This is a genomic window from Loktanella atrilutea, assembly GCF_900128995.1.
Classification (GTDB): Bacteria; Pseudomonadota; Alphaproteobacteria; order Rhodobacterales; family Rhodobacteraceae; genus Loktanella; species Loktanella atrilutea.
Genome location: NZ_FQUE01000010.1, coordinates 1 through 55,263 on the forward strand (window position 1 = coordinate 1; position 55,263 = coordinate 55,263).

The window sequence follows — 55,263 nt, forward strand, 5'->3', positions numbered from 1 at the left end:
GAACCAGACGCCGCTCGAAGCGCGCCGGACGCTTGAGCAATTTGAGGGCTCCGCGCCCGGCGCGCTTGCCCAAAACGACCGATCCGACTACCAATCTCAAACCCGCAGACTCTCGTTATGAACGAGGGACCCGAGGGGGGCAGGTCAAGCGTTTTGCAGACCCATGACAAAGCTGAGCGTGATGACCAGGAAAGTCTCGTGTTTTGTGCCCGGCACCATGGCGAGTGCGGCACCGGTAAGTAAAAGAATGACTGCCTCGGCGGCAATCGCCAGGGCGTAGATGGAGCGAATTTGCCGCCGTTCACCAGCTTGAATTGCGAGGGCGGCCATGCCCGCACCCGAAATAAACGCTGCGACCAGCCCCAAGAAGGAAAACGCCATTGTCATTGCGCCAGTCGCGAGGTGATCAGCAAATGCCGAAATGTTTCCTGTCATGTTTGCTGTGAACGTTCCGGCAAGAATAAATCCGACAGCATTCAGCGCACCGGCAATAGAAGAAAGTAGGCCTGCCAACATCAGATCAATATTTAACGTGCGGGCATCGCCAATTTTGATGAGCATTACAGTTCCAAACGGTCACGCCTTGAAGACGTTTCTTGCCACCTTTGATGCAAAAGAACATTCAAGTTCTTCACTGAAAAGCACCAGTGTAGAGTAGTATTAGACAAGCTGATCTGAAAGTAAGTAGAAAATCTGCATCAGATCTTAAGGCACTTTGAAGACGTTTAATCGGGTTTTGACAACCGACATTCGCTGCGAAGTCTAAATCTTGCAACATGGGCTCGAAGCCGACCTTCGCTGCGATCTGCACGAAGGTCCGCACAGATCCTACGGCCTGTGGCCCTCAACGCAAAGCGGTAATCTTTTGGAGTCGTCCCCGTTTTCGCTCGTTTCTATCGGCGACAGCACATCTGGTGTATGGACAGGTATGACACTGAAATCGGACTATCTCGTTTTCATCGACTTCGAGGCCTCTGGCCTCGGCCCGGGCACGTGGCCGATCGAGGTCGGGCTGGCCTGGATCGAGAATGGCGGCGTTAGGACTTGGTCGTCACTCATCCGGCCGGAGCCTACGTGGGATCCAGATGTCTGGTCGCCCCAAGCAGCGCAAATTCACCAGATTGATCGCACAGTTCTTGAAGCAGCGCCGAATGCATCAAGGGTTGCAGATGAACTGCTGGACAGGATCGAAGGCAAGCACATTGTCAGCGATTCCGGACATGATCGGTTCTGGGCAGAGCAATTGCTTGAGACGATCGATCTCATACCCCCGCGGTTCATGATGATCGAGACGGTCATCGCCGCCGCATGCAATGGTAACTCTGACATCATCAAGCACGTCAATGCCCATCTCCGGACGGCCCCACGGCCGCACAGAGCGGGTCCTGATGCAGCACGCCTGGCGGACGCCGTGCTTCTTGCGATGAGGTTGCAGGCCAGCCGTTGAGGCATGCTAAACGTGCTTAGCTGCAGTCCTACCTGAAAATGTCGGGATGAGCTTTCAGCGCGGACAACAGCGCAGCCGTCGCCAGCCTGACTTCCCGCTGTGCAGCAGTATCGTTTACCGCATCCCGTGGTAGAGACGCTTGCACCCGCCTGAGGTCGACCTCGAGATCTGATGCCGATTGCGCGCCTTCGGGGACCTGTCGTTCAGTCATTCGACCGGGCTCGGCTGCGGCTTGCGTTCTGGACATGCGCCATGCGGCCGCCATGTCATGAAAGGCGGTAGAGGTTTCGACATCAAGCTCTCGCTTGAACCGGCGATGACTAGCCGCCATGCGGGTTCCGACGTATGCGATCGTTGCCGCTGGTAGGAGGTAGAGCAGATCGAGGTATTCCATCAGAGCCTGCTCCACGCATAGGAAAACGGGCAAAATGCGGTGCGCTATGCCCCGATCATCCCTGACACAACAGTATAACTCAAGCTGCAAGATTTTCAGGTCGCATCATGGAAGACCGGCGGCCATGTCTGCGCTCACCTCCATGACTATATGGCCGTGCCGTCGGATATTGACAGCAATATGCGTGGCTGGTTCACCCGGCGGATGCAGCCATTTGCCTTTCATAAAGTCGACCGCAGTTCCCATCGCGCGGACAGAACAGCCACGGTCGCCGTCAAGCGATGTGTCGTTGGAGGATAAACCTTGTTGTCTGCACTGGTCCTTCGCACTGAACCTAAACCGCGAGAGACGTTCTACTCCTTCGTGGGCCGCTTGGCGGCGGTGAATGGCGTGAGCCTGCACGACTTCGTGACTGATTTTGGTCTGCGCAAGAATGGATTTTTTAAGCTGGACAGCGACGTTGTCCAGGCGATCGCTCAACTCGCTGATCTGAAACCCTCGCAGATTGATGAGATGGTATCTTGGACGGGACGTCCCCTCGAGGGCGTTCGGATGGCTTATCGAGGTGAGCAGATCGTTACACGTGCCATCAGGAATCCGGAGGTGCGTGGATGTCCCGATTGTCTGAGGCAAGACGTCGAGGGTGCTTCGCAACCCGTTGCCGCTATGGCAATGCGCGGTCAGTGGTTGCTGAGGCACTGTCACGTCTGCCTCTTGCATCGCAAGCTTCTGGTGCCGATCTGGTCTACCACGCATCCGTCAGTTCGCGACGACATTCAGGCGAATCTGTCGGAACTGAGCTCTTCGATCATCGGTGGCGAGTTCGCCGGGACTGTGGTCGCACCCTCTGCTTTCGATATGTGGCTGGATCGTCGTTTGGAGATGATGACAGATGATACGTGGCTCGGGCGGCATCCGCTGCACGTCATCGCGACGATGTGCGACCTCGTCGGACGTTTGATCGCCTACGAAGCGGGTGCCGCAGGCCGAGGTGGGGATGGTATCGATCTGCATCGCATATACGCCGCCGGTTTCGACTGCATGATCGGCGGGCAGGTAGCGCTGGAGCAGCTGCTTGAAAGACGGCTCAATGACCGCGCGCCGACCGATGGTCCACAGAAAGTTTTTTACCCGCTTTACCGCAAACTCGGAGCAGTGCTCACCTATGACCCCGGCTTCCATCATTTCCGTGACCTGATCCGAGAGCGGGTGTTGGACACGTGGCCGATGGCTACGGGAGAAATCGTCATGGGCACGGAGGTGCTGAAAAGAAAGTTGCATTCGATCGCATCACTGTCGCAGGAAACGGGGGAAGATTCAGGGACCTTGCGGCGTAGACTTGCGGCGAAGCAAATCATTGATCCCGGCGATGATCGCCCGGATGCTCAAATCACATTCCCGGTTCTCGCCTATGATCGGTTTGCGACTGACCTATCCGAGCTCGTGTTCCAGGCGGACGTGCGCGAAGCCATGGGGGCCACGGAACCGCAGTTTGACGGGCTGGTCGCCGAAGGGCTGATCGCACCGCGGGTCGCAGGCCAAAATCTTCGGCGCATCTGGTCAATGGACGACGGTCTCGCCATTCTCGCCCGATTGCAGCCAACAGCCTTATCAATAGCGCCCGGGGAGGATGGATGGGTTCAGCTTCAGGATGCCGCACGGCAGTTCAGGGCACCTCTGTCCAAAATCTTTGACGCTGTGGGCAAGGGCCGCCTGGTGGTCGGGAAAGTTACTGGCAGAGAGGGCTACGGTGCCATTCATGTCCGAGCCGACGAAATCGTCGCGATGTTCCGCAATCCCCAGCATGTCGGCCTTGCACCGTCAGCGTTCGGAGTCAGCGTCGGAGTGAAGACCGGTGGCGCGATTCAGTTGCTCATCGATCAGGGCTACATGACGGTCACCGAGCTCACGGATGCGCGCACGGGCGTCATTCACCAGCGGGTCCTCGAGCCGGATGCGACAAGTTTCCACACGCGATTCTTGACCGTCCGCACGACGGCGGCTGAGACAGGCATTTCATCATGGAAGCTGTCGGGCCTTCTACGTTCGCGAGGTGTTATTCCCTTCGAGACACCGCGCGGACCCGTCCTTGGTGTGTTCGACAGGCATGAGGTTTGGGCCGCTGTCCACGAAGAAATGCCGTCGCACGGTCAAATTCGTTAAAACAGCAGATAAACCTGTTCGGCGACGAGCCTTCGGGCAACGCTATGAATCTTGCTTGACAGAGGTTGCGCACGCTTTTGCTGCGTTTTGCGCACACTTCTCCTGAGTCTGACACACATTGGCATGAATGGAATTGGTGACCCCGACAGGACTTGAACCTGTAACCTGTCCCTTAGGAGGGGACTGTGGGGATTGCAAAATGTCCTCCCATCTCAGTCCACTAAGTGTGCTTCGCTAGGTAGGTTGTACTGAAAATGTACACGTTTGACTGGCACGCAAGGCATTGATGACCGTAAATCTGCCGCTTTTCCGAAGGTCAACGAAAGTGACTTGTGTCAAGAATCCTGCCTGTATAGGGTCGCAAGTAGAGTCACCATGCGTCGAAAATCCTGATGATGTCAGGAGAACGCCACTGTGCGTAGACCGCTTAAGGTCGTAGATTCATGGGGCTCATTTCACCGCCTAGGCTTACGGTTCCAGATTGCAAACGCAGTCTTGCCTTGGGGTGTGTCTTGAGCGTAAGAGCCCAATCCGGATTGTAATAATACATACTTTGCGAGCTCGATTTTGGCTTCCCTAGCGCCTTCCTGCAGGTGACGGCCATTTTTGTAAGCTGATACAGCACCAAGAATAACGTCATTTATTTGCAGAATGTCATCCTTTTTAGAGTCTTTCGAAACAAGGACTCTGACCGGACCAAAAGTTAGCCCATATTCCTTGCCGGCTCCAGCATTCAAAATGCGATGGAGCTTTTCCAAAGGTGTAGAGCTTAATCTACGGTCGAGACAAATGTACAGTGATGCGAGATCTCCGTAGTGCCCGACAACCTGATGGAGTAGCATTTGATAGTAGAGTTTCGAAATGCCGATGTCGGGATCACCATCGTTGAACCGAGTATGATCCCATAGGTGGTTGTCGAATGTTGTCGCTCGGAACCAAAGAGCGCCTCGGCGAGCGAAATCGAAATATATGTCAACCAGCTCCTTATATGCATCAAGTTTCTGGTTGGAAACTTTGCTCCATTTAAGTTCTGCGAACATGTTCGTTCTTATACGAAAGTCATGCACTGCCCGGTAAAGGGCATTCACATACAACCTCTGAACTACAGTTGCGCCTACGATCATATGGCGATCGTTGCTTATACCACTCTCGTCCGCGAAGATTGAGAAATCTTGGATGGGTGTATCAGGGGGGGTATAATCATTCATCGCGCTAGAAGGCGCAAGAAATGCTGTTAAAGTCAACTGTGGTCACATAAGTCCAAATGGCCGGTATCCGAATTTTGCAGCTAGCTAGGCTAGCAATTTTAGAACGAAGCATTTTCTGACAGTCATGGAAGCTCAGCCTCGACTAACCTTCTCGCGCAGATCCCGCTCGTCCACGTTGCTGTGCGCGTACACACGATCGGGCAGAGCGGAGTCAGCCCATCGTCCTGCTTTCGCGGCGCTGATCGGATCTAGCCCCTGCCGGACCCGCATCTCTGTATAAAATCCGTGACGTCCAGCTTGATGAGGCGGGAGATAAACGATCCCCGCTGTCTTGCAGATCGTCCGCCACCGAGCGTGCATGCTGCTCGGCACAGCGTATCCGAAGACGCGTGGCGGTAGCTTCTCTGCGCCAGTCCGCGCCCTGGGCCGTTTCGGCTTCAGGTTCGCTAGGCGGACGACCATGGCGCGGCTGATGGCGACCCACTGGGCAGGGTGACCCTTCGATTCTGCCAACCAGACCCGGCCATTCATCAGGTCCAGATCCTGCGGCCTCAGCTGCACGGCTTGGCCCACGCGGGCGGCAGTTTCGAACATGAAAGCGGCGAGGGCGGCATTGTAAACGTCGGCGCTCGCCATGAACTTTGCCAGCCACTCCCTGTCGCCTGGAGTTTTCTCGACGCGGCTCTGCTTGCCGCGGAGCTTGTCCTGTTCCATCCGTTCCTTGCGGCTGTAACCCCGTACGCGGATCGGAGGGCACAAGCCTTCGTCATGCGCATTGTTGATGACAGCGCGGACAGGCGTGACGATCTCGCGCCACCACGTGTCCGTCGCGCAGTTCGGCATCAGCCGAGGACCAATGCTGCGCAGCTCTTTCGGCGTGATTGATGCAAGAGTCCGACCAGTTAATTCCGGCAGTACGCGGAGAAGTGATTTCGCTGTGGCAGGTTTGGCGGGATAGAGAAGAATCCCGTCATCGAATGTCAGCGCGTCCGGCGCGTCTCCAACAATGTGACGACGTCTTTGCCTGGTCGTTTCTTCTGCGATCCAGTCCCGCGCACCTGCTTCTGTAAATGCGCCAGTGCTGATCCGCCGGTAGCTGGTGATCGGCTGGCCATCGAGCTCGATCTTGCCGCGTGCCCACCAGGTGCCGCCTCGGAGGTACGGTTCAAGCGGCATGCGGCATCCTCCAAGATTCGATCGAGCTGTGCGGGTGTAATTAGCATGGCCCCGTGACCGATCACCGTGCAAGCGCCCAGTGTGCGGGCCTTGGCGCGCAGCGTCCTGGCGGACACGGTCATGCCGCGCGCGGCGAAGACCTCTGACCACTCCTCAGGCGTGCGGCCTTCGTCCAGAATCTGAGCGCCGGTGGTCATCTGGCTTCCGATGTGCCGAACCGCAGCTCTGCCGGCACCCACGCATCGATGCGGGAGTTCTGCTCACGTGTCAGGCCATGTGCCTCGCGGACCGACATGTCATTGAACAGGCCGTCCAGCGCCTTCGCCTTGTCGGCCTTCTTCAGCTTGCCGAAGGTTTCACGCTGCTCATCGCCGAGGTCGAGGTCCAACAAGTTTGCCCAGAGCCGATCGAGATACGCCGGCGCGCAGCGTGACAGGAAGCCGGCGGCCGTTGGTGTCCAGGTGCGTCTGATCTGGGCACCAACCTCCTTCGCCAATGCATCTGACAGACCGCGGGTGTCCAGCTGCAAATGCCGGGCCAGCGTGCAGCTCAGCACGGCATTGCGGTGTTTCTTGCCCTTGGCCCTGAAGGCCTCGAATGCGGTCGCTGTTGCCGGGTCTGCCGCACGGGCGGAATCCTGCACCAGGCGTGCGTCGATCGTCGTGCCATCGATCTTGTCGGGGGTGATGTACGGCGTATCGAGGCGGACGTTCAGAGGCCGGCCATAGACGGAGACTTCGGGCGAAAAGCTGAAGGCCAGCAGATCCAGCATCAGCTCCGTCTTGTCGATCGCAGCCGATTGTAGCGCCGCAAGCTTGATCCGTGCCAGATCATCCAGCAGGTTCTGCGGCATGTCAGGGGCAGGGGTGGCAGTGCTACGGTCTATTGTAACCCCGTCACCGCCGCTCGATGTGGCATCGTCCGAGACTAACCCAGCACGTCGATAGGCCGCGGATCTCTGCAGCTCGCCGTGGCCGTCGACGTAGATGAAGATCCCGCCGTGCGCGATATCATCGTCGCTGTAGTCACCAAGCATTCGTTGCCGCAGCTCTTCGGCACGTTCGTGATCTGCCGTGCTGGCCTCGACCGCGTCAATCCGCGCCTCGATCGCGTCGAATTCCGCCTGATCGGCGTCGGTCAGTTCGACCGGTTCGCGGTGGATGCGATCGAATTTTGCCATCTTGCTGTAGTCAAGGTAACGTTCGGTGGTGAACTCGACCCAGCTCCAGCCATCAGCAACTTTGATCAGTTCGGCCTTTACTTGCAGCGCGTCTTTGAACAGCCGGTCCAGCAGCTTTTCGTCGTGCAGGTAGCTGGCGCCTTCGAACAGATCCGTGTCGGCAGTGCCGCCGGCATCGATGTAGTGGTTCAGTCCGACGAACACGACGCGGCGATCGTCGGAGCGAACATGGTCGCTGGTGAACATACGCCGGATCTCAGCCGCCGTTGTGCGGGGCTGAGTGGCGATATCCAAGGCCTGCGTGGCCGCTTCCGGTGTCGGGGCCAGCGTCAGGGCGCGGGCGACATCGATCGTGATCCTGTCGCCGCGGAGCGCGTCCAGGGCGTCAGCGGGCAGATCGGCGAGCTTCAGGCGTCGATCGACATGCAGTTCCGACTTGGCGAAGGTGCGGGCGATCATCGGGACCGAATTGCCCTGGTCGCGCATGCGGGCGTAGGCTCTGACCTCGTCGGCCGGATGCAGGTCGCTGCGGGCGGTGTTTTCGGTGCCGGACCACTGGACGGCGATCGCGGGATTGTCCGTGATCTTGACCGGGACCGGGTCGATGACGCGCACGATCTGAGATTTCTTCCATCCGCGCCCGGATTTCAGCAGCTGCAGGGCGCGCAGGCGTTTGCCGCCGCCGACGATGTCGATGCGACCGCTCTCAGTACGATAGCCGATCAGGTTTTGCAGAAGGCCGGATACTTGGATGCTGTCGGCCATTGCCTCGACTTCGGCATCGCTGACATCTGCGCGGGCATTGAGGTTGGACAGGGCCAAGTCAGAGAGCGGGATCATCTCGATTGCGGCGTCGGGCGACAGGTCATTCATACGATGGTCCTTTCCGGACTGGTCAGATGAGGGCGAAGGTCGCGGCGGTTGCAGCGATCCAGTACAGGGGTGTGACGATCAGCAGCGCGCCCATAATGTTCGGGCGAGGCGACAAGATCAGGATGCCTGCAAATAAGGCGTCTGCCGCGATGATCAGAGCGATCTGGACAGCCGCAAGCGTCATGCGACGGCGACCTGCATTAGCATAAACAGCACGAAGGCCAGCGCGAACATGACGGCGGCGGTGCCGTTGTCATGTTCCGTGTCGACGCCGGTGCGGATAGCCCGCACGATTTCGCAAATTCCGCGCGTGGTGGATGCCATTCCGATCGCGACGCAGGCGAGAGATGCGATGCAGAAAAGCACCCCCACCGCGCTGCTCAAGCTGCCGGGGATCATGCTGCGTCCTTTGTCGCCTGCGCTGTCCTGCGGGCACAGGCGCACCACTGCGCGATGGCCTCGGCCAACGTATCACCGGCGGTGCTGATGCCGTACATGGTCAGCGTCCAGTCGAACGGTCCCCAGTCACTTGTGTCTGGTTCACCGAGACGACCATCGCAGTCGACTACGGCATTGCGGACCAGCTGCTCGACCTCGTTGGCAGGGGTGAGGGCGATAAGGCGCTCGAGATCATCACGCAGTACGGTCATCACCGTCTCGGCGCTGTAGCCCAGGCGCGCCATCAGGTCGGGCGACGGGCGGACAGGAAGAATCATCACCATGTCGACACCTGCGGATCCACGGTGGCAGCAATGACGCTGATGGTGACCTGGGCAACGGTCAGGACCGAGACGGCAAGGATCATGCCGGCCCCGACGCCGACGAGCGGGGCCACCGCCACGTCCAGCAGCTTGCGGCGAGGCTTGCGGTGACGAATGTCTGTGATCGGGCCTGCAATCCGCAGGGTGCCATGATTGCGGGCGATGCGCTCGATCGTCATGCCGCACCGCCAGTCAGGATCGAGAGGCCACGAGCGACGACCTGCATTTGATTGATGCGGGACTGGTTGATCTGCTGCCCGCGCGCGGACTTCAGGACAGCCCAGGCATGGGTGCGGGTATGCGGGCGAGAGTTAGGGTCGAGCACGACGGCGCGCGCATCGCGTACCATCTGCGGCGTAGGAGGTGTGAAAGGCATGGTTCGGGCTCCATCAAGGGGTTGATGGAGATAATCGGTAGTCTGAATTATTCAGACTGTCTAGACAATAATCTGATAAAATCAGAAAACGGGGATCGGCCTAGTGGCGATAAACTGTTTGACTGGTAAGATCAAAACAAGAACATTAACTGTATTGGAGGCAATTTTTTGGCATTGATTCGTGTAACACGTATCCTTCGGCGACTTGGCCTTAACGTGAACTGGTTCGTAGATCGCCGGACGGCGAAAGCGAGGAAAGAGCCTCGAACAGTTTCGCCTGCACGCCTATGGGAAGGTGCTGAAAATCGCCATGAAGGATAAAATTGAAGTCTATGTTATGGTTTCTATATAGAAATCTAATCACATCGACGGATGGGCGGCCTGCCTTTTCTTGATAGGCATATGTCTTGTGATTTTTGCCCATCGCCTCTGCAAGATCACGTTGACCTAAGCCGGTTGCAATGCGGGCGGCAGCAAGCCGACGAGATATCGCCTCGTCGCTGGTGTCGCGAAATCCTGTAAGCCGCTCTTTTTCTTCGATATCCATGCCCTCTGATTACCTCACATTCTGACTTATTTGGAAGGCTGGTGATTTTGGTGATTGATAATCTGGATATTTCAGACTACGACCTGTCGTCATGTATGACACAACTCGCTCCTTTATCGAAAGCCTCGGCGGCTACCGCGCCGTAGCGAAGCGTCTCCGCCTCGGCGAGACGACGGTCCATGGTCACATGCTTGCCGGAACCCTTCCGGCAAAATGGTACGCGGCATGTATCGCAATGGCTGGTGAGCGAGGCATAGAGCCGCCTCAGCGGCAGCTCTTCAGTTTCATGCCATTGCCTGCACTCACCACTGACAGCACCCCCACCCCCGAAAGGACCGGATGAGGTCATGACCGACACGTTTCTCAACCAGACCGCGGCGCAGTTCGACCCGGACGAACGAACCGAGTGGGTCAGAGTCCCGCTAGTACCCTTCGATCCCACGATTTCGCTGACGCACCGTCCGCTGGTGTTGCGGACATTTAGGCGTCTGAAACTTTCCCCGAGCCTCTCGGTCGATCTTCTACCTGTGGCGACGACAACTGCCCGTCCGGGGACAGCCATCCGCCTGCCAGACCCGCCCGCTGGAGGTGCATCATGAGGTTGATTGCCATCACGGGGTTCAGGTGGATGTCGGTCATCGGTGCCACACCCGTCGCCAGCCGCAACACGACACCGTGGGGCCACGAGCGCAAGGCAAAGCTGGTTGCCTCGACCGCCCTTCGCCCTTCTGCTGGCGTAGGTTCCGCCGGCTGGGTTTCGACCATCGTAGCTGACCAAGCATCTGCTTCTTGCTGTGTGAAGGCTGGCCGCATCTTCGGTGCCATCTGTCGTCTCCTTTATCTCATGTCGGTAAATCTTCGTCCGATTCTGCACCGACTGACAATCGCCAACGACACCCCCGAAAGGATCGGATGATGTTGCGCCCTCTTCGCTGGATGCTGTGCCGGCTGAATGCCGCGATTCGACAAGCCGAGAGCGAGGCCTATCAGGTCCGCAAGGTGACGGACGATCACATTCGCAAGCTGGCACGGATTGAGGCCAGCCGGCTGATCCATGACCGGCGCCGGCATGAACGTGCGAAGGCAGCGCGTCATGACTGACCGGTCGCATCAGCCCCGCACCCTGATCTCGTCCGATAGATCCCAGAGCGCTTCGCTGAGCGCGGGGTCGATCTGTCCCACCCGGTCCGCCTGCTCGGCCAGATCCTGTGCGACCAGGATCGTCGCCCCCGGGCGCTGGTCCTCAATCACGCGCAGGATCGCCAGCATGGTCGCCTTCTGCGCGGCGGCTTCGGTCCGCAACTCCTCGATCAGGGTCGCTTCGTTCTCGTCATCGTCCATGGGCCTGCTCCTTCCGGTCCAGTGGGCGAGGTTTGCCTTGCACCTCCTCCCGCAGGGTGAATCGTCGCTGCGGCGCGGATGCCGGAGGATGCTCGCATGAGCCGCCTTCGCATCGTGGCGGATGAGTCCGCGCCGCAGCACCAGGATAGGCCGAACCGCCGCCGCATGTCCCGGTCCGATGTTTCGGTGCGCCGTGTCGGCAATGTCCTGTACTTGCGCCAGAACGAGGCCAGCGATTTCAAGGTCTGGTTTGCCGGGGCATGGGCGGAATTCCTGCGGTCCCAGTTCGCGAATCCGGAAGAGGTCGCCAGCGCATTCACCGTGCGCAGCAGCACTGCGTGGACCTGGTGGAACGGCGACAACAAAGCCTCCGGTGACATCGTCATGCGGATGGCCATGGAACACCCCGAGGTCGCGGACTGGTTTCGCGATCAATGGGCAAGGCGGTGCGCATGAATGCCTGCCATCAGTCGACGCGACCCGGGCCTGGGCTGCGTCTGTCGAGGGGCATCGTGCCCCCAACTTCCGGGTGCGGTGCTGCCGCCGCACCCGTTTTTTCCCAGATCAGAGACGTCGCGGCATCCATCAATCATCCGATGGTTCGGGGCCTGACCGGGGGGGCCAGGCTGCCGCACGGACGTGCCCCCCACCTCCTCCCTGTTGAACTAAGGGACGGCCGTCATCGGCCGTCCCCGCTTTTTCCGGGAGAACCCACGTGACGCGCGCGGCGGACATGCTCTCGCTGCGGCCCTTCGGCGGATTCGACTTCATCATGGCGGATCCGCCGTGGCGGTTCGAACTGCACAGCGAGGCGGGAGAGGGCAGGGCGCCGCAGGCGCATTACGATTGCATGGCCCTCGTCGACATCCAGGCGCTGCCCGTCGAGGGGATTGCCGCAAAGGATTGCCTGCTGTGGCTGTGGGCCATCAATCCGATGTTGCCGCAGGCGCTCATCGTGCTCGACAGCTGGGGGTTTACCTTCAAGACCGCCGGCTCGTGGTGCAAACGGACGAAGCATGGGAAGGATGCCTTCGGTACCGGCTACGTGCTGCGGTCCAGCAACGAGCCCTTTCTGATCGCAACCCGCGGTGCGCCGAAAACTACCAAATCCACGCGATCGACGATTCCGACCTATGACGACTGGTTTCATGCGGACGGCTGTTGGCCGGCCGGATCGATCACGATCGAGGGCCGGACCCGGGCGCACAGTCAAAAGCCAGAGGAATGTTTCGCCGCAGCGGAAGGGCTGATGCCCGTTGCCCGGCGTATCGAGCTGTTCTCGCGCACGAACCGACCGGGCTGGACCAGCTGGGGCGCAGAGGTCGGCAAGCTGAACCCGACAGAGGAGGTCGCATGACTTATCGCGCAATCACCATCGGCGACCGGCCAGTTCTTGTCGCCAAACCCGGACCGATTCCCGAGCTTAGCTTTCTGTCGATCGACAAGCTGCTGATCGACGGCGACTACCAGCGACCGCTGAACCCGTCGAACTGGAAGGCCATCGAGCGCATCGCCGCCGCCTTCAACTGGGCCCATTTCACGCCAATCATTGCAGCGCCGACTGATCAGGGACTGTTCAGCGTTATCGATGGTCAGCATCGGACGCACGCGGCGCTGATGATCGGGGCGGCAACCGTTCCTGCAATGATCGTGACCCTCAGCGAGTCGCAGCAGGCCCGTGCCTTCAGTGCGATCAACGGTCAGATCACCGCAATCAGCGGATTTCACATCTACCGCGCCGCGCTCGTGGCGATGGAACCTTGGGCACTGGCCTGCCGCGAAGTGGTTGCTCAGGGTGGTTGCGAGCTGATGGTCTATCAGCCGCACGGTGCGTCGAAAAAGCCGCGTCAGATCTACACGATTTCCCTGATCCGTCGGCACGTCGATGCCGGGCGCGGCGCGATGGTATCTGCGGCATTGCGGGCGATGCTCCATTGCCCCTGCACCGACACGGTTGCGATCTGGGGCAATGCCTGGCTATCGCCATGGTTCGCCGTATTGCAGACCCGCCCGCGTTCGCTGCAGCGCGATCTGGCCGGATTTCTGCAACGTTACGACCCGGTCTGGATAGAGCGCTACGTGCGCGACCTGCACCGCGAACCTGAATTCGCGGGCATGTCACGTCAGGGCATGATGCAGAGGATCATCGCCAAGCTGCTGGACAACTGGCTGAAGGATGGAGGTCAGTCATGAGCGCTGAAGATCGCCTGCTCGCTGCCTTCCTTGGGCTGGCCATCGTCGATCGGCCTGAACTCGCAGCGTTGCAATCCAATACCCCAGTCACGGTTCCGCTGGCTGCGCGTACCCCGCCTCCCCCAGAGCCGGAGCCGCAGGATGAGCAGCCGCGGCCTGACGTGCGGGCAATGCTGGCCGATCTGCAGGCGGCAATGCCGGAACTGCCAGTTGGAGCGCCGGGCTGGGAAGCCACCCGGCCGGCCTGGCCGGACAGCTGGTTCAACAATCATGACCCGGGTGACGTCGTTGCCTGTCGCAGGCTTTGGGCAAGTGCACTGTTGGCCTGCATCCGCGACAGGATCCACGAGATGACCGTGCATGAAGAGCGTCGGTTCGGCGCGGCACGCGTTGGAGCCGGCTGGATCGGGTCACGCGATTTCCACGAAATGTGCGCCCTGGCAGACGTCGATGGCGTCGCCGTTGCGGAGCGGCTGGCACGGATCGATGAGGATCCCGCGCTGCGTGATCGCATCCTGAAAGAGGGGGCGCACAAGTCCCATTCTGCCGCTGGTAGTGTGCATGACTGACCGCATTGCCAGCAGCACGCCGTTCATCCCATCCGTGGCATTTGGCCTGAAGGCGGTGGCACTGGCCATGAAAGCCAAGACTGCCCGCTTGGTGAGCGGCGAAGCCGAGGCCTTGATCGAAGCGTGTCAGCAGCTCATGCCGGACGATCACGAAGCACTGGCAGCCGTGCAGGGTTTTGCTGCGGCGACTGCGCTCGACCAGCCCACCGCAGGGCGGGCACTGCATGACTTCATCATCACCCGCGGTGGTCAGATGGCCAATGTCGCGCGGAGGACCGACGAGGCGCTGCGGCAGCAGTCGCCAACACATTTCGACTGGCAGGCACGGAAGGACTGTGGCCATGGCTGACGCGACTCCAATGCCCTCCCGGGCAACCCTCTACCCAATCGAGCGCGCGCTTGTGAATACGGCAGTCTCGATCGTCACATGCACATCGTACACGGCACGCGTGCTCTTGATCGGTCGGCTGGCGAAGATCATGCAGCAGGTCGCCGATGAGCCAACCGGGGACAAGATGAGTCCGGCCGAGGTCGCCGCGATTCAGCAGGCCAATGATATTCGTTTTGGGCCGCTGGCCCGTATCGAATCCGCAGCGGCCCGCCTCGTGCGCCTCTATCGGAAGGATGCCACCCGAACGCCAGCGGATCTGCAGCAGGCCATTGGCGAACTCAGGGCGGGTATCTCGCTGTATTTCATTGATCGATCTGACGCTGCTTGTGATGCGATCGGGATTCCTCTGAATGTGCCTGCGGTCGTTCCGGGTGCGGGGGATGAGAGTGCCCAATGCGCATGATGGATGACGCTCGCCTCGATGCCGCCAAGGCCATCCCGATCATGGAGGTTGCCAAGCGGCTGGACCTTCTGGCTGGGCTGAAGCGGGCGGGACGGGAATGGGTCGGTCCGTGTCCTAGCTGCGGCGGCAATGACCGCTTCGGCATCAATCCCGATGCCCAGGTCTACAACTGTCGTCACTGTGGCGGTGGCGACGGGCTCGCGCTGGTCCAACTTGTCCAAGCCTGCGACTTTCCCGCGGCGCTGGCGTTTCTGGTCGGTGAGAGAGAGGTTGAGATCGATTCGGCAGAGGCGCGGCGGCGGGCTGCGCAGCGCGCAGCCGACCAAGCGAAGCGAGATGCGAAGGCGGAGAAGGCCCGGCTGGAAGCCATTCGAGCTGGGCGGGCCATATGGGACCAAGGGCAGGATGCCGCCGGGACGGCTGTGTCGGGCTACCTCGCGGCACGGGGTTTGCCGCCTGCAATCTGTTCTGCGCCACCGGCCTGCCTGAAGTTCCATCCAGCGCTGCCCTACATGCAGAAGGATCCGGATGGGCGGGGCTGGATCACATTGCACACCGGCCCTGCAATGCTGGCCGCCTGCCGCGCGCCCAATGGCAATATCTCGGCGGTGCATCGTACCTGGATCGATCTGGGCAAGCCCAAGGGCAAGGCGGTGATCCGGAATGCTGATGGTGAGGCGCTACCGGTCAAGAAGCTGCTCGGGTCTAAGCGTCGCTCGGCGATCCGCTTCTACACCGTCCCGCATTTCCACACGCTCGTGATGGGAGAGGGGATCGAGACGACGCTGACGGCTCTCGCTGCCCGGGCTTTCGAGGATGCGGCCTATTGGGCCGGCATCGATCTCGGGCATATGGCCGGCCGCCGCAACCTGCGCGGCGAGGGCATGAAATATGCCGGGATTCCGGACTACCACGACACGGACGCCTTCGTACCGCCGCCGTGGGTCAAGAGGCTGATCTTCATTCAGGACGGCGACTCCGAGCCGCGGTCGACTCGGGCCAAGCTGCTCGCCGGTTTGCGCCGCGCAAAATACCACATCCCCGGCCTGCGCACGTCGATCGTGCATGCGGGCGAGGGGATGGATCTGAACGATGTCCTGATGGGCTCGATCGAGGACTGATGATGGATTTCCCTGACCCATGTACGTTCCCAGCTTTCGATGGCGAGAATCCGGTCGACGTAACCGCCGAAGCGGGTCGAGTTGCGGTGCTTCAGTCATTGGTCGACCCAATGCGTGCAACGACGTCGGATGAAGCCGCGCAGGCCTGTGTGACTGGCGCTCTCGTCGGCGTAGTTCATGCCGCGCTGCTGATCATGCCGCCCGAACATCACCGCCACATGATCCAGAACCTTTCAAATGCTCTCCCTTGGGCCGCGAGCTACGCCCGCGACCTGATGAACCTGCCACCCCTGAAGGACAGCTGATGACCGACAAGCTTGATCCCGTTCGCGCCCGGCTCGCGGCTGCCGAAGACATCGAATTCGACGACGTCCCACCTCAAGACTCGGCCGAGTGGAATCCCGCTGACGATGATCCCGGGCCCGGCGAGGCCGATCGTCAAACCCCGGACCCCTCTGGGGAAGCTGAAGTCGAGCTGCCTCCCTTGGCGCGGGCGGCAATGCAGCCATTAAACGACTACGGCAATGCACAGCGATTCATCATCCATTTCGGCACCGACATCATGTTCGTGCCGCGCGTAGGCTGGTTCACGTGGTCGGACATGCACTGGGCAAAGGACACCGACCTTCTTGACGTGCGTGGCCGTGCCCAGCAGATCTGGTCACTGATCGAGAAGGAAGCCGAGCATATCCGCCCGACCGACAAGGAACGGGCCCTCATGGATGAAGGCTATTCACTGCGCCGGAGACAGCGCGAGCTCGACGACATCGGCGCCCTCGATGAGGAGCAGCGCGAAGAGCATCAGCGCAATGAGGGCCGTCTGGCCGTAATCGCGAAGAAGCTCACCGCCTACAATAAGAAGATCGGCACCCGGATGACCTTTGCGAAGGACGCCGGCAACGCGGGTCGCATGGACCGGATGATCAGCGAAGCACAAACGGGCAAGGCCGTTGCCTTCGAGAAGCTCGATTCCAACCCGTACGAGGTGAACACCGCGACTGGTTTGCTGCGGTTCTCGGTTACCGCGCCGCCCGACAAGCCCAAAGCAAAGCTCGCAGAAGTGGATGTCCTGGCGCACGACCGCAGACAGCTGCAGACCAAGCTCATCGACGTGGCATACAGCCCTCACGCCCCTTGCGAGAAATTCGACACCTTCCTGACCCGCATCCAGCCGCATCGTGAGATGCGCGAGTTCATTCAGCGTTGGTTCGGTCTGAGCCTGCTGGGGCTGAAGACCTCGAACATGGCGGTGTTCTACGGCAACGGCGCCAATGGCAAATCGGTGTTGGTCGACGTCATCGCGCGGATCATGGCCGGCTATGCCGCATCGCTTCGGGTCGAGAGTATCACGGGTACGAACCGGCGGGGCGGGGCTGAGGCGACGCCTGACCTCATCCCGCTGCTCGGCGCGCGCTTCGTGCGCACGTCAGAGCCGGACCAGAACACACCGCTGCAGGAGGGCCTGATCAAGATGATGACCGGTGGCGAGCCAATCCCGGTGCGGGCAAACTACGGCGACCAGATCGATCTCGATCCGAACTTCAAGCTGACCATGTCGACCAACCACAAACCGGATATCCGGGGCGGTGACGACGGCATCTGGCGACGTGTCCTGCTGGTCCCGTTCGACGTCCAGATCCCGGTCGCAGAGCGGGATGAACGTTTCGGTGAAACCCTCTGGGAAGAGCGGGAAGGAATCCTGCGATGGCTGGTGGAGGGCGCTATGGCGTTCCTCGAGCTGGGCTTGTCACCACCGCAGGCGATCACGGCCGCCACCGACGAATATCGCGAGGAAAGCGATCCGTTCGGGGCCTTCCTGATGCAGGCCTGCGAGATCACCGGGAACTACACCGACAGCATCCTCGCCGCGGACCTGGTCGAGATGTTCAACTACTACCTGATGGAGCGCGGGATGACCGTGTGGAAGCCATCGACGTTCTCGCGGCAGTTCGCGGCCCGTGCCAGGCAGTGGAAGCACCCAGTCACCGGCTTAAAGATTACCCACAGCAAGGCGTCACGGATCCAGTACCTCGGTCTGAAGCTGACGGCCGACTTCAAGCGCAGGTTCGAGACGGCACCGCGCGACAGTCGCAATGCGATCACTGGCATCGCGCGTGATCCTGCGTCCGACCCCGCACCCCCTGAGGACTTCTAACGGGAGGCTAGGGAGGATAGCGTCCCTGTCGCGGGAGGATGTCTTCAAAGGGGTGTGGGGGAAAGAAGGAAGCGATGACATGGGCTTAACGGGGCTAACGGGAGGCTGGGGAGGCTGGGGAGGACATACGCGCCACGCACACGTGAGAGAGCATCCGGCCTTGGTCCGATCAAAATCCTCCCCGGCAAAGTGTTCAATTTATCCTCCCTATCCTCCCTTGCCTCCCATCAAGAAGGAAAAGGTAAAGAGAAACAGAAGATTAGACGGCGGTTAACGCTTCGATCCATCCTCCCGTTTCAACCCTCTATCCTCCCTATCCTCCCGCACTCTATCGAAAGGAAACAAGATGCAGCGATACAAAACAGGAGATACACAAGATATGGGATCGCGCGGCTATGCTCGTCATCCCCGGCACGAAGTACTCACACTCCTGCAATCCGAGGCGGCACGCATTGCCGCTTTGAAGGCGCGGGCTGCGCGTCCGTTCGGAGCTGGTGCCGAGATCGTCGACATGGCTCCTGCCCGCGGGCCAGTCGCGCAGTTCCAGCCGCGCGAGGCGGTGAACCGTGGCGGCAAGACCATGACGGTACGCGCAGGATGGCGTGGACAGGATGCTTTGCGGCGTGCCGATGCCTTCGACGTGATGGAAGCTCAGGCGCAGCGCCGGGCGAAGGTCGACGGGAAGCTGCCCAAGGGATATCGCCCGCTCTTCACCACAGGGCAGCTGGTCGCCGCGCGCGACTACGCGGCACTTGCTGAGCGCGTCGAGGCATCAGGCGTGAAGTGCTCGTCGATCGAGGCAATGGGTGCCGGATCGGGCGGGCAGGGGTCATGGATCGATGCGGTTCTTGCCGATGCTCAGCAGGTCGCCGTCATCCGTGCGCGCATCGGGTCAGTTAGCGTGCTCGTTCCGAAGAACGCTGGGGGCAAACGCGCCATCGTTTGGGCGCAGGATCTTGTCGACCGAGTGTGCATCGCTGAGCAGACACTCAGCGAGGTGCTGCGTGCTTACGGCTGGGGGCGCAACAAGGTTGTGGCGGCGGCGTTATCTGATGGCCTTGCCAAGGCGCTGGACCGGATGCAGGGGTTCACGCGGTCCTAGGCACAATATCCGGTTGACAGAAATGCGCACCGGACATAGCTCTGTTGACATCATCTACAGTTGCGCCCGCCGGTCACCACCGTTGCGGGCGTTTTCATTGTGGCGGTGTGATGGTTGAATCATCCACCGCCACCATGTCGCGGTGGGGAAGTGGCATCCCGGCTGGTTCATACCCAGCAGATCGTCGGTTCAAGTCCGGCCCGCGCAACCAGCTCAAAGGATCGTGCCGTGGCGAAGCTGTCCAGCCTGCCGCAACGGCTGGGCCCAGCAGTATCGAAGCTGAAGCAGGCGCCACGCGATGAGATCAGCCGCACGCGGATGCGAGATGCGACCCAACCGTGGCGCGCCTGGTACAAGACAGAGCGGTGGCGGAAGCTGCGCCTGACCATCCTCGAGCGTGACCTGTTCACCTGCCAGCAGACCGGCGTGATGCTAATTGGCAAGTACCCTGCCAACGACAGCCCGGTGGTCGACCACAAGGTGCCGCACCACGGTGACCCAGTCCTGTTCTGGGATGAGCGGAACCTGCAGGCGGTGGCCAAGGGCTGGCACGACGCGACAAAGCAGAGCCTCGAACGCCGCGGCCTGGCCTGACGGAAGGCTACAAGCAATAGGAGAAACTTCGTTATGGCTGACACCACTATCAAAGTGATGGAAAGCATGGTTCTGCGCGTCAAAATCAAATGGCCCCAGCCATGGCTCCTGCGCCGGTGGCTTGGGCTTAAGTTCCTCGCCCTCGCGGCCGCTACCCTTGGGTGCGGCCTTGCCGTCGAGATCGACGGGCCAGAGAGGCCAGCCCCCGGCGGCCTCTGAAAACCTGCACCCGCCCGGGAGGGGGGGGCAAAAGTCCGGACCGGCTTTGGCCCCAGACCCGCCATCCCACAATTCGGAGATTTTTTTCCATGGCCGATGAATTTCAGCAGGTGAGGGACCTCTTCGGCGACCTCGTCACGCTGGCATCGGGTCGCCGTGGTCGTCCCGCCCATGAGGCCACCCAGAAAAATCGCAACAAAGTCATCATGTTGCTGGCGATGGGTTGGAATAACGAGCGGATTGCGAATGCCCTGCACGTGTCACTGCCGACGCTGCGGAAGCATTATTTTTCCGAGCTGCGGGCGCGCGAGATGCAGCGCGACCGGTTCGATGCCTGGCGCTTCGAAACGCTGGCCGACAAAGCCGGGACCGGCGACGTCAGCGCGATGAAGGAACTGGGCCGGATGGTCGAGCGCAATGACCGGATGCGGGCCGCCGCCGCGTTCGATGGCGACGATCTGCCGAAGAAGCAACCCGAGGGCAAGAAGGCTCAGGCGAAGCTGGCGGCCAAGGATGCGCTCCGCGACGATGCCTGGGGCGGTGATCTGCTGCCCGGTGGGTCGGTGAACTGATGCTGGATATGCTGCCGGGCGACTGGTCGACGGCGGTGCCGGACTGGGAAGATCGGATCAAGGCCGGTCTGTCACTGATCCCCGATCTGCCGCTCTTCGACGCCATGGCGGAAAAGGCGCTGCGGATCTTCAAGCGGCTGAAGGTGCCGGACCTGGTGGGGACGCCCACCTTCGGAGAGATCTGCGAGGACTGGGTCTTCGACTTCGTCCGCGTAATCTTCGGGTCCTACGATCCGGAAACGAAACAGCGGATGCTGCGGGAATTCTTCCTGCTGGTCCCGAAGAAGAACGGCAAGTCGGCGATCGCGGCAGCAATCATCATGGTGGCGATCATCCTGAATGAACGCCCGCAGGCCGAGCTGATCCTGATCGCGCCGACGCAGAAGATCGCCGGCATCTCGTTCAAGACGGCGAAGGGGATCATCAACCTCGACCCGGCCCTGAAGGAGATCTTCCACATTCAGGACCACAAGAAGACGATCACGCACCGGGATACGGAAGCGTCGATCGCGATCCTGTCGGCTGATGGCGACATCGTCACGGGATCGAAGGCGTCGTTCATCCTGATCGACGAGCTGCACGTGCTGGGAGCCAAGGCCAAGGCCGACGAGATCATGGTCGAGCTGCGCGGCGGTTTGGCCTCGCGGCCGGAGGGGTTCCTGCTGACGATCACGACGCAATCGAAGAAGGAGCCGCAGGGCCAGTTCAAGCGGGAACTGCAGCGGGCTCGGGCGGTGCGGGACGGCACGGAGGCCCTGCCGATCCTCGCGGTGCTCTACGAGCTGCCGCAGGACATGGCGAAGTCGGAGGCCTGGCGCGACGAATCGACGTGGCACATGGTCAATCCAAACCTCGAGCGGTCGGTGTCGCTGGGCTACCTGCGCGACGAGTTCGCCAAGGCCCTGCAGGACGGCGCGGACGCGCTGGCGCTCTTTGCCTCGCAGCACTTAAATGTCGAGATCGGTATCGGCCTGCACAGCGAACGCTGGGTGGCCACCGATTACTGGGAACGGCGCAACGACACGACGCTGGAGCTCGCGACGCTGCTGGCACGCTGTGAGGTGGCGGTGGTCGGCGGCGACATGGGCGGGGCCGATGACTTGGCTTCACTGAACGTGCTGGGCCGGGAACGCGGTACCGGTAACCGCCTGACCTGGGGCCGCGCCTGGTGCAGCCCGGACGTGCTGGAGCGACGCAAGGAGATTGCGCCGAAGCTGCTGGACCTAGCCGCGACGGGCGACCTGATCATCGAGGCGGATACTACGCTGCACGTGGCGCAGATGGTCGAGCTCTGCGTCTCGATCCGCGACGCGGGGCTGATGCCAGAGGCCAACGCCATCGGCCTCGATCCCTGGGGCGTCGCGGCGCTGGTGGACGGTCTGCTGGCCGGCGGGTTCACGATCGAGCAGATCGCGGCCGTGGGGCAGGGGTTCAAGCTGAACGGCGCCATCAAGGGCATCGAGCGGCGGCTGATGGACGGCACGCTGCTGCATGGCGGTCAGTCGCTGATGACCTGGTGCCTGGGCAACGCCAAAGCCGAGGCCCGGGGCAACAACGTGATGATTACAAAGGAGCGCGCTGGCGTGGCCAAGATCGACCCCCTGATCGCGCTCTTCAACGCGACAATCCTGATGGACATGAACCCGGCCGCTGCGGTCGTGCCGGACATTGCCGCTTTCCTGTCCGATCCTGTGATGGTTGCCTGAGGTGCCAGTGCAATATCGACAGACCTCGATCCCGCGGGTAGCGCGGCGACGTCCGGCAAACGCCGTGACGGTTGCGAATCCGGACGGTCGCGTTCTGGTGGAACATGGAGCGCTCGCCAGCATGGAGAGCCATGCAGGCCGTCGTGTCGGTGTGGAAAATGCCCTGCAGCTCTCTGCCGTCTGGGCTTGCATCCGGCAGACGGCGCAGACGATCGCGACGCTGCCGCTGACGCACTACGCCCGTGCTGCAGATGGTGGGCGAGAGCCGCTCGACGAGCGCCTGTCCGAAATCCTGACGGTCTCTCCGAACAGCGAGCAGACGGCGACCGAGCACTGGGAGGGCCAGATCGCGTGGCTGCTGTCGAACGGCAACTGCTATGCAGAGCGGGTCAATACGGGACGAAGGCTGTCGGCTCTGCTGCCGCTGCCAGCATCGCGCTGCGAGCCGCGCCGATTATCCGACGGCCGCGTCGTTTATGACATCAATGATCGGGGCAAGCGCGACACCTTGCCGGCCGACAAGGTTTTCCACGTCAAAGGGTTCGGCTTCGGGGGAATAAAGGGTCTCTCGGCAATCCGCTTCGGGCTTCAAAGCATCGGCTCCGGCCTCGCGGCGGACGAGATGGCCGCAAAGATGTTCGCGAATGGAATGAACCCGTCGGGTTTTCTCAAGTTCACCGGCACCCTGACACCAGAACAGCGCGACTCGACGCGGGAGCTCCTCACGAACTTCTCCGGATCCAGCAAGGCCTGGAAGGTGCTAGTCCTGGAAAACGGGATGGATTGGCAGGCAGCGACGCTCAATCCCGAAGATGCGCAGATGCTGGAAACGCGTCAGTTTTCGGTCGAGGACATCTGCCGGTGGTTCGGCACGCCGCCGGTTGTCATCGGGCACTCGGCCAAGGGGCAGACCATGTGGGGGTCTGGGGTCGAACAGATCCTGATCTCGTGGATGACGCAGGGTCTCAACCCGCTGATGCGCCGCATCGAGAGCAGGATCGGTCGCGACCTCGTCCGGCCGGAGCGGCCCGGAACCTACGTCGAATGGAACCGTGAGGGCATCCTGCAGATGGAGAGCAAGGCGAAGGCCGAATTCCTGCAGACGCTGGTCAACGGTGGGATGATGACCCCGAACGAAGCGCGCACAAAGCTGAACCTTCCGTCCATTCCGGGCGGCAACACACTCCTCGTGCAGGGCGCAATGATCACGCTCGATCAGCTGATCGCACGAGCGAAGAATGAGGACACACCATGACGAAGCGCAACCTTCCACGGGCCGATATCGCGGCCCGTCCCGGCATGCGGACCGCAGTGACGGATAAGGCGATGCAAACGTGGATGCCCGACCTGCGCGCGGCGGCCGACGGGGCCGGCGAGGCGACGATCTCGATCCTCGACGTGATCGGGCAGGATTTCTGGGGTGAGGGGGTGACGGCCAAGCGAATCAGTGCGGCGCTGCGCCAGATCGGTGATCGGGACGTGACGGTCTACATCAACTCGCCCGGCGGGGACTTCTTCGAGGGTCTCGCGATCTACAACCAGCTGCGGGATCACCGTGGCGCCGTCACGGTCAAGATCCTCGGTCTCGCCGCGTCCGCGGCCTCGGTCATCGCCATGGCGGGTGACCGGATCGAGATCGGACGCGCCGGGTTCCTGATGATCCACAACACCTGGATCGTCACGATGGGTGACCGGCATGCGATCCGGGATGTCGCCGACTGGCTGGAGCCGTTCGATGCCGCCTCGGCTGACCTTTACGCCGCACGGACCGGGATGGCCGTTGAGGATATCGCCAAGCTGCTGGACCGCGAGACATGGATCGGCGGACGTCAAGCCGTCGATGATGGCTGGGCAGACGCTCTGCTCTCCGCAGACGAGGTGGAGACAGCGCCGGACGGGGACGCGAAGGCGCAGCTTCGGGCAGAGCGCCGGTTTGACCTAGTCGCCGCCCGCGCCGGCATGAAGAGATCGGAGGGCCGCGAACTGCTGGCCGCTCTGAAGGGGGGCATGCCAGGCGCTGCCCCGACCGGCACGCAGGATGCTGCCGTCATCGCAGGGGTCGAGCGACTTCTGCAGGACCTCAAGGCCCGCTGACGGGCAAATCCAAGGAACATGACAATGAAAAAACTTGCGATGCCCATGATTGCCATGGGCGCGATGATGGCGTGTGCCCCGAAAGGGGCGATCGGCGCTCCGCGCGCTGAGGGCAACCCGCGCAATTTCGAGGAGCTGCTGCGCGACGTTAAGTCGGAGCTGACCCGCATCGGCGATGACGTCTCCAAGACCGCCGAGACGGCGATGAACGAGGCGAAGCGTTCGGGCGAAATGAGCGCTGAGACGAAGGCTTCGGCCGACAAGCTGCTGACCCAGCAGGGCGCTCTGCAGGACAGCGTTAAAGCGCTGACCGACCGAATGAAAGCGGCCGAAGGGCAGACACTCGAGCTGGAGCAGAAGCTGGCCGGCGGCGGCGGCAGCCGCGGCGGGTCCGATCGGTTGAGTCTCGGCCAAGCTGTGGTGGCCGACGACAGCGTGCAGGCGTTCAATGGTCGCGGTACGCTGCGGGTCGAAGTGAAGAACGCGATCACCACGGGCGGCACCTCGGCCGGCGCGCTGCGCCAGCCCTACCGCGATCCCGAAGTGGTCGGCGCGCCGCGGCAGAGCGTGCACATCCGCGACCTGATCCCGTCCGTCTCCGTCGACCAGGGCTCGATTGAATACGCGCGGCAGACCACCCGGACCAATGCCGCGGCGCCCGTTTCGGAAACCGCGCTGAAGCCCGAAAGTGCACTGGCCTGGGCGCTGGAAAACACGCCGGTGCAGACGATCGCGACGTGGATCCCGGCGTCGCGTCAGGCACTGGACGATCTGCCCATGCTGGAAGGGCTGATCGACACCGAACTGCGCTACATGCTGGACATCACGGAAGACGCCCAGCTACTGGCCGGCGACGGCGTGTCCCCGAACCTCGACGGTCTGATCACGAACGCGACCGCCTACAGCGGCGCGGCCGAGGCGAAGATCTCCAACCCGACGCTGATCGACAAGCTGCGCGTCGCGATGCTCGAGGCCACACTGAACCTCTACCCCGCCGACGGCGTCGTGCTGCACCCGGAGGACTGGATGGTCATCGAGACCACCAAAGATGCCGACAACCGCTACATCTTCGCAAACCCGACCGGAATCGCCGGGCCGGTGCTGTGGGGCCGCCGCGTTGTGCCGACCCTGGCGATGACCGTCGACAAGTTCCTCGTCGGCGCCTTCACCGTGGCGGCGACGATCTACGATCGGATGGACACCGAGGTGCTGATCTCGTCGGAGGACCGCGACAACTTCGTCAAGAACATGCTGACGATCCGGGCGGAGAAGCGTCTCGCCCTGGCGGTGAAGCGTCCGCAGTCCCTGATCTACGGCGACTTTGGCCTCGTCGTCTGATCGAGGTCGACTTCCTGAAGAGCGGGCGGTGACGTCCGCTCTTTTCGCAAGCCGATCCATCCAACCAGAGGAGTCAATGACGTGAGCAAATCCGACAAGATGACGGTCACCGCCAAGGTGCAGCAGGTGGGCGAATATGGCATCGCACGCCCGGATGAACCCATCCAAGTTTCCAGCGAGCTCGGCAAGAAGCTGGTGAAGCGCGGCAACTTCGTGGAAGGATTGACGCCCCGGGCCAAAGCCCGCCTGGCGATGATCGAGGTGGGCTCTGATGCAGCCGCGAAGGCCGAGGCTGAGGAGAAGGCGAAGGCTGAAGAAGCGGCGAAGGTCGAGGCTGAGAAAAAAGCCAAGGCTGAAGCGGATGCCCAGGCGAAGGCCGAGGCCGAGGAAAAGGCGAAGGCTGAAGCGGACGCGAAGTCGAAAGCCAAGGGTTGAACATGCTCCGCCCCGTCCGCATCACGCCGCCTGATTGGGCACCGATCAAGGTCGAGGAGGCCAAGCTATTTCTGCGCGTGGACGGGGCGGAAGAAGACGCGTTGATTGAAGGCCTCATTGCGGCCGCCGTCGATCACCTGGATGGCCGCTCGGGCATTCTGGGTCGGTGCATGGTGACGCAGGTCTGGCGGTACCAGGCGCAGTGCCTTCATGCGCAGTTCGATTTCGACATGCCGGGGGCGACGGCCGCCACGGTCCGGTTCGTCGATGCTACCGGTGAGACGCAGGCGGTGACCCTGCCCAACGACAGGCTCGTGGAGACCGTGCGCGGATCCAGCCTCATTGTCAGTGACGCTGATCCTCTGGCCGCGTGGCGGGGCCCGGCGATGATCGACGCCACCTTCGGGACAGCCGTCGACGATGTGCCGCCCGCGCTGGTGCAGGCCGTCCGCATGCTGGTGGCGCATTGGTATGCCAACCGCGAGGCGGTGGTGACTCGGAGCGCCGCGCCACTGCCACTCGGGGTTCAGATGCTGATTGCGCCCTACCGCTGGATGTCGGTCTGAGATGGAAGCGGGATCATTGCGCGACAGGATCACGTTCCAGCGTCTGCTGGAAACGGATGGAACGGCGTCCGTATCCGCGGAAGTTGACGAGTTCGGAAATCCAGTACCGGGGGCCGATGAATTCGGCAACATCGCGGCATCGCATCAGGACCTGTTCACGGTCTGGGCAGATGTGCGGGAGACCACGGGAAAGGAACGCCTCGCCGCCGGGCGGATCGAGGCCTCGCGGACGGCGACCATCCGGGTACGCAGAACCGTTCAGACCCGGGCGATCAAGGAATCCGATCAGATCCGGGCCCGCGGTGAAAACTGGAACATTCGCTCAATGATAGCCGTGGGCAACTCCGGCGAGGCGATCGAATTCCTGTGCGAAGCGGGTGTCGCAGGATGAAGAGTGACGGGGTGATCGAATAAGTGTCTGCGACATCAGATAGCGCGCGCATTCGCGCCAAGCTCAGATCCCTTGCCCCGGAGACAAGACGGCGGATGATCGCGGCAAACGAGCAGAACGCCGACGACGTTGCGGCGCTGGCCCGTGTGCTGGTCCCGTCGGGTGCAACCGGACGTGCCAAGGCCGCGATCAAATCGTATTCACTGGGCGAGGAGGGGGCGGTCATCGACTTTGGCCCGCTCTCCCGTATCCTCGAAGGGGGAACGGTTCCGCGGTATACCAAGGCAGGCTATTACCGCGGCATCGGTCCCGCCTTGCCGTTCGTGAACCCGGCGCTCAACGCGACGAAAGCAAAGCGTCGCGCGCGCATTCGCAAGATCGTGCGTGAGGTTCTCAGGAATGGATAAGGGGCCTGCCCTCGCGCTTCAGGTTGCCGTCATTGCGGCCCTTCGTGCTGACTTGTCCATCTCTGAGCTCGTGGCAGATCGCATCTACGACGAGCCTCCGGAGGGAGCTAAATTTCCTTATGTCCGGCTGGGAGCGATCGAGCCTTTTCCCCAGCGGACATCCAGCACCGACGGTGTCCGCCTGATGTTCGGTATCGAAGCGCATAGCAGGCCTATCGCCGGCCGTGTGGAAGCGACCCGGATCAATGAGGCCGTCATCGCGCTTCTCGGTGGCCGGACGCAGGCTTTGAGCCTCGAGGGTCATCGCATGGTGTCGCTCGAATGGATGACACAAACGACCGGTCGCGAAACCGACGGTAAGTCGTATCTCGGAATCACCGCCTTTCAGGCCCTGATCGAACCATCGGGTTCGTAAAATCCAACCATCTTACAGGAGGCCGCAATATGCCCAAACAGAACGCCCGCGAGCTTTTGGTCAAGCTCGGCACAGAGGTCGTCGCCGGTCTGACCACCCGGACCATCAACCTGAACGGCAATCTTGTGGACATCACGTCCATCAACACCGCTGAGCCTGGCGGAACCGTCTGGCGTGAGGTCATCGCTGGCATCCAGATGCTGGATATCGACGGCAATGGCTATTTCGAGGACAAGACGCAGGCCGTCTCCTTCATCGATGCGAAGAACGACGGGACGTACCTTGCGCTCGAAATCATCGTGCCCGGTCTCGGCTCGTTTACGGGCAACTTTGCCGTCGGCAATATGGGACTGGCGGGTGAGCTCGAAGGGGCGGTCACCATGACGATCCAGCTGCAGTCCAGCGGTGCCGTCGTCTTCACGCCGGCGGTCGCGTAATGGCGGGTTCGATCATGGCCCCCGTCGGGGGGATCGTGGGTGAACTGGGCGGTGCAAGCCGCCCGATGATCCTGACGGTCGCCGAAGTTGAAAGGTTCGAGGAACAGTACGCACCGTTTGGTGTGTTCGACGTTCTGGGCCGCTTCCTCGACCGAAAGAGCGCACCGCAGTTCAGGCATTGCCGCGACATCGTGATCCTCGGACTGATCGGCGGCGGCATGGCGGAGAAGGCCGCGCACGACCTGGTGACGGGTCTGCCCCTGACGAAGAGCCTCGAAGTTCGGGCCGCGGCGCAGGGCCTGCTCCTGTCAGCGTTCATCCCGCCGGCGGAGGAAAGCGACAGCCCCCCCGTGACAGGGGACGCGGTGACGGACCGGAAGGCCGATACAACGTCCCCGAAAAAATCCGCGACCTCGTAAAGACCGGGCTGAAGCCGTGGGAGGTCAGGCAAATGACCCCCCGCGACATCGGCTACTGGATCGTCGGCTGGAACGACATGCACGCAGGCGATGGCCCACCCGCGGCAATGTCTGCGAAGCGGTTTGGAGAACTTAAGGCGCGATATTCTTAGGCTGCGCGCAAAGGCGTTTACTGATTAGCTGTGCATTCAAGAACAAGTGTCTGAATACCATCATTCACCCCGGCACCCAATTCTACGAGCTTGGTTAAGCTTTCGTCAAAACTGTCTTGCGACAGCTTCGCGGTTACCTTGAAAGGTTCTTCGGGCCGCATTCTCGCAAGCAGTTGCATGACAGTATTATGGGCCATCATGATTTTGGTAAGTTCAGCAAGGTCTATTGCTAATTCGTCCGCTATTTGGCCGTAGACATCGCATCGTTCGATGCGAGATTGTGCGCCGGATGCGCTCGCCAAGATACTGAATGTCGCGACGAATTTCCACATATAATCTCTCCTTATGCCGATGCTGGACGCTATGGCCGGTTTGTAAATTCTGCAAGGAAACCTCTCATGAGTGACGAATTCGAAAGCATCCGCATCCGTCTCCAATTCGAGGCAGACCAGGCGGAGAAGGCCGCAAATCGCATGGAGCGTCAGCTGCTCTCGCTGGAGGGCCGTTACGACCCCCTGGCGCGTGCGACAAAATATCTGGAGCGCGATCAAAAGCTTCTGAATGCCGCCTTGGAGGCGGGTAAGATCGATGCGGCCCGTCACGCCGCCATGATGGACAACGTGCAGCGCGAGTACGCTGCCACCGAAGTGCAGGCGCAGCGGCTTGCCGGGGCGCTGAATGCGGACACAGTGGCGGTATCCCGTCTCAACGCCGTGCTCGGTTCGAACCAGACGCGCATGTTCGGCATGCAGATGTCTCAGATGGTCCAGCAGACGATGGCCGGTGGCGATGCCCTGCGGTCCATTGCCATCCAGTTGCCGGATATCGGCCTTGCCTTTGGCACCGCCGGCATTGCGGTGGGCGCCGTTGCTGGTCTGCTGCTGCCCGTCGCTGCAAATCTGTTCGGGGCTGGCGATGCGGCCGAAGACGCCGGCAAGGGCGTGGAGCTCTTCACCGACGCGCTTTCCAATTACGAGCACTACGCCAGCGTGGCCGGCTCGACCACGCAAGAGCTGCAGACCCGTTTTGGCAAGTTTGCCGATGACGTGCGAGCGCAGGCCGAAGGTATGGCGAAGGTCACGGCGTCTGCGGCCGTCAGTCAGCTGACCGCATCGGACTTCATGGGTGGGCTCGAGGGGATCAGCGCCACTATTGCAGAGCTCGACCGCCTGCAGGAGGTCTACGTTCGCAACCAGCAGCTGCTCGACCAGGGGCTTGGCGATCCTGCGCAGATCTCCGCATCTGCAGATGCCGTCGAGGTCTTCCGCATCGAAGCGGAGGAGGCAGCGAAGGCGCTTGGGCTGAATCTCGAGCAGGCACGGCAGCTGGTCCCCATGCTGGACGCTATCGGAACGGGGGGAATGGCGGACATCGCAACTGCCGCCGCACGCGCCTCTGACCAGATCATGAAAATGTATGACGGGGCGGCAGTTATCCCTGCGCCGATTCAGAAGCTGCTCGAACTGCTGGCCGCCGTTGCGCCTGCCGCGGCGGCCGCCGCTTCGTCGGCCGAAGAGATTGCAAACGGTTTCACCAAGGCCACCAAATCAGCCAACGAGATGCTGGCCGCGCTCAACGATGAGATGCGCCTCCAGATTGCCATTCGCGATCATGGTGCTGACAGCGCGGTTGTGGCGCAGATGCGCGCTGATGCGGAGCGAGACGCCTACTTCGCGGCGGTTGACGCTCTGGGCGTCTCGCAGGAGCAGTCGGACACGATCAAGGGCGCATACCTAGTAACGACCGATCTTGTCAGTGCGAATGAAGCGGTCGCAGATCGGGCGGCGCGCGCAGCTCAAGCGACGAGCGGCCTGTCGGGCAATATCGCCCAGGCCAGTGTCTTCGCTGCGCAGCTTGTGTCCGTGCTCGGGCAGGTGCCTTCCGCGGTGGCCGCTATCGGCTCCCAGGTGGACAGCGCGATTTCGACGCTTCAGAACCAAAATACCAGCCTCACCCGCCAATTGGAGCGCGGCATTACGGCATCGGCGGCAGGCGTCCTTCAGCTGCGAGACGATGCGATCAAAGCAGCCGCGGCAACTGGGGCCACAGCTGACCAACTTGCGGCACTGGGGCAGGAGTTCGATGCCCAAGCCGCCAAGGCTGATGGATTGGCACGGGAAAATACGGGTCTTTCAAAAACGCTGTCCGATCAGGCAGCAGCCGCAGCGAAAGCCGCGAAAGCGATCGGGGGCGGTGGCAGCAAGAAGGGCCTTTCGGATGCGTCGAAGGCGGCGTCTGCCGCGATGAAGGCGGCCGAGCGCGATGCCGAAGCCCTGCGAAAGGAAATCGAGCGCCTCGAATTCGACGCCGACCCGGTCAAGAAATACAACGCCGAGCTCGAGCACTTGGGCGACCTGTCGAAGGAGGGCCTATCGGGCGGGGCATACGCCGAGGCCGTTGAACAGCTTAACGACGAACTGGCACGATCCTATCCTTTGATTGGCGACGTCTCGGATGCATTCGGGGATTTCGTGGCCGGCGGCCTGCAGGATTTCAAGGGCTTCGTAAAGTCGATCCTCGGCAGCTTTACCGGCATGATCTCGAAGATGATCGCCACGGCCGCCCGCAACCGGATCATGCTGTCGATGGGCATCGGTGGGGGCGGTCTCGCCGGAACGGCCGCGTCCGCAGCTTCTGGCGGTCTGGGTGGCCTGGGCGGGATGGGTGGGATGCTGGGCGGCATCGGATCTCGCATCGGTGCAATGGGGTCTGTCTTCGCGTCGAATGCTATGGCCTCGCTGAGCACATTCGCCACCGGGGGGATCGGAGCCGGTCTGAGCGGTATCGGTGCCTCTCTCGGGGCTGCAACGACCGGCATGGCCGGCATGGCTGCGGCTGCCGGATCGCTTGTCCCGGTGATCGGCGCCGTCGCACTCGGCATCAGCTTTTTCAAATCGAAAACCAAGGAGCTGGACAACGGGATCCGCCTGACGATCGAAGGCAATGACCTGTTGGCCGAGTCCTACAGGAAGGTCCAGAAGTCGCGCTTCTGGGGCCTTACGAAGTCCACCAGCACCGGTATGACTGCGATCGAGGACAGCCCCATGACGGCGGCCTATGCCGCGATCTACGCTGGCGCTGCCGATGCCGCGAAGTCACTTGATGTCTCGACCCGGTCGCTGCGCAACTATACCGCCCAGATCGACATCAGCACGAAGGACATGGACGAGGCGCAGGCGCAGCAGGCGGCGCTGGACGCACTTAAGCAGGCGCAGAATGATCTCGCTCGGCGCTTCCTGAAATCCCTCGGCAAGGGCGCTTGGCAGCTGGTCAATTCCGGCGAGGAACTGGGCGACGTCATGGCCCGGGTCTCGGCCTCGGTGGATTTCACCAAAGACGCTTTCCACGGACTGCGTGCGTCGATTGATCTTGTCGGCCTCCAAGGCGCAAAGACCGCGACGAAATTCGTGGAGGCACTGGGCGGTCTGCAGAACGCGTCCACTTCGATGTCGAGCTATGTCGATGCGATCTACAGCGATGCCGACAAGATGAAGCTTGCGCGACGCAGCCTGATGCAGTCGGCCGGCGCCGCGGGGATCGACAACATTCCCAAATCGATCGAGGACTTCAAGCGCCGCGTGGACAAGGCGCTTGCCAATGGCAACACGACCAGAGCGGCCAAGCTGATAAGCCTCGCGCCTCAATTCGCTCAGTGGAAAGACCTGCAGGAGGCCGTAAGGGGCGTGTCGAAAGACGCCGGAGAGGCAGCGGTCGACCTGACTGCGTTCCGCAACGAACGGATGAGTCTTTATCAGCAGATCTGGACACTGACCGGGAACACCGCAGCACTTCGGAAACAGGAGCTTGCCGCGCTGGACCCCGCCAACCGGGCCCTCCAATTGCGGATCTATGCCTTACAGGATTCGGCGGTAGCGGAACAAAAGGCTGCGGCCATTCTCAGCGAGCGGTCCAATCTCGAGGGCACCCTGCTCGGCCTCCAGGGGAGGACGGCCGAGATCCGTCGTCGCGAGCTCGCGGCGCTCGATCCATCGAACCGTGCTATTCAGCTGCGGATTTATGCCCTGAACGACGCCGCTGCGGCGGAACAAAAAGCGGCATCCATCCTGTCCGAGCGCATGGGAATTCAGCGCCAGATCTGGGAGCTGACCGGCAACGAAGAAGCTCTGCGGGCCGATACGCTCAAGGGGCTCGATGCGAGCAACCAAGCCCTGCAGAAGCAGTTCTGGGCTTTGTCCGATCGGAAGAAGGTGGAAGAGGAATTGGCGGCGGCGGCCGAGGAAGCGACCCGCAGGTTGCAGGAGATGATGGACGCGATCGATCCTGCAAACTTCGGAAGCCGCTTTGATTACCAGAACGCCGTCGGCATGGCATCTCGCGGTCTGACGGCATCGCGCACAACGCCAACTGGGGTGTCCTTGGTGCCTGTTCCAGCCGTTGCTGCACCGGCTCAGATCAATACGGATCTCGCAGCGGAGATCCGCGGCCTGCGCGCTGAAATCAAGGCCATGAAGGATGCAACCGTGAACTTGGGCGTCAACACCTATAATGAGATGCGGGCAACGCGTCTGAACTCCGACTTCGCCAAGGTTGAAGGCGTCAAGATCAGGGGCGTCGTCAAGACGAGTGCCGCATGAGGGTGATCCCGCTGGTTGCCGTAACGGACGCCACCCTTGTCAGTACGAATGTGCCCGAGGACGATTACCCGGTCTGGGTAGCGGGCACGACCTATGCGGTGGATGCGCGCGTGATCTCCCTGTTCACGCATGGGATCTATCAGAACCGGGTAGCCGGCAATGTCGGCAAGGATCCCGTCAATCCGGCAAATATCTTCGATCCCGAGAAGAACCCGACCGGGCAATGGATCTATGTTAGCAAGACGAACCGTTGGCGGGCATTCGATGGGCTGAATAGCGCAAAGGTGCGTCGGGCGAACGCGATCGAATATGTGCTGCAGGTGACGGCCACGATGAACATCGTTGCCTTGACCGGCCTCGAAGCGCGATCCGTCAGGGTGGAGGTGTTGAACGGCGATGGTGTCGGCGTCTTCGACGAAACCCGGCAGCTACTCGACACGTCGTCGGTCAGGACATGGTTCGACTACTTCACATTCGAGCCGGATCAGTTCGTCGAGAATCAGGTGTTCTACGGGCTGAATGCCTTCGCCGGGTATCAACTGCGGGTCACGATCGAGAACGACGGTGGCATCGCCGCTGCCAGCATCATCGGGTTCGGGCGGCGGCGCGTGCTCGGCAGACTGCTTTTCAGCACCTCCCCGTCGAATATTGATTATTCCACGAACGAGGTCGATGCCTTCGGAGAGCAGATGCTGGTGCAGCGCGGCTATGCCCGCAAGATTCAGTTTCAGCTCGCCTTTCCGAAAGAAGATTACGCCCGCATTGAGCGCATCCTACTACCCCTTCGGGCCGTTCCCGCGATCTATTACGAGAACGAAGAACTCTATCACAACCTGATCGTGCTGGGTACTTACGCCGATTTCTCGCCGTCGCTCGAGATTGGGATCAGCACTGCAGCACTCACAGTCACAGGAAACATCTGATGGCCCTCAATATCGAACCAGCTCCCAATTACCCGGTTCTCGGAAGCGCCAGCTTCGACACCGACGCCGGCGCTTTCCTGTCGTGGATGCAGACCGTCTCTGCTCAAATGTCCAACCAGAACGTTATGACCCCCGGCGACTTCGGCCTTGGGGCAACGGGGTTTCCGACCGTAATAACGAACCTGAACTTAACGACGACTCCGTCGGGTTTTTATTGCGTAACTGACGCCACCACTGGAACGGTGCCTTTCGGGGTTTCACCGTATGGCTACGTTTTGGTCGAGCGATACAACGGCGCTCAAATCAAGCAAACTTATACGCCCGTTGGTGGTGCGGCCAGTGGTGGGCAAAATTTCGTCCGTGTTTACAACGCGACCAGCGGTTCATGGGAGTCATGGCAGCGCCAATACGCTGCGGACAACATTCTCGGAGCCGTAAGCCAATCAGGCGGAATTCCGACGGGAGCCGTCATCCAGCACGGCAGCAACCCCAACGGCGAATTTACCAGATTTGCTGACGGGACACAGATATGCACTGCCACGGGAATTCTCCCAGATGCTCCGGTCACTTTTGCTGCTGGTAATATATTTACATCTTCGGAAGTTACGTGGACTTTCCCTGCGGCGTTTTCGATTACGAACGACCTATATACAGCAGCCAACCCACGAATAGGCACGACTCTCTGGTCGAGGTCCCGCACCGCATCGGCCACTTCTGCTTTGGTGAAGCACTTTTCAGCGCAAAGCAGCGGCTCGCCCGTCGACATCGAGTTGTTTGCCGTTGGGCGCTGGTTCTAAAGGATAAGCACATGAAACTGACATTATCGCCCATCCTTGGACTTCCCGGCATGCCGGAAACAATCGCATCCATCGACGGTGACGTTCTGACCATTGATGGCACAGCCTACGACCTGTCTGCCGTGCCGGAGGGGGGCGAGGCAACGCCAACAGGCGAGCACCCGTTTGTCGGCTCGATCATCCGAACCGACGGTGAGATCATCGCAACGATCATGTGGACGTATGGGGCTGGTGCAGCAGATGCGCAGCCAGCAGATCCAACGCATTGGACCGTGACCGTGACCGACGGTCCAGTGCCCACTCCCATCGTCAAGGAGCAAGCCGAATGACCTTTGATCTGAATATCAAGACAGCTGAACAGCTATCGGCAGAAACGCTCGAGGCAAAACGCAACGGCATGCGGGCTTTCAAGCGCGCTATGCGCCAGTCGCTCAAACTGTTCCCCAGCACGACACATGACCACCTCTTGGCTCAACTCGACGACGCGGTTGCCGCACTTTCTGATTATCACCCAGCGAAGGACGCATGGGCCGATGTCGTGGAGTTCGTGCGTATGAACGAAGACGTTTTGGCCTTTGGGCCACTGTTCGGGCTGGACGATCAGATGATGGACACAGCTTTCACCGTTGCAATGGCGCTTCAAGGAGGGGCTTCTGAAGCCGACGCTCTGTCCCTTGCCGGTCTATAACGGCGTCGGCGCCTACTGGATGCCGCGCTGGCTGAGATCGATCTTAACGGCGTGGTTCCTATGGGACTTTACCGAAGCAGCGGCTGAGGCGCACGACCTCGCATACTACCTGCGTGATCAGCCGCGCGCTGTAATTGACCGGATCTTTCTTGACCGGATGCTGCTACAGGCGACGACAGCACGGACACGTGCGAAAGCATGCCTGATCTACATCATGGTCAGGGCCTTCGGTGGCCAGAGCTATGATGGCAAACGGAACAAGAAAGGCGATCTGGACGCGCTGTTCGGGCTCTAGGCCGCCATCATCTGATAGCTCAAATCGGGCCCTGCTGATTCCCCATACTCTTCTGACGCCTCCGGGCGACCCACTGCGCACGGAGGCGCTTTATGACGACCGACACGACGCGGGCTGTCCGCACATTCCTATGGCAACGGCTGGGTATCTGGGCCGTGGGTGGCGCGCTCTGGGGCATGAGTCTGATCTTGGCGGCGATCTTCACGCCACTGGGCGATCGGGTCCGCGACATCTGGACCAGCCCGGAGCGGCTTGAACGGATCGAAGAGAAACTCGATCTGATGATCACCGACGTCCGCCGCGCGACGGGTGAGGACCGGGTGATCCGGCAGACCCCCGGTCTGTCTTATGTGACCGAGCCGGTGCGGGTCGGCGACCTGATCGTAATGAACATCGTGGCGGAGCGCACCGCTCTGGGCCGCGACTGCCAGCTGGTCGACAGCCAGTCGCTGTTCACAGACGGTACCAACGTCACCACCCCCGGACGGCGGGCGGCGGAAGGCGCGCCGCGGCGGCAGATCGATGACGTGCCGACCCGGATCCGCGTCGAGCTGATCCCCCCGCCCAACCTGCAGCCCGGCCGGGTCGAGCTCTATCTCGCCCTCGAATACCGCTGCGGAGAACGCACGGTCTTCGATCGCACCGATTCCGTCACCTACCAGCTGCTGCCGCGCGCCGCCGGCGACTGACGGCCGCCACTTCACCCGAAATCGCAAGTCGACCCCGACCCGCCCTGGCGGGCCCATCGCATTGGAGAGACTCTTATGAAGCGCATCCATTGGCACTGGACGGCCGGCGCCGTCGGCATGATCGGCATGGAGGCCGACAGCTACCACGAGATCGTTCAACCCAACGGCACCGTGCAGCCTGGCACCTGGCCCATCGAGGCGAACCGCGCGCCGATTACGCCCGGCCGCTACGCAGCCCACACGCTGAACGCCAACTCCGATGCGATCGGCATTTCCTGCGATGCCATGGCCGGCGCCCAGGAGCGCCCCTTCGTCTGGGGCAGCAATCCGCTGACCGAGGTGCAGATCGATGCGATGCTGCAGCGCACGGCGCACTGGTGCCGCGTCTATGGCATCCCCGTCAGCCGCACGACGACGCTCAGTCATGCAGAGGTGCAGCGCAATCTGGGCGTCCGGCAGCGCAACAAGTGGGACTTCACCGTGCTGCCCGGCATGACAGCCGTGGCGGATCCCGTGGCCATCGGCGACCAGCTGCGTGCGCGCCTGGCAGCGATGCTGGGGGGGCAGGGGGCGCCGGCCGGGACCTGCGAGATCGAGCCGGCCGTGCCGGCGTCTGAACGCGTCCGGATCACCACCTTCGGCAGCCATCTGAACCTGCGCCGCTGGCCCAGCTTTGCCGACAACGTCATCGCCACGATTCCGGGCGGCGCCGTCGTGCCGGTCCAGCGCCGCGGCAGTTTCGCTGGCACCGCCTGGACCTGCGTCAAACACGCCGGCCGCGAAGGCTGGGTCGTGTCATCCTTCACCACACCGGCCTGAGGAGGGCCTGCTCACATGGATATCAAGGATCTTCTTGCCGACCCCGCGTTCATTGCATGGGTCGTGGGGCTGCTGTTCAGCGGCGTCATGGCTGTCGTCGCCTGGGCGCAGGCCAAGGCAGGGACCAAGAACAAGCTCGAGGCCGACGACATCCGGATCAACCGGATCAAGGATGGCATCACGAACGTCGTCACCGCTGCCATGGCCGATGGTCACGTCACTGTCGAAGAGCTGGTCGTGCTGGCCGGCCGCTACGTCGCAACGGAATACGCGCAGTCCAAGGCCAAGGTGCTGCCTAGCCCGCGCGCGATCGAGACCATCGTGAAGGCTGCCAAGGCCGCGCAGGCCGTCACGGCGGTCGCGGCACAGCGATAAGCAATCCGGCGCCGGGCAACACGGTCCGGCGTCACCCCCAAAATTCACCAGGAGCGCGCCGTGCCACGCATCACGACTTTCACCATAACGCCCGACGTGGTGACACCCTACACGATCATCCTGAACCGCGATGAGCGCGCCCAGATCACCGTCACCGGTGGCGAGGCAAACCTAGTCCTGAAGATCAGCAAGACCCCTGCGGGTGAGCCTATCGTCATCCTGCCGGGTCGGGGCGGTGTCTTCGACCTGTTTCCGCAACTGCTCGAGGGGCTGGTCGAGGGGCAGCCATATGCCCACAACATCTGGGACGAGACGGTCAAGACCGACCCCATCCTGATTGCATCCGGCACGATCACCTGTCGGCCGACGATCGCGTCAGCGCCGGTAACCTATCCGACCGTGATCAACCCGAACGGCAAGAAGACATACTTCGTCACGCAAGCCGAGCTGGATACCATCGATGCCGATGGACCTCGCGAGACCGACGTCACCTACACGGTCGTCCAAGGCCTCACCGGCCCCGTGGTTGCACCACTGTCGATCACGGGCAACCCGTCAGGCGGCACCGTAGGCGCGGCATATAGCTTCACCCCATCTGTGACCGGTGGCAGGTCTCCTTACACCTTTGCCCTGACAGCAGGCACACTGCCTGGCGGCACCACATTCAATGCTACGACGGGCGCGATCACCGGCACGCCCACGACCGCGCAGACCCGCACCGGCATCAGCATCCGCGTCACAGATGCCAGCGGGGCGACGGCGACCCTATCGGGATTGTCTATCACTGTCGCTGCGGCCCAGGTCGCGCCGACCGCAACCGGCGGCCTGGCGGATCAATCCTATACCCAAGGCAGCGGCGACAAGACGGTGACCGTGGCGGGGGATTTCAGCAATGCCACGGGCGGCACCTGGTCGGTGGTCGGCGCCGGGGCCTCGATCAGCGCTGCAGGCCTGGTCACGATCCCGACGGGATCCCTGCGCCAGGCCGTGACGGTGACGGTGACTTATACCAATGCCGCCGGATCCGCATCTTCGGCCTTTTCCGTCACGGTCGCGGCTGCGGTGCCGGTCACTGCTATTGGGGCGAGCGGGTGGAAAGCAACCTATCCGGCCCCGCCCACCTTTGCCCCCGATACCGCGCCGCAAACCCTGACCGTCGCGCGCGCGGGCTTTGACGCCCAGGCCGCACCCGCCACGATCACGGATGCCCTGACGCTGACCAAGCGGATTCGGAAGCCGTATCCTGACCAGGCGACGTTGACGGCCGATCAGGTCGCCCTGTCGGATTACATCTATGCGACGGATGCGGTGCCTGGTGTGGCAAACAATAGCCTTGCGGTCAGTCCGAAACCGATTGCGAATTGGATCCTGCCGGATCGCCGGGTGGTCGGTAACACGCTGCTGTTGCGCGTGTCGGCCTGGCACCGCGACATGCGCAATCGAGAACAGGTTGCGGCGGTCAAGTTCATCGCCACCGATGGCACGCGCACGGTGTCGCAAGTCGTATCTGTGAGCACGCTGGTCGGCCTGGGATCCTACGCGCACCCGGTCACGGCCTATGAGTGCAACCTGGATATTTCAACGCTTGACGACAATGCGGCGATCACGGTCAACGCGGAAGTTTACCCGCATTTCGGCGCCGCCGCGTCGGTGCTGTCCACCGCGGGCACGACGGCTTACCGCGAGTTTCGGCCGCAAACCTATCTCAAAAATGTGGCCCTGGCCGCAAATCCGATTTACGTCTATGTCGCGGCCACCGGCGGCGATAACGCCACGGCCGCGGTGTCGACTAATGCCGCCACCGCCAAGGCCGCGCCCTGTGCCACGGTCGGCGGCGCGATCAGTCGGGCTTATGAGGTCAACGGCCGCCTAGATGGCGTCGAGATCCGTTTGGGCGAGGGTACGCACACGCTATCGTCGGGCAGTTCAAACGCCGGGCGCGTGCAGGAAATCGGTGAATTGGTCATCACGCGCGATCCTGCCGTGGCGCGCGCAAACGTCATTGTGAAATACGGGTCGTTTATCCCTTACCTGGGCGCCGCCGGATCGTGGTGGAAGTTCCGCGATATCTGTGTGGGCAAGACCAACAATGCCGGGTTCAGGGGCACCGCGGCAAGTCCCGCCTACGTGGTTTATGAAAAGGTGACGACGGTAGATCTGGGGTTCAAAAACGAAATCATTTCAACCGCCGACACCTATGCAAGCCTGATCGAGGTCGATGGCATCAAGCCGCCCGTGTTTGTGGGCGTCTATCCCAACCTTGCGATGACAATCGGGTGCACTGCAGAGATAACCGGCGCCGTGGATCCGTGGTGCTTGATGGGCTGCGCGTTTTCGCCCATCACGGGCGTGTTAACGCATGTAGGAAATGCATCGTCGCCCGGCGCAATAATCGCCTTCAACAGTTTCAAGGTGAACAGCAACGATATTAACGGGCTTTATGAGGCCCGGTCGCGCCAGGTGTTCGCCTGCAATGTCTGCGAGAACACGAACAAATCCCTAGGGGCCAACCTGCGCGTGTCTGCTGATGCCGCAACCTATGACACGTCCCATGTGATCCTCGTGCACAACACCTTTACGGGTTACGGGTCGGCACATCGCTGGAACGTGTTTTACGACGACACAAACGGCCTTAATCGCACGCATGAATTGATGGCCGTTAAGGGCAACATATCGTCGCAGATCAACACGAAAAGCGATCTGTTCAAGAGTGACGGCACAAGACAAGGCAACTGGCCTTATATGTTTGGCGTCGGTTGTGACGGTGAGTTTAGCCAATTCATCGACGCGCAGGGGTTTGGTCTGGGATCAAGTTTTGCGCAAAACTATCCCGGCCTGACCGCCAGTATCGGGACAAGCGACACGGTGCGGAACGATCCGCTGTTTGTGGATTATCGGGGGGCCACGGCGGCCGACGGTGGCACCGGGGGCGGCAACTACGCCCTGCAATCTACAAGCCCGGCCAAAAACCGCGTCAAGCCGGTGCTGCGGTTCGATCTAGCGGGCAACACCCGGTCGGCCGTCAAGGCCAGTGCCGGTGCCTATGAATAATTCACACAACGTCAACCTTGAAGGACCATAACATGACAGACCTCAATAAGATTGCGTCTTATGCACAAGGCATCTTAAACGAGATTGCGAAAGAATCCGTAACTGAACAAAAATATGTCACAGCCGGGGATATGGCCGGTGTGCGAAACTTATTGGACTCAGGCGAAACGAACATTCGACTTGAGGATGACGGAGATTGGAGCAACTTTGTGTTTAAGGGCATGAGGCCGGAGGGCAGGGCTTCAATTTCCCCCGTCAACCCAAACTACATCTTTCCTGCGATGGAAGTCGCTCAATGTGAGAATATAGCTTTTAGCGGTTTCAAAATTGCTAGGACCGATGGACAAAGGAAACGTGGCAAGTTGGTCTATACCTTGGGCGGGGCAAATCTTGCCTTCCGCGACATGGAGCTCTTCTCCGACTTGTCTTTGACCAACGACCCTACCTCTTATGTTGATTGGACACTGGCAGACTGGACAAACAGAATTGTCGGAGGGTTTCACGTCGCCTCGCCGGATTCTGTCATCGAGGGCTGCAAGTCAATTGCGTGCTATATGTCTATTGTTCTCTACGCTGATCGCTGTGCTTCGAGCCGGAACAAAGTGCTGGGCTTTTCCGGTGATGCCTATCGCCTGATCGGTGATAATTGCACCTCCGATGATGACTATGCTCAGGATGCTTTTCAGATCAACAAGAACCACTCCGACGTTCTGCAATCCTGGAGCATTGGCGAAGATCGACGTTCTGGGTCGGGTGTCCGAAAAGGTCTGTCAATCCGTCGCTTAACCGCTCGCCGCTGGACGTTGGGAGATCACCTAAACCATCCGCTGATGGCCGAACCCCAAGGCATCGGCATGTTTGATGGGATCTACGAAAACTGTCTTGTAGAGGACTGCGATCTCGACATTGGTGCCTATCACGGAATTTCCTTCTATGGGGCGAAAGACGTTATAATTCGGGGTAACAAGGTCTGGGATCACTTCCGGCCGGAGGCTGAAAGCAAGCGACCTTGGATTATGGTGCACGATCACAAGAACGGAACGCAATCGACCGGCAGTCTGATCAAGGATAATATTTGCCAGAACATTACGGTGGACGATGCGACCGCAAAGGTCTCTGGCAACGTGAAAGCAAATGTTGCCGCTTGAAAAAGATCTGCATTCAAGCAAAGCCCCGCCCCTTCACTGGTTGCGGGGTATCTTCGTTCTACCTGCGCAGCATGACAGATCTCTCCGCCATCACCGGGCACACGCTGTTCCTTGAATACACCTGCAACTGTGCGCCTCCGGTGCCGGCCCCGGGCCTATCAGAACATGGGACGGCTGGATCGGTGCGAGCGCCTCTAGTGCAAAGCATCTGCCGGCTTATCGCCGCGTTTACACCAGCATTTCAACTTAACTTTAGCTCATCATCTGTCGATGGCAGGTTGCTTGATGCCGCCATCGCGTCGCATAGCGACCAGGTTGAGACGAAGGGTAATGGTTTGGTGTCTTGTCATGTTTAAAAAAGTATCACCGACCGAACTGCGGCTTGAAGCGCGTCGCCTTCGAAAATCCGCCATGGTCCTTCGGTCCAATCTTTACTCCAAGACCGATGGCCTACGACCGGATAACGACAGCGTAAGTGCGATTGTATCGGATCTCGAGCGTGAGGCCCGCGGATTTGAGGTTCTTGCTAAAGCCCTTGAGGAGCAGCATCTCTCTGGCAGAGAATGCGGATTGAGGGCGGAGGCGTGACCAAGTCACGTCCTATGCTGAGTCAGTCATATTGCGGCTATTTTACACCCTGGACCATGATGATCCGATCGTAGGCTAGTCATACCAATTCAATGTCGGTTACACCGACATCCCATGGCAGTATAGCCACCGCCTTGCGCCCGTTCTCGCTCGGCATCACGCGTATCGCCACCGCTTCGCCGGTGGCAAGTTCGGTAAAATCGCTACGTCGCAAGGCCTCGATATCTATGTAGACGTCGTCGCCCTGACCAAACGCTCTTGCGAAGCCGAATCCACGAACCCTGTTGAACCATTTGATCCGCGCCGGCAGGATTGGACAGGCTGCGATCTGCTCTGAGGTTGGGTGCCTAATAACGCCCCGGGCGGGCCTTGAATCATTCTGAAGAGGTAAGATCGAAATGACCCGTTCCGCCTGCATGCCGCGCGGCGTGTCGACTACTGTCAACTGCACTTCAGATCCTTCTTGGACACACCCTAGCTCAAATTCGCGAAGTACATCGGTGTGTAGCAAGATATCCGGGCCGTGCGGGTTTGTGACGAAGCCATAGCCCTCTCTTGAGTTAAACCATTTGACGGTTCCAGTGACCGTCACACCGGCCTTTTCATCAACCATCTAACCAACCTCCTGCTACGCCGTCTATGCTGGTGGGGAACTGGGTAATGGCAGCGTGTACTGTCGAGCCGACTACGGCACCTTTCTCAGCGTATTCCATCCCCCATCAGAGCCCACGAAGTTAAACTAATTTAGCTGCCATGCAACCTGCGCGCTGTGCGGCGAAATCGCCTGACAGGTCGACCGACTTGACGCATATCTTTCAGATGCCGCCGGCAAGGGACTGGTGCGGTAATGATTGTCTGCGGTTTCCGACCCTAAGTTAGCGGTACCGACTTTCGGCCAAGGAGGCAGGTGGCACGAACCCGGCGGCCAGCTCTAGCTTGGGGAAGGCCTTCAGGAACGCCTGAGCATCGTCGATCGACATGAAGTGGTAAGCCGTGGCATCCATGCCCGCCGCTGTTGCCGAGCCGTGGCCATACCCTTCATCCCCGAAGGTCGATGTCAGCCAGACGTCTATCTCGACGAGCATCGTACCAAGGCCGGTAGGAGGCACGCGCACCTTCACTCGGATCGGAAACTTGCGATCGGCATCATTGGCTGTGGCATTGTTGCGTCGTGGCATGAGAACGATTCCTGAACTTGCTGTACGGGATTTGTACTTGGGTATGCTGAAAGTTGCTGTCATGTTCTGCAATTTCTTGCAGAGCTGATACCGCTCGCCACGTTCGTACTCGAAAAACGCCTATATTTTATAGGGATTATTGGTGACCCCGACAGGACTTGAACCTGTAACCTGTCCCTTAGGAGGGGACTGCTCTATCCAGTTGAGCCACGGGGCCGACCGTTCTTCATTGCATCGAAAATCAGGCGGGGTCAACGCGGCGGGCTTGGACAAGCTAACGGACCTTGTCTAGAGTTCGGAAAACCTTCTGGACGGGATCGCCCCTTTGACAAAGCCGCCACGCCGACCGATGACACTGCGCGACGTTTCCGAGGCGTCGGGGGTCAGCGAAATGACCGTCAGTCGCGTGCTGCGCGACAAGGGCGACGTCAGCGCCGCGACACGCGCAAAGGTCAAGGACGCGGCGAAGCGGTTGGGCTACGTGCCGAACCGTATCGCGGGCTCGCTGGCGTCGAGCCATGTCAATCTGATCGCCGTCATCATCCCGTCGCTGAAGAACATGGTTTTTCCAGAGGTGCTGTCCGGCATTTCGGACGGGCTGGACGATACCGACCTGCAGCCGGTCTTCGGCGTGACGGAGTACCGCCCCGAGCGCGAGGAGAAGGTGCTGTTCGAGATGCTGTCCTGGCGTCCGGCCGGGATCATCATCGCGGGGCTTGAACATTCCGATCCGTCGCGGGCGATGCTGGCGCAGGCCGGGATCCCGGTGGTTGAGATCATGGACACCGACGGCGATCCGATCGATGCCTGCGTCGGCATTTCTCACCGGCGGGCGGGGCGGGAGATGGGCGAGGCGATCGTTGCGGCCGGCTATCGCAGGATCGGTTTCATGGGGACGCAGATGCCGCTGGACCACCGGGCCCGCAAGCGGTTCGAAGGGTTCACGCGGACCTTGGCCAAGTCGGGGATCGAGATCACGGATCGCGACTTCTACGCCGGCGGATCGGCGCTGACCAAGGGGCGAGAGATGACGCAGGCGATGCTGGAACGGCATCCCGACCTTGATTTCCTGTACTATTCCAATGACATGATTGGTGCCGGCGGCCTGATGTACCTGCTGGATCAGGGCGTCGATATTCCGGGTCAGATCGGCCTTGCGGGCTTCAACGGGGTCGAACTGCTGGACGGGCTGCCGCGCAAGCTCGCGACGATGGATGCCTGCCGCTACGAGATCGGGACAAGGGCAGCGCGGATCATCGCCGCGCGCGTCCTCGGTCAGGACCCGGGCGAGGAGCGGGTTCAGCTGACGCCGCGGATCGACCTTGGGGATACGTTGATCCGGGGCTGATGCCCGGCGGTGAAGGTCGCGATGAACCTGCCCATCTCGCGCAGCGGGATCGCCTTGCTGTAGAACCAGCCCTGCGCCAGACCGCAGCCCATCCGCAGCAGGCAGTCCTGTTCGGCCTGCGTTTCCACGCCCTCTGCCAGCACGCCGATGTCGAGGCTGTTGGCCAGTCCGATGATCGCGCCGGTCAGCTTCTTCAGTTCATCATCGGTGTCGATGTGCCGCACGAAGCTGCGGTCGATCTTGATCTGGGTGACCTGAAATTTGCGCAGGGCGGCGATGGCGGCGTGGCCGGTGCCGAAATCGTCCAGCTCGACGACAAAACCGGCGGCAACGAGGGCCTGCACGTTGGTCAGAATATGACTCGTGCGTTCGTCCAGCAGGGTGGATTCCAGAAGCTCTATCCGCAGCAGATGACGCGGCACGTCATGGCGGGACAAGGCGCTTTCCAGCCGTGCCAGCAAGTGGGGATCGCTGAGTTGTGCCGTCGACATGTTGATGCTGACGCTTAGGTCGCGATGTCCGAAGTCGGCCAGAAAGCGCAGCGCCTGACAGGCGGCATCCATCATCAGCGTATCCAGCGCGTCGGTCAGGCCGGCGCGTTGCGCGACGTCGAGGAACTGCCCGGCGGCCAGCGTCCCGCGGCGGGGATGATTCCAGCGCAGCAACGCTTCGAACCCCAGGCATCGCGCGCCTCGCACGTCGATCTGAGGCTGGAAATGGGCCTCGAAGGCATTGCGTTCGAGCGCGATCTGCAATTCCCGCGCCAGCGCGTTCGCCGACAGCACCTGTTCGCGCATCTCGGTCTCGAAGAACAGGGCGGACCCACCCAGCTTCTTCGCTTCGTAAAGGGCGAGGTCGGCGGCGGTCAGCACCGTGCCGCGGACACCCATGCCGTTGCCCGGTTCGAACGGCGCGATGCCGATCGAAGCGCCGATGTGCATGAACTGACCGGCGTATCCGATCGGTTCCATCAAGCGCTGAATGATCTGCTCTGCGAAGCCATGGATACTTGGCCGGTCGTCGGTCATGCGGCGGATCACGATGAATTCGTCGCCGCCGACCCGGGCCGCGAAATCGGGTGCGGTCACGGCGCTTTCGAGGATGGCAGCGCAGTGCTTGAGAACATGATCGCCGGCGTCATGACCGTAGACGTCGTTCACGGCCTTGAAACGGTCGAGGTCGATGTGAAACACCACGACGACCTGACCGTCGGGCAGGTTGTCCGCCATCTGGCCAATGTCTTCCAGAATGTTGCGCCGGTTACGCAATCCGGTCAGTTCATCGGTGATGGCCTGTCGTCGCAGCGCCTGTTGCTGTTCCTTGAGGGTCGTCACGTCGACGCACAGACCCACGTGCCCACCGTCCCGCGTTGGTCGCCCGACGATCCGAAGCCACCGTCCGTTCACCAGCTTGTGTTCGACCGTTCCGGCCGCGTCGGCATGACGTTCCAGCCTTTCGCGCAGCCGGTCATCCTCGCGCCCGATCGCGTCGCTGAATTGACCGCGGGCCAGACCGTAGAGCAGAATGTCCTGAAACCGGGCGCCGGGCGTCATCGCCGGGGCGCATTCCGGATAGAACCGGCGGAGGGTTTCATTGCAGATCACCAGCCTGTCGTCGGCATCGAAGAGGGCGAAGCCATCCGGCAGCGCGTCGATCGCAGTGACGAGCCGCGCTTCTGCCTCGTCCGTCATGCGGAGCGCGGTAAGGGTCTGCGTCACGTCCTGTGCCAGCACAGCCAGCGCCCCCGTCCCTTCGGGCATGCGGAGGAGGTCGACGTCGTAGATCGTGGGAATCTGACCGCCGACCTTGATCCGAAGGCGCTGGCGTGGCCGCCGCAGGGTCACGAAGCGGCGCAGGAGACGCGTTACCCGATCGGTGGGCAGATCCGGCAGAGCCTCTGCCAATGCCATGCGCTGCAGGGTTCGCATGGTTTGGCCCAAGGCCGTGCAGGCCTTTCGGTTCGCGGAAATCACGCGCAGATCGGTGGTATCCAGCATGACGATCGCATGCGCAGCGTTTTCGAAAAGTGGCAGCAGGATGTTGCGACCGATCACGTGTCGGGCGGCCGTCAGCTCTGCGTTCTGGACCGGATCAATCTGCATGACACTCTCGCTTCCCCGCGGATCCTCATAGGGTGAAGAGGTGAAGCAAGGTTTAAGTTCAGACGGGGTGGCGACGGCCTTTCAGGCAGACGGCTCTCCGCGCTTTGCCAAACGCAGGATCTTGCGGGCCTGGTCGAGATGCGGCTGGTCCAGCATCTGGCCGTTCAACGTGGCCACCCCGGATTCGGCCATGGCGGCGACGACCCGGTTGGCATGGTCGACCGCTGCCGCGGTTGGGGTAAAGGCGTCGTGGATCACGGGCACCTGTCCCGGGTGAATCGCCAGTTTGCCGTCGAAGCCCATCACGAATGCCGCGCGAGAGGCCCGCGCGAGGCCGGCATCGTCGCCCACGGTGGTGAATGGACCGTCGACGGCGGAAACGCCCGCAGCCTTCGCGGCCAGCAGTGCCAGGGTCTGGGCCGTGGCAAAGGGCGGCAGCCACTGTCCGTCAGCATCACGATTGGCGAGCGCGCCCAGATCGGCGGCCAGATCCTCGGCCCCCCACGTCATGGCGCCGAGTGCGGGGTGGTCCCAGTCGGCCCGCATCAGCTGTCGCACGGCACGGACGGTTTCCGATGCGATGACCATCAGCGGCACGTCCAGCCCTGCGGCGGCGATCATCCTTGCTGCCTCGGCGATGTCTTCCACACCTTCGCATTTCGGCAGCACGTAGCCGTCGGGGCGGCCGGGGGCCGTTTGCGCGATGTCGTCCGCCGTCCGCCCGGTCGACAGCGCATTCACGCGCACGAGGCGGGCCATCGGCGCGCCCTCTGCCAGCCAGTCCGCCGTGCGGGCGCGGGCGGCGTCCTTGGCGTCGGGGGCGACCGAATCCTCGAGGTCGAGGATCAGGGCATCGGCACCTGTGCCGCGCGCCTTGTCCTGCTTTCGGGCGCTGTCGCCGGGCACGAAGAGGTAGGAACGGTGTGTCAGGATCATGTGGCGGGCCTTCCCATCATCAGGGCCGCGCGGTCGCAGACCGCGCAGAGGTCATCGGTCTGGTTGAAGCAGTTGTGACGAAAGGTGACGATCCCCTGACCCGGACGAGAGCTGCTGGGACGCAGGGACAGCACCTCTGTCGTGACGTGGATCGTATCGCCCTCGAACAGCGGATGCGGAAACTTGACGTCGGTCATGCCAAGGTTGGCGACGGTCGTCCCCAGCGTCGTGTCGTTGACGGTCATGCCGACAAGGCACCCCAGCGTGAACAGCGAATTCACGATGGGACGGCCGAATTCGGTCTGGGCCGCGGCATGGGCGTCGATATGGAGCGGCTGCGGGTTCATCGTCAGCAGCGAGAACCAGCGGTTGTCGGTTTCGGTGATCGTCCGGGTCCAGGGATGGCTGAACGTCATCCCGACCTTGAAATCCTCGAACCACAGACCGGCCATGCCGCACCCTCCCTGATGTGTCGCGGGCATCCTGACCCTTTGCGACGGCGGATGCCAGCCCTGCGGGCTACAGAAGGTCCATAGGCGGGCTGTCCAGATGCTGCATCGGGGCGGCTGCGGGCTGGCGCACGCCCGCCATGGCGGCCCGGGCCAGAAAATCGCCGGCGGCAGCGACGTCCTCGGATACGGCAAGGATGCGCGGGTGGATCCGGCGCAGGAAACGGATCGCCTCTTTCGAGAAGATGTCGAGGTCACCGCCCAGGGTCCGGTTCCCGGCCGCGGCGGCGGCGATGGTCGCCAGCGCTGCGTTGGTCGATCCCGTAATGATGCCGTCGACACTTTTGGAGTCGGACAGAAGGGCGGTCAGACGCGCCTCGATCGTATCCACGGGCGAATCGCTGGTCACGTCGTCGAGGACGGTCAGATCGACACCGGCAGACTTCGCCTGTGCGACCGTGCCGTCGATCATGGCGATGGCATAGGTCTGATCACGCGGCGGGGCGATCAGGACCAGCCGTCGCCGTCCGCGGGCTGCGAGGGATCTGACACCCAGCCGGCCAAATGCGTCGTTGTCGAAATCGAACCAGGCGTGCCCGTCGCACCAGTCGCTGCGCCCGTGGGTTGCAAAGGGAAAGCCGCGATCCATCAGATACCGGATGCGCGGATCCTCCGGCTGGATCTGGTTGAAGATCACCGCATCTGCCGATCCCGACTCGACGATGTAACGGATCGGCTTCATCGGGTTCTCGTCCTTGAAATAGGGCGTGATGTTCAGATGAAACGGGGAATTTCGCAGGCCGCCTGCGACGGAGGAGATCAGCCTTGCTGTATGGTTCATCACGTCGTGTTCGGTCGACAGGACGAGAGAGATCACGTTCGTCCGTCCGGTCCGCAGTCGCACGCCGGCGCGGTTCGGGACATAGCCGATCTCGTCGGCGACTGCGCGCACCCGGGCGCGGGTATCAAGGCTGATGTCCTCTGCACCCGCCAGCGCACGGGACACCGTGGGCACGGCAAGTCCGGTCAGGCCGGCGATGGTCTTGAGTGTCGGTTTGCGCGGCTGGCGCGTATCGGCGTTGTCCATGTCCATTCCTTCCGGCCCCGCCCCCGTCGGGCAAAAATGCTGCATTTGCAAGCGTCCGGATGGCGCCAGCTTAATTTTCAATCCCGAAAAGAAACAGTCTTGTTTGCGCAAACAACTTCAGGTTAGCTTTCCTACAACGATTTAGATCAGGGAGGTTAGAATCGTGAAACTCAGCACACAACTGCTTGCGGCGACGGCGATCTGTGCCGCGTCAAGCGCGGGCGCGGTTGATCTGGAGGTGATGCACTGGTGGACATCCGGGGGGGAGGCCGCCGCCGTGTCGAAGCTGGCGGAGGCATGGAACGCCACCGGCAACACATGGGTCGACGGCGCGATCGCAGGCGGTGGCGACACGGCGCGGCCCGTCATGGTCAGCCGGATCATCGGTGGCGATCCGCCCGCCGCGTTCCAGTTCAACCACGGGCGTCAGGCGGAAGAACTGATCGACGCGGGCCTGCTGCTGGACATCACGGACGTGGCCGAGGCGCAGGGCTGGAAGGACATCGTCAACCCGCCGTCGCTGCTTGAATCCTGCACGGTCGATGGCAAGATCTACTGCGCGCCGATCAACATCCATTCGTGGAACTGGATGTGGCTGTCCGGCCCGGCCTACGAAAAGGCCGGTATCGAGATGCCGACCGACTGGAACAGCTTCATGGAAAGCGCAGAGGCGCTGCGGGCGGCTGGCGTGACGCCGCTGGCCATGGGCGGCCAGTCCTGGCAGCAGGCCGGCGCGTTCAACAACGTGATGACGATCGCCATCGCGGGCAAGGATGCGTGGCTGTCGGTCATGCAGGACAAGAACGCCGAAACCGTGATGGGCCCCGAATACACGGCAGCCTTCGAAGCCTACGCCGCCGCGCGCGAGCTTTCGACGGGCATCAACGTGCAGGACTGGAACCAGGCGACGAACGCGCTGATCAACGGCGAAGGCGGTGCGCAGATCATGGGCGACTGGGCACAGGGCGAATTCGCCGTCGCAGGCATGACCGCGGGCGAAGACTACGGCTGTCTGCCGGGCCTCGGCATGGGTGCATACCTGCAGACCGGTGGCGACGCGTTCTATTTCCCGGTCAACGACGATCCGGAGATTACTGCGGGGCAGAAGGAGCTGGCGGCGATGCTGTTGTCCCCTGAAGTGCAGGTGGCGTTCAACTCGGTGAAAGGCTCCTTGCCGGTGCGTGGCGACGTCGACCTGACGACGGTCAACGAATGCACGCAGAAGGGTCTTGATCTGCTGGCCAACGGCCAGACGCTGCCCGCATCGGAACAGCTGATCGCGCCCGACACGATCACGCAGCTGAACGACCTGATGACAGAGTTCTGGAACACGCCCTCCATGACCGCGGCAGAGGTGCAGCAGCAATACGCGGACATCATCGCGCAGGCGGAGTGATGACCGACGCATGACGGTTGCGGGCCGCCCGACGGGTGGCCCGCGATCACCGGCGCGCAGGCGCTATCAGCCGCATCGGGGGGGAGCCCATGACGACGACCGACATCCGTCCGCAAACCGGACGCAGCGCAGCCGTGCGCCGACCCTCGCGCCTGTTGCGCAACCTGTCGTCCAAGGTCGCGATGCTGCCGCTGATCTTCACCGCCCTCGTGATCTTTCTGGGCGGCACGATCTGGACAGTGGTCTATTCGTTTACGAAATCAGGTCTTCTGCCACGGTTGAGCTGGGCCGGACTGGACCAGTACGAACGGCTTTGGTCCAGCCGCAAGTGGATCGTCTCGATCGAGAATCTGGCGGTTTACGGCGTGTTCAGCCTGATCGGGACGCTCGTGATCGGCTTTACCCTTGCCGCCTTGCTGGATCGCAAGATCAGGGGAGAGGCCGTCTTCCGGTCCATCTTTCTTTATCCTTTCGCGCTGTCGTTCATCGTGACTGGCCTGGTCTGGCAATGGATCCTGAACCCCGAGCTTGGGCTGCAGCACGTCGTGCGCGGCATGGGGTTCGAAAGCTTTACCTTCGATCCGCTGAACAACCCCAACATCGTCATGTTCGGTCTGCTGATCGCGGGCCTGTGGCAGGGCACCGGCCTGATCATGTGCATCATGCTGGCCGGTCTGCGCGGCATCGACGACGACATCTGGAAGGCCGCTCGCGTCGACGGCATCGGCACGGTCAAGACCTACATCCGGATCATCATTCCGATGATGCGCCCGGTCTTCGTGACCTCGCTCGTGCTGATCGCGGCGGGCATCGTGAAGCTTTACGATCTGGTCGTCGCCCAGACCTCCGGCGGGCCCGGGATCAGTTCGGAGGTGCCCGCGAAATACGTCATGACCGCCATGTTCGGCGGCCAGAACCTAGGCCAGGGCTTTGCCGCATCGACGATGATGCTGCTGATGGTCGTGATCATCCTGATCCCCTGGGCCTACCTTGAATTCGGAGGCAAACGGCGTGGCTAACATCGGGATGCTCAATGCCGCCAATGCGGTCACGATGCCGCTGGGGCGGACGCTGCCCGAAGGGCCGCGCGGGAAGAAACCCAGAAAGCGGCTGAGCCGCGGCAATATCATCGTCTACGGCACGCTCTTCGTCGTCGCGCTGTATTATGCTTTGCCGCTTTACGTGATGATCGTGACATCGCTGAAGGGCATGCCGGAAATCCGCATGGGCAACATCTTTGCCCCGCCGCTGGAGATTACCTTCGAGCCGTGGGTCAAGGCGTGGAAGGAGGCTTGCACGGGGATCAATTGCGACGGCCTCAGCCGCGGGTTTTCGAACTCGGTCCGCATCCTGATCCCTTCGGTGATCCTGTCCGTCGCCATCGCGTCGGTGAACGGCTACGCCCTGTCGATGTGGAAATTCCGCGGGTCAGAAGTGTTCTTCACCATCCTGATGATCGGCGCCTTCATCCCTTATCAGGTCATGCTCTACCCCATCGTGATCCTGCTGCGAGAGGCGGGGCTCTACGGCTCGCTCACCGGGCTGGTGCTGGTCCACGTGGCCTTCGGCATGCCGATCAACACGCTGCTGTTCCGCAACTACTTTGCGTCCATTCCGGAGGAGCTTTTCAAGGCCGCCCGCGTCGACGGGGCCGGGTTCTGGGCGATCTTCTTCAAGATCATCCTGCCGATGTCGCTGCCGATCTGCGTCGTCGCCTTCATCATCCAGGTCACGGGCATCTGGAACGACTTCCTGTTCGGCGTCACCTACATCTCCTCTCCCGACCGCTACCCGATGACGGTGCAGCTGAACAACATCGTCAACTCGGTGCAGGGGGTGAAGGAATACAACGTCAACATGGCCGCGACCCTGCTGACGGGCCTCGTCCCCCTCGTCATCTACTTCGCCTCCGGCAAGCTCTTTGTCCGTGGCATCGCCGCCGGCGCGGTGAAAGGGTGAGGGATGGTTTTGCGCAGCAAAATGAAAGGCGCCAGTGGCGCGTTTCAAATCACGAACGCGACGGGCGACGTCCCGGCGCCGGGAGAAATTAAATGACCATTCAGAACCCCTCCGTCTCGATCAAGCATCTTGATCTGGCCTTCGGTGCCGTGAAGGTGCTGCAGAACCTGAATCTCGAGATCGCGGATGGAGAGTTCCTCGTGCTGCTCGGATCATCCGGCTGCGGCAAGTCCACGCTGTTGAACGTCATCGCGGGTCTGCTGGAACCGACCGACGGGCAGATCTGGATCAAGGGGGAGAACGTCACCTGGGCCGAACCCAGCGAACGCGGCATCGGCATGGTGTTTCAAAGCTACGCGCTTTATCCCCAGATGACGGTCGAGGGGAACCTGACCTTCGGCCTGAAGAACGCCAAGGTGCCGAAGGACGAGATCGCGCGCCGCGTCGCCCGCGCGGCCGAGATCCTGCAGATCGAACCGCTGCTGAAGCGCAAGCCCGGCGCCCTGTCCGGCGGTCAGCGGCAGCGTGTCGCCATCGGTCGGGCGCTGGTGCGCGATGTCGAGGTGTTCCTTTTCGACGAGCCGCTGTCGAACCTCGACGCCAAGCTGCGCGCCGACCTGCGGGTCGAACTGAAGCGGCTGCACAACAACCTCAAGAACACGATGATCTACGTCACCCACGATCAGGTGGAGGCGATGACGCTGGCCGACCGCATCGCGATCATGAAGGGCGGCAAGATCATGCAGCTGGGCACCCCGGCCGAAATCTATGGCAAGCCGCAGAACCTCTATGTCGCCGATTTCATCGGCTCGCCGTCGATGACCTTTTTCAAGGGCACGCTGAAGGGCGATGTCATCGCCATTCCCGGCCATGACCTGCCGCTGGGCAACTATGACTTCAAAGAGCGCCCTGCCGATGGCACGCCCGCGATCATCGGTATCCGGCCAGAGCATGTGATGACGGGCGACAACCTGCGCTCCGCCCCCTGCACGACGGAGGTCACGGTGGATCTGGTGGAACCCATGGGCTCTGACACGTTGGTCTACTGCGAATTCGGCGGTGAGACCTTCCGCATCCGGATGGACGGACAGGCGCAGGTCACGCCGGGCGACCGCCTGACCATCGGCATCGACCCGGCGGCGGCATCCCTGTTCGACACGGAGTCAGAGGTTCGTCTGTGACCGCAATCGACCTGACCGGAGACTGGACCCTGCGGTCCGCGGACGGCACGGTCACGGTCCCGATGCGGCTGCCGGGTGATATCGTCACCACCCTCTTCGAGGCTGAAATGATCCCCGACCCCTATGCGGGCCAGAACGAATACGATCTGCGCTGGATCTGCGAGGCGGACTGGACCGTGGAGCGGTCCTTCGATCTGGCCGACCCTGCCGTCGATCTGGTGATATCCGAGCTCGATACCGTGGCGACGGTCCGCGTGAACGACGTGGTGGTGCTTGAGGCTGCGAATGCCTTTCGAAGCTTCCGCATGGCGCTGGATGATGCGGCGCGGGTGGGCAGGAATACCATTGCGATCACGCTGCATTCCCCTGTCGCCGCCGGAAAGACGCTGGCAGAGGCGCACCCGTTTCCGGTCCCGTGGTCCAAGAATTGCCCGATCCCCTACGGCAACTTCCTGCGCAAGCCCGCCTGCGACTTCGGCTGGGACTGGAACATCGCGCTGGCGACCTCCGGCGT

64 protein-coding genes, 2 tRNA genes and 1 pseudogene (1 of these 67 only partly in view) are annotated in these 55,263 nt (G+C 61.6%); 46 read left to right on the plus strand and 21 right to left on the minus strand.

Translation table 11 applies throughout. The features are described 5' to 3' along the window. Positions 1–121: pseudogene (locus BUA54_RS21570) on the plus strand (IS3 family transposase); the annotation flags it as partial. 23 nt (positions 122–144) lie between these two features. Here BUA54_RS21570 and BUA54_RS16275 read toward each other — a convergent pair. Beyond that, complete coding sequence (locus BUA54_RS16275; protein ID WP_084114482.1) at positions 145–561, minus strand: YoaK family protein; 417 nt, start codon at positions 559–561, stop codon at positions 145–147. 367 nt (positions 562–928) lie between these two features. On the opposite strand from BUA54_RS16275, the gene BUA54_RS16280 reads away from it, so the two are divergent. Then, positions 929–1,447, plus strand: a complete 519-nt coding sequence (locus BUA54_RS16280; RefSeq protein ID WP_072858328.1) for a 3'-5' exonuclease family protein — start codon at positions 929–931, stop codon at positions 1,445–1,447. A gap of 28 nt (positions 1,448–1,475) precedes the next feature. On the opposite strand, the gene BUA54_RS16285 is transcribed toward BUA54_RS16280, so the two are convergent. Further along, the gene (locus BUA54_RS16285) at positions 1,476–1,841 is read right to left on the minus strand and encodes a hypothetical protein (protein WP_143155464.1); all 366 of its coding nucleotides are present in this window, start codon (positions 1,839–1,841) and stop codon (positions 1,476–1,478) included. A 303-nt stretch (positions 1,842–2,144) separates the two neighbouring features. Here BUA54_RS16285 and BUA54_RS16290 point away from each other — a divergent pair, with 303 nt between their 5' ends. After that, on the plus strand, positions 2,145–4,004 hold the full coding sequence (locus BUA54_RS16290; RefSeq protein ID WP_072858330.1) for a TniQ family protein: 1,860 nt from the start codon (positions 2,145–2,147) through the stop codon (positions 4,002–4,004). A 455-nt stretch (positions 4,005–4,459) separates the two neighbouring features. Here the strand turns inward: BUA54_RS16290 and BUA54_RS20885 are convergent, their stop codons facing one another. The 10 genes from BUA54_RS20885 to BUA54_RS16330 form a co-directional block, all read right to left on the minus strand. Further along, positions 4,460–5,212 (minus strand): DUF3800 domain-containing protein, encoded by a 753-nt coding sequence (locus BUA54_RS20885; protein WP_072858331.1) that lies wholly within the window; start codon positions 5,210–5,212, stop codon positions 4,460–4,462. Between the two features lie 132 nt (positions 5,213–5,344). Next, positions 5,345–6,388: a tyrosine-type recombinase/integrase gene (locus tag BUA54_RS16300; protein ID WP_084114484.1), complete on the minus strand. Its 1,044-nt coding sequence runs from the start codon at positions 6,386–6,388 to the stop codon at positions 5,345–5,347. A 193-nt stretch (positions 6,389–6,581) separates the two neighbouring features. Then, on the minus strand, positions 6,582–8,441 hold the full coding sequence (locus BUA54_RS16305) for a ParB/RepB/Spo0J family partition protein (RefSeq protein ID WP_072858333.1): 1,860 nt from the start codon (positions 8,439–8,441) through the stop codon (positions 6,582–6,584). A 22-nt stretch (positions 8,442–8,463) separates the two neighbouring features. After that, complete coding sequence (locus BUA54_RS21270; protein WP_178352771.1) at positions 8,464–8,625, minus strand: hypothetical protein; 162 nt, start codon at positions 8,623–8,625, stop codon at positions 8,464–8,466. Then, positions 8,622–8,840, minus strand: a complete 219-nt coding sequence (locus BUA54_RS16310) for a hypothetical protein (protein ID WP_072858334.1) — start codon at positions 8,838–8,840, stop codon at positions 8,622–8,624. Before BUA54_RS16310 ends, BUA54_RS21270 begins: the two co-directional genes overlap by 4 nt. Further along, a complete protein-coding gene (locus BUA54_RS16315; RefSeq protein WP_072858335.1) occupies positions 8,837–9,163 on the minus strand; it encodes a hypothetical protein in 327 nt (108 codons plus the stop codon). Before BUA54_RS16315 ends, BUA54_RS16310 begins: the two co-directional genes overlap by 4 nt. Beyond that, a complete protein-coding gene (locus tag BUA54_RS16320; protein ID WP_072858336.1) occupies positions 9,157–9,381 on the minus strand; it encodes a hypothetical protein in 225 nt (74 codons plus the stop codon). The genes BUA54_RS16315 and BUA54_RS16320 overlap by 7 nt, the downstream gene beginning before the upstream one ends. Beyond that, positions 9,378–9,578 (minus strand): hypothetical protein, encoded by a 201-nt coding sequence (locus tag BUA54_RS20895; protein WP_143155466.1) that lies wholly within the window; start codon positions 9,576–9,578, stop codon positions 9,378–9,380. The genes BUA54_RS16320 and BUA54_RS20895 overlap by 4 nt, the downstream gene beginning before the upstream one ends. Positions 9,579–9,789: 211 nt before the next feature. Next, positions 9,790–10,125, minus strand: coding sequence for a helix-turn-helix transcriptional regulator (locus tag BUA54_RS20900; protein WP_072858337.1), 336 nt, complete (start codon positions 10,123–10,125; stop codon positions 9,790–9,792). Positions 10,126–10,605: 480 nt separating this feature from the next. Continuing rightward, on the minus strand, positions 10,606–10,950 hold the full coding sequence (locus tag BUA54_RS16330; RefSeq protein ID WP_072858338.1) for a hypothetical protein: 345 nt from the start codon (positions 10,948–10,950) through the stop codon (positions 10,606–10,608). Between the two features lie 90 nt (positions 10,951–11,040). Between BUA54_RS16330 and BUA54_RS20905 the strand changes: the two genes are divergently transcribed. Then, entirely contained in the window at positions 11,041–11,226 is a 186-nt protein-coding gene (locus BUA54_RS20905; RefSeq protein ID WP_143155467.1) for a hypothetical protein, read from the plus strand. A gap of 9 nt (positions 11,227–11,235) precedes the next feature. Here the strand turns inward: BUA54_RS20905 and BUA54_RS16335 are convergent, their stop codons facing one another. Beyond that, complete coding sequence (locus BUA54_RS16335) at positions 11,236–11,466, minus strand: hypothetical protein (RefSeq protein WP_072858339.1); 231 nt, start codon at positions 11,464–11,466, stop codon at positions 11,236–11,238. Positions 11,467–11,562: 96 nt separating this feature from the next. Here BUA54_RS16335 and BUA54_RS16340 point away from each other — a divergent pair, with 96 nt between their 5' ends. The 25 genes from BUA54_RS16340 to BUA54_RS16460 all read left to right on the plus strand — a co-directional run bounded on the left by BUA54_RS16340 (position 11,563) and on the right by BUA54_RS16460 (position 28,993). After that, the gene (locus BUA54_RS16340; RefSeq protein ID WP_072858340.1) at positions 11,563–11,922 is read left to right on the plus strand and encodes a hypothetical protein; all 360 of its coding nucleotides are present in this window, start codon (positions 11,563–11,565) and stop codon (positions 11,920–11,922) included. Between the two features lie 259 nt (positions 11,923–12,181). Next, positions 12,182–12,823 (plus strand): MT-A70 family methyltransferase, encoded by a 642-nt coding sequence (locus BUA54_RS16345; RefSeq protein WP_245810735.1) that lies wholly within the window; start codon positions 12,182–12,184, stop codon positions 12,821–12,823. After that, positions 12,820–13,659, plus strand: a complete 840-nt coding sequence (locus tag BUA54_RS16350; protein ID WP_072858341.1) for a ParB N-terminal domain-containing protein — start codon at positions 12,820–12,822, stop codon at positions 13,657–13,659. The genes BUA54_RS16345 and BUA54_RS16350 overlap by 4 nt, the downstream gene beginning before the upstream one ends. Beyond that, complete coding sequence (locus BUA54_RS16355) at positions 13,656–14,228, plus strand: hypothetical protein (protein ID WP_143155468.1); 573 nt, start codon at positions 13,656–13,658, stop codon at positions 14,226–14,228. The genes BUA54_RS16350 and BUA54_RS16355 overlap by 4 nt, the downstream gene beginning before the upstream one ends. Further along, positions 14,221–14,577, plus strand: coding sequence for a hypothetical protein (locus tag BUA54_RS16360; RefSeq protein ID WP_143155469.1), 357 nt, complete (start codon positions 14,221–14,223; stop codon positions 14,575–14,577). Before BUA54_RS16355 ends, BUA54_RS16360 begins: the two co-directional genes overlap by 8 nt. Next, positions 14,570–15,022 carry a hypothetical protein gene (locus BUA54_RS16365; protein WP_072858344.1) on the plus strand — a complete coding sequence of 151 codons (453 nt, stop codon included), beginning with the start codon at positions 14,570–14,572 and terminating at the stop codon, positions 15,020–15,022. Before BUA54_RS16360 ends, BUA54_RS16365 begins: the two co-directional genes overlap by 8 nt. Continuing rightward, positions 15,019–16,143 carry a DUF7146 domain-containing protein gene (locus BUA54_RS16370; protein WP_072858462.1) on the plus strand — a complete coding sequence of 375 codons (1,125 nt, stop codon included), beginning with the start codon at positions 15,019–15,021 and terminating at the stop codon, positions 16,141–16,143. Before BUA54_RS16365 ends, BUA54_RS16370 begins: the two co-directional genes overlap by 4 nt. Beyond that, a complete protein-coding gene (locus tag BUA54_RS16375) occupies positions 16,143–16,448 on the plus strand; it encodes a hypothetical protein (protein ID WP_143155470.1) in 306 nt (101 codons plus the stop codon). Before BUA54_RS16370 ends, BUA54_RS16375 begins: the two co-directional genes overlap by 1 nt. After that, positions 16,448–18,298, plus strand: coding sequence for a DNA primase family protein (locus BUA54_RS16380; protein ID WP_072858346.1), 1,851 nt, complete (start codon positions 16,448–16,450; stop codon positions 18,296–18,298). Before BUA54_RS16375 ends, BUA54_RS16380 begins: the two co-directional genes overlap by 1 nt. A 346-nt stretch (positions 18,299–18,644) precedes the next feature. After that, positions 18,645–19,400 (plus strand): hypothetical protein, encoded by a 756-nt coding sequence (locus tag BUA54_RS16385; RefSeq protein ID WP_143155471.1) that lies wholly within the window; start codon positions 18,645–18,647, stop codon positions 19,398–19,400. A 135-nt stretch (positions 19,401–19,535) separates the two neighbouring features. Continuing rightward, positions 19,536–19,611, plus strand: a tRNA-Met gene (locus tag BUA54_RS16390). Positions 19,612–19,628: 17 nt separating this feature from the next. Further along, on the plus strand, positions 19,629–19,994 hold the full coding sequence (locus tag BUA54_RS16395; protein ID WP_072858348.1) for an HNH endonuclease: 366 nt from the start codon (positions 19,629–19,631) through the stop codon (positions 19,992–19,994). 33 nt (positions 19,995–20,027) lie between these two features. Next, a complete protein-coding gene (locus BUA54_RS16400) occupies positions 20,028–20,213 on the plus strand; it encodes a hypothetical protein (RefSeq protein ID WP_072858349.1) in 186 nt (61 codons plus the stop codon). An 89-nt stretch (positions 20,214–20,302) separates the two neighbouring features. After that, a complete protein-coding gene (locus BUA54_RS16405; protein ID WP_143155472.1) occupies positions 20,303–20,785 on the plus strand; it encodes a hypothetical protein in 483 nt (160 codons plus the stop codon). Beyond that, a complete protein-coding gene (locus tag BUA54_RS16410; RefSeq protein WP_245810737.1) occupies positions 20,785–22,491 on the plus strand; it encodes a terminase large subunit in 1,707 nt (568 codons plus the stop codon). Before BUA54_RS16405 ends, BUA54_RS16410 begins: the two co-directional genes overlap by 1 nt. Before the next feature lie 64 nt (positions 22,492–22,555). Beyond that, positions 22,556–23,746 (plus strand): phage portal protein, encoded by a 1,191-nt coding sequence (locus BUA54_RS16415; RefSeq protein WP_072858351.1) that lies wholly within the window; start codon positions 22,556–22,558, stop codon positions 23,744–23,746. Beyond that, a complete protein-coding gene (locus BUA54_RS16420; protein WP_072858352.1) occupies positions 23,743–24,585 on the plus strand; it encodes a head maturation protease, ClpP-related in 843 nt (280 codons plus the stop codon). Before BUA54_RS16415 ends, BUA54_RS16420 begins: the two co-directional genes overlap by 4 nt. Positions 24,586–24,609: 24 nt before the next feature. Continuing rightward, the gene (locus tag BUA54_RS16425; RefSeq protein ID WP_072858353.1) at positions 24,610–25,923 is read left to right on the plus strand and encodes a phage major capsid protein; all 1,314 of its coding nucleotides are present in this window, start codon (positions 24,610–24,612) and stop codon (positions 25,921–25,923) included. A gap of 81 nt (positions 25,924–26,004) precedes the next feature. Further along, positions 26,005–26,358: a hypothetical protein gene (locus BUA54_RS16430; protein WP_245810739.1), complete on the plus strand. Its 354-nt coding sequence runs from the start codon at positions 26,005–26,007 to the stop codon at positions 26,356–26,358. Positions 26,359–26,360: 2 nt separating this feature from the next. Next, positions 26,361–26,924, plus strand: coding sequence for a head-tail connector protein (locus BUA54_RS16435; RefSeq protein WP_072858354.1), 564 nt, complete (start codon positions 26,361–26,363; stop codon positions 26,922–26,924). 1 nt (position 26,925) lies between these two features. Beyond that, positions 26,926–27,315 (plus strand): phage head closure protein, encoded by a 390-nt coding sequence (locus BUA54_RS16440; RefSeq protein ID WP_072858355.1) that lies wholly within the window; start codon positions 26,926–26,928, stop codon positions 27,313–27,315. Positions 27,316–27,410: 95 nt separating this feature from the next. Then, positions 27,411–27,722, plus strand: a complete 312-nt coding sequence (locus BUA54_RS16445; protein ID WP_072858356.1) for a hypothetical protein — start codon at positions 27,411–27,413, stop codon at positions 27,720–27,722. Further along, complete coding sequence (locus BUA54_RS16450; protein WP_072858357.1) at positions 27,715–28,137, plus strand: DUF3168 domain-containing protein; 423 nt, start codon at positions 27,715–27,717, stop codon at positions 28,135–28,137. Before BUA54_RS16445 ends, BUA54_RS16450 begins: the two co-directional genes overlap by 8 nt. A gap of 29 nt (positions 28,138–28,166) precedes the next feature. Beyond that, the gene (locus BUA54_RS16455) at positions 28,167–28,574 is read left to right on the plus strand and encodes a phage tail tube protein (protein ID WP_072858358.1); all 408 of its coding nucleotides are present in this window, start codon (positions 28,167–28,169) and stop codon (positions 28,572–28,574) included. 14 nt (positions 28,575–28,588) lie between these two features. Next, a complete protein-coding gene (locus BUA54_RS16460) occupies positions 28,589–28,993 on the plus strand; it encodes a GTA-gp10 family protein (RefSeq protein ID WP_281250656.1) in 405 nt (134 codons plus the stop codon). Between the two features lie 169 nt (positions 28,994–29,162). Here the strand turns inward: BUA54_RS16460 and BUA54_RS16465 are convergent, their stop codons facing one another. Then, on the minus strand, positions 29,163–29,477 hold the full coding sequence (locus BUA54_RS16465; protein ID WP_072858360.1) for a hypothetical protein: 315 nt from the start codon (positions 29,475–29,477) through the stop codon (positions 29,163–29,165). Positions 29,478–29,543: 66 nt separating this feature from the next. Here BUA54_RS16465 and BUA54_RS16470 point away from each other — a divergent pair, with 66 nt between their 5' ends. The 11 genes from BUA54_RS16470 (at position 29,544) to BUA54_RS16520 (ending at position 42,525) form a co-directional block, all read left to right on the plus strand. Continuing rightward, complete coding sequence (locus BUA54_RS16470) at positions 29,544–33,740, plus strand: hypothetical protein (protein ID WP_072858361.1); 4,197 nt, start codon at positions 29,544–29,546, stop codon at positions 33,738–33,740. After that, entirely contained in the window at positions 33,737–34,663 is a 927-nt protein-coding gene (locus BUA54_RS16475) for a hypothetical protein (RefSeq protein ID WP_072858362.1), read from the plus strand. The genes BUA54_RS16470 and BUA54_RS16475 overlap by 4 nt, the downstream gene beginning before the upstream one ends. Further along, positions 34,663–35,460: a pyocin knob domain-containing protein gene (locus BUA54_RS16480; protein WP_072858363.1), complete on the plus strand. Its 798-nt coding sequence runs from the start codon at positions 34,663–34,665 to the stop codon at positions 35,458–35,460. Before BUA54_RS16475 ends, BUA54_RS16480 begins: the two co-directional genes overlap by 1 nt. A gap of 11 nt (positions 35,461–35,471) precedes the next feature. Beyond that, positions 35,472–35,789: a hypothetical protein gene (locus tag BUA54_RS16485; RefSeq protein WP_072858364.1), complete on the plus strand. Its 318-nt coding sequence runs from the start codon at positions 35,472–35,474 to the stop codon at positions 35,787–35,789. Beyond that, complete coding sequence (locus BUA54_RS16490) at positions 35,786–36,148, plus strand: hypothetical protein (RefSeq protein ID WP_072858365.1); 363 nt, start codon at positions 35,786–35,788, stop codon at positions 36,146–36,148. Before BUA54_RS16485 ends, BUA54_RS16490 begins: the two co-directional genes overlap by 4 nt. After that, positions 36,135–36,443: a hypothetical protein gene (locus BUA54_RS16495; protein ID WP_072858366.1), complete on the plus strand. Its 309-nt coding sequence runs from the start codon at positions 36,135–36,137 to the stop codon at positions 36,441–36,443. Before BUA54_RS16490 ends, BUA54_RS16495 begins: the two co-directional genes overlap by 14 nt. Before the next feature lie 92 nt (positions 36,444–36,535). Then, positions 36,536–37,132 (plus strand): hypothetical protein, encoded by a 597-nt coding sequence (locus BUA54_RS16500; RefSeq protein WP_072858367.1) that lies wholly within the window; start codon positions 36,536–36,538, stop codon positions 37,130–37,132. A 75-nt stretch (positions 37,133–37,207) separates the two neighbouring features. Further along, positions 37,208–37,951 (plus strand): N-acetylmuramoyl-L-alanine amidase, encoded by a 744-nt coding sequence (locus BUA54_RS16505; RefSeq protein WP_072858368.1) that lies wholly within the window; start codon positions 37,208–37,210, stop codon positions 37,949–37,951. Positions 37,952–37,966: 15 nt separating this feature from the next. Further along, positions 37,967–38,326, plus strand: coding sequence for a hypothetical protein (locus BUA54_RS16510; protein ID WP_072858369.1), 360 nt, complete (start codon positions 37,967–37,969; stop codon positions 38,324–38,326). A 60-nt stretch (positions 38,327–38,386) separates the two neighbouring features. Next, a complete protein-coding gene (locus BUA54_RS16515; protein WP_072858370.1) occupies positions 38,387–41,377 on the plus strand; it encodes a putative Ig domain-containing protein in 2,991 nt (996 codons plus the stop codon). A gap of 32 nt (positions 41,378–41,409) precedes the next feature. Continuing rightward, the gene (locus BUA54_RS16520; RefSeq protein ID WP_072858371.1) at positions 41,410–42,525 is read left to right on the plus strand and encodes a hypothetical protein; all 1,116 of its coding nucleotides are present in this window, start codon (positions 41,410–41,412) and stop codon (positions 42,523–42,525) included. A 667-nt stretch (positions 42,526–43,192) separates the two neighbouring features. On the opposite strand, the gene BUA54_RS16525 is transcribed toward BUA54_RS16520, so the two are convergent. From BUA54_RS16525 to BUA54_RS16535, 3 genes are all read right to left on the minus strand, one after another. After that, on the minus strand, positions 43,193–43,726 hold the full coding sequence (locus BUA54_RS16525; RefSeq protein WP_072858372.1) for a cold-shock protein: 534 nt from the start codon (positions 43,724–43,726) through the stop codon (positions 43,193–43,195). Positions 43,727–43,988: 262 nt separating this feature from the next. Beyond that, on the minus strand, positions 43,989–44,291 hold the full coding sequence (locus tag BUA54_RS16530; protein ID WP_072858373.1) for a glycoside hydrolase family 25 domain-containing protein: 303 nt from the start codon (positions 44,289–44,291) through the stop codon (positions 43,989–43,991). A 140-nt stretch (positions 44,292–44,431) separates the two neighbouring features. Beyond that, positions 44,432–44,508, minus strand: a tRNA-Arg gene (locus tag BUA54_RS16535). A gap of 132 nt (positions 44,509–44,640) precedes the next feature. Between BUA54_RS16535 and BUA54_RS16540 the strand changes: the two genes are divergently transcribed. After that, on the plus strand, positions 44,641–45,639 hold the full coding sequence (locus BUA54_RS16540; protein WP_072858374.1) for a LacI family DNA-binding transcriptional regulator: 999 nt from the start codon (positions 44,641–44,643) through the stop codon (positions 45,637–45,639). Here BUA54_RS16540 and BUA54_RS16545 read toward each other — a convergent pair. From BUA54_RS16545 to BUA54_RS16560, 4 genes are all read right to left on the minus strand, one after another. After that, positions 45,591–47,741, minus strand: coding sequence for a putative bifunctional diguanylate cyclase/phosphodiesterase (locus tag BUA54_RS16545; RefSeq protein ID WP_072858375.1), 2,151 nt, complete (start codon positions 47,739–47,741; stop codon positions 45,591–45,593). The genes BUA54_RS16540 and BUA54_RS16545 overlap by 49 nt on opposite strands. Positions 47,742–47,822: 81 nt before the next feature. Beyond that, a complete protein-coding gene (locus BUA54_RS16550) occupies positions 47,823–48,677 on the minus strand; it encodes an HpcH/HpaI aldolase/citrate lyase family protein (protein ID WP_072858376.1) in 855 nt (284 codons plus the stop codon). Then, positions 48,674–49,159, minus strand: a complete 486-nt coding sequence (locus BUA54_RS16555; protein ID WP_245810740.1) for a MaoC family dehydratase — start codon at positions 49,157–49,159, stop codon at positions 48,674–48,676. The genes BUA54_RS16550 and BUA54_RS16555 overlap by 4 nt, the downstream gene beginning before the upstream one ends. A 37-nt stretch (positions 49,160–49,196) precedes the next feature. Then, entirely contained in the window at positions 49,197–50,213 is a 1,017-nt protein-coding gene (locus BUA54_RS16560; protein ID WP_245810742.1) for a LacI family transcriptional regulator, read from the minus strand. A 163-nt stretch (positions 50,214–50,376) separates the two neighbouring features. On the opposite strand from BUA54_RS16560, the gene BUA54_RS16565 reads away from it, so the two are divergent. The 5 genes from BUA54_RS16565 to BUA54_RS16585 all read left to right on the plus strand — a co-directional run. After that, the gene (locus BUA54_RS16565; protein ID WP_072858379.1) at positions 50,377–51,609 is read left to right on the plus strand and encodes an ABC transporter substrate-binding protein; all 1,233 of its coding nucleotides are present in this window, start codon (positions 50,377–50,379) and stop codon (positions 51,607–51,609) included. Between the two features lie 89 nt (positions 51,610–51,698). After that, positions 51,699–52,628: a carbohydrate ABC transporter permease gene (locus BUA54_RS16570; RefSeq protein WP_072858380.1), complete on the plus strand. Its 930-nt coding sequence runs from the start codon at positions 51,699–51,701 to the stop codon at positions 52,626–52,628. A 34-nt stretch (positions 52,629–52,662) separates the two neighbouring features. Beyond that, positions 52,663–53,568 (plus strand): carbohydrate ABC transporter permease, encoded by a 906-nt coding sequence (locus BUA54_RS16575; RefSeq protein ID WP_143155477.1) that lies wholly within the window; start codon positions 52,663–52,665, stop codon positions 53,566–53,568. A gap of 92 nt (positions 53,569–53,660) precedes the next feature. Continuing rightward, positions 53,661–54,749 carry an ABC transporter ATP-binding protein gene (locus BUA54_RS16580; RefSeq protein WP_072858382.1) on the plus strand — a complete coding sequence of 363 codons (1,089 nt, stop codon included), beginning with the start codon at positions 53,661–53,663 and terminating at the stop codon, positions 54,747–54,749. Continuing rightward, positions 54,746–55,263, plus strand: the 5' end (the start) of a protein-coding gene (locus BUA54_RS16585) for a beta-mannosidase (RefSeq protein ID WP_072858383.1). Its footprint extends 1,867 nt past the window's final position; the window shows 518 of its 2,385 coding nt (coding positions 1–518); its start codon is at positions 54,746–54,748; its stop codon lies beyond the right edge, outside the window. Before BUA54_RS16580 ends, BUA54_RS16585 begins: the two co-directional genes overlap by 4 nt.

Coding starts and splice junctions, on each gene's coding strand:
- BUA54_RS16275 (WP_084114482.1), bottom strand. CDS start 561: ATGCTCATCAAAATTGGCGATGCCCGCACGTTAAATATTGATCTGATG.
- BUA54_RS16280 (WP_072858328.1), top strand. CDS start 929: ATGACACTGAAATCGGACTATCTCGTTTTCATCGACTTCGAGGCCTCT.
- BUA54_RS16285 (WP_143155464.1), bottom strand. CDS start 1,841: ATGGAATACCTCGATCTGCTCTACCTCCTACCAGCGGCAACGATCGCA.
- BUA54_RS20885 (WP_072858331.1), bottom strand. CDS start 5,212: ATGAATGATTATACCCCCCCTGATACACCCATCCAAGATTTCTCAATC.
- BUA54_RS16300 (WP_084114484.1), bottom strand. CDS start 6,388: ATGCCGCTTGAACCGTACCTCCGAGGCGGCACCTGGTGGGCACGCGGC.
- BUA54_RS16305 (WP_072858333.1), bottom strand. CDS start 8,441: ATGAATGACCTGTCGCCCGACGCCGCAATCGAGATGATCCCGCTCTCT.
- BUA54_RS21270 (WP_178352771.1), bottom strand. CDS start 8,625: ATGACGCTTGCGGCTGTCCAGATCGCTCTGATCATCGCGGCAGACGCC.
- BUA54_RS16310 (WP_072858334.1), bottom strand. CDS start 8,840: ATGATCCCCGGCAGCTTGAGCAGCGCGGTGGGGGTGCTTTTCTGCATC.
- BUA54_RS16315 (WP_072858335.1), bottom strand. CDS start 9,163: ATGGTGATGATTCTTCCTGTCCGCCCGTCGCCCGACCTGATGGCGCGC.
- BUA54_RS16320 (WP_072858336.1), bottom strand. CDS start 9,381: ATGACGATCGAGCGCATCGCCCGCAATCATGGCACCCTGCGGATTGCA.
- BUA54_RS20895 (WP_143155466.1), bottom strand. CDS start 9,578: ATGCCTTTCACACCTCCTACGCCGCAGATGGTACGCGATGCGCGCGCC.
- BUA54_RS20900 (WP_072858337.1), bottom strand. CDS start 10,125: ATGGATATCGAAGAAAAAGAGCGGCTTACAGGATTTCGCGACACCAGC.
- BUA54_RS16330 (WP_072858338.1), bottom strand. CDS start 10,950: ATGGCACCGAAGATGCGGCCAGCCTTCACACAGCAAGAAGCAGATGCT.
- BUA54_RS20905 (WP_143155467.1), top strand. CDS start 11,041: ATGTTGCGCCCTCTTCGCTGGATGCTGTGCCGGCTGAATGCCGCGATT.
- BUA54_RS16335 (WP_072858339.1), bottom strand. CDS start 11,466: ATGGACGATGACGAGAACGAAGCGACCCTGATCGAGGAGTTGCGGACC.
- BUA54_RS16340 (WP_072858340.1), top strand. CDS start 11,563: ATGAGCCGCCTTCGCATCGTGGCGGATGAGTCCGCGCCGCAGCACCAG.
- BUA54_RS16350 (WP_072858341.1), top strand. CDS start 12,820: ATGACTTATCGCGCAATCACCATCGGCGACCGGCCAGTTCTTGTCGCC.
- BUA54_RS16355 (WP_143155468.1), top strand. CDS start 13,656: ATGAGCGCTGAAGATCGCCTGCTCGCTGCCTTCCTTGGGCTGGCCATC.
- BUA54_RS16360 (WP_143155469.1), top strand. CDS start 14,221: ATGACTGACCGCATTGCCAGCAGCACGCCGTTCATCCCATCCGTGGCA.
- BUA54_RS16365 (WP_072858344.1), top strand. CDS start 14,570: ATGGCTGACGCGACTCCAATGCCCTCCCGGGCAACCCTCTACCCAATC.
- BUA54_RS16370 (WP_072858462.1), top strand. CDS start 15,019: ATGATGGATGACGCTCGCCTCGATGCCGCCAAGGCCATCCCGATCATG.
- BUA54_RS16375 (WP_143155470.1), top strand. CDS start 16,143: ATGATGGATTTCCCTGACCCATGTACGTTCCCAGCTTTCGATGGCGAG.
- BUA54_RS16380 (WP_072858346.1), top strand. CDS start 16,448: ATGACCGACAAGCTTGATCCCGTTCGCGCCCGGCTCGCGGCTGCCGAA.
- BUA54_RS16385 (WP_143155471.1), top strand. CDS start 18,645: ATGCAGCGATACAAAACAGGAGATACACAAGATATGGGATCGCGCGGC.
- BUA54_RS16400 (WP_072858349.1), top strand. CDS start 20,028: ATGGCTGACACCACTATCAAAGTGATGGAAAGCATGGTTCTGCGCGTC.
- BUA54_RS16405 (WP_143155472.1), top strand. CDS start 20,303: ATGGCCGATGAATTTCAGCAGGTGAGGGACCTCTTCGGCGACCTCGTC.
- BUA54_RS16410 (WP_245810737.1), top strand. CDS start 20,785: ATGCTGGATATGCTGCCGGGCGACTGGTCGACGGCGGTGCCGGACTGG.
- BUA54_RS16420 (WP_072858352.1), top strand. CDS start 23,743: ATGACGAAGCGCAACCTTCCACGGGCCGATATCGCGGCCCGTCCCGGC.
- BUA54_RS16425 (WP_072858353.1), top strand. CDS start 24,610: ATGAAAAAACTTGCGATGCCCATGATTGCCATGGGCGCGATGATGGCG.
- BUA54_RS16435 (WP_072858354.1), top strand. CDS start 26,361: ATGCTCCGCCCCGTCCGCATCACGCCGCCTGATTGGGCACCGATCAAG.
- BUA54_RS16440 (WP_072858355.1), top strand. CDS start 26,926: ATGGAAGCGGGATCATTGCGCGACAGGATCACGTTCCAGCGTCTGCTG.
- BUA54_RS16445 (WP_072858356.1), top strand. CDS start 27,411: ATGATCGCGGCAAACGAGCAGAACGCCGACGACGTTGCGGCGCTGGCC.
- BUA54_RS16450 (WP_072858357.1), top strand. CDS start 27,715: ATGGATAAGGGGCCTGCCCTCGCGCTTCAGGTTGCCGTCATTGCGGCC.
- BUA54_RS16455 (WP_072858358.1), top strand. CDS start 28,167: ATGCCCAAACAGAACGCCCGCGAGCTTTTGGTCAAGCTCGGCACAGAG.
- BUA54_RS16460 (WP_281250656.1), top strand. CDS start 28,589: ATGGCCCCCGTCGGGGGGATCGTGGGTGAACTGGGCGGTGCAAGCCGC.
- BUA54_RS16465 (WP_072858360.1), bottom strand. CDS start 29,477: ATGTGGAAATTCGTCGCGACATTCAGTATCTTGGCGAGCGCATCCGGC.
- BUA54_RS16470 (WP_072858361.1), top strand. CDS start 29,544: ATGAGTGACGAATTCGAAAGCATCCGCATCCGTCTCCAATTCGAGGCA.
- BUA54_RS16475 (WP_072858362.1), top strand. CDS start 33,737: ATGAGGGTGATCCCGCTGGTTGCCGTAACGGACGCCACCCTTGTCAGT.
- BUA54_RS16480 (WP_072858363.1), top strand. CDS start 34,663: ATGGCCCTCAATATCGAACCAGCTCCCAATTACCCGGTTCTCGGAAGC.
- BUA54_RS16485 (WP_072858364.1), top strand. CDS start 35,472: ATGAAACTGACATTATCGCCCATCCTTGGACTTCCCGGCATGCCGGAA.
- BUA54_RS16490 (WP_072858365.1), top strand. CDS start 35,786: ATGACCTTTGATCTGAATATCAAGACAGCTGAACAGCTATCGGCAGAA.
- BUA54_RS16500 (WP_072858367.1), top strand. CDS start 36,536: ATGACGACCGACACGACGCGGGCTGTCCGCACATTCCTATGGCAACGG.
- BUA54_RS16505 (WP_072858368.1), top strand. CDS start 37,208: ATGAAGCGCATCCATTGGCACTGGACGGCCGGCGCCGTCGGCATGATC.
- BUA54_RS16510 (WP_072858369.1), top strand. CDS start 37,967: ATGGATATCAAGGATCTTCTTGCCGACCCCGCGTTCATTGCATGGGTC.
- BUA54_RS16520 (WP_072858371.1), top strand. CDS start 41,410: ATGACAGACCTCAATAAGATTGCGTCTTATGCACAAGGCATCTTAAAC.
- BUA54_RS16525 (WP_072858372.1), bottom strand. CDS start 43,726: ATGGTTGATGAAAAGGCCGGTGTGACGGTCACTGGAACCGTCAAATGG.
- BUA54_RS16530 (WP_072858373.1), bottom strand. CDS start 44,291: ATGCCACGACGCAACAATGCCACAGCCAATGATGCCGATCGCAAGTTT.
- BUA54_RS16540 (WP_072858374.1), top strand. CDS start 44,641: ATGACACTGCGCGACGTTTCCGAGGCGTCGGGGGTCAGCGAAATGACC.
- BUA54_RS16545 (WP_072858375.1), bottom strand. CDS start 47,741: ATGCAGATTGATCCGGTCCAGAACGCAGAGCTGACGGCCGCCCGACAC.
- BUA54_RS16550 (WP_072858376.1), bottom strand. CDS start 48,677: ATGATCCTGACACACCGTTCCTACCTCTTCGTGCCCGGCGACAGCGCC.
- BUA54_RS16555 (WP_245810740.1), bottom strand. CDS start 49,159: ATGCCCGCGACACATCAGGGAGGGTGCGGCATGGCCGGTCTGTGGTTC.
- BUA54_RS16560 (WP_245810742.1), bottom strand. CDS start 50,213: ATGGACAACGCCGATACGCGCCAGCCGCGCAAACCGACACTCAAGACC.
- BUA54_RS16570 (WP_072858380.1), top strand. CDS start 51,699: ATGACGACGACCGACATCCGTCCGCAAACCGGACGCAGCGCAGCCGTG.
- BUA54_RS16575 (WP_143155477.1), top strand. CDS start 52,663: ATGCCGCTGGGGCGGACGCTGCCCGAAGGGCCGCGCGGGAAGAAACCC.
- BUA54_RS16580 (WP_072858382.1), top strand. CDS start 53,661: ATGACCATTCAGAACCCCTCCGTCTCGATCAAGCATCTTGATCTGGCC.